Annotated in this window: 54 protein-coding genes, 1 tRNA gene and 1 pseudogene (2 of these 56 cut by a window edge); 29 read left to right on the top strand and 27 right to left on the bottom strand. The window is 62.5% G+C overall.

Annotated elements, in window-relative coordinates; genetic code table 11:
* Positions 1-265: the final stretch of a glucosamine inositolphosphorylceramide transferase family protein gene (locus tag AC0L2H_RS12340; protein ID WP_473590476.1), read on the top strand. It extends 776 nt beyond the left edge of the window; 265 of the gene's 1,041 nt are visible here — the last part of the coding sequence; its start codon lies off the left edge, out of view; its stop codon occupies positions 263-265.
* 13 nt (positions 266-278) lie between these two features.
* On the opposite strand, the gene AC0L2H_RS12335 is transcribed toward AC0L2H_RS12340, so the two are convergent.
* Complete coding sequence (locus AC0L2H_RS12335) at positions 279-1,583, bottom strand: VpsF family polysaccharide biosynthesis protein (protein WP_473590475.1); 1,305 nt, start codon at positions 1,581-1,583, stop codon at positions 279-281.
* 157 nt (positions 1,584-1,740) lie between these two features.
* Here AC0L2H_RS12335 and AC0L2H_RS12330 point away from each other — a divergent pair, with 157 nt between their 5' ends.
* From AC0L2H_RS12330 to AC0L2H_RS12320, 3 genes are all read left to right on the top strand, one after another.
* The gene (locus AC0L2H_RS12330) at positions 1,741-3,342 is read left to right on the top strand and encodes a GumC family protein (protein ID WP_473590474.1); all 1,602 of its coding nucleotides are present in this window, start codon (positions 1,741-1,743) and stop codon (positions 3,340-3,342) included.
* A 9-nt stretch (positions 3,343-3,351) separates the two neighbouring features.
* Positions 3,352-4,452: a glycosyltransferase gene (locus AC0L2H_RS12325; RefSeq protein ID WP_473590473.1), complete on the top strand. Its 1,101-nt coding sequence runs from the start codon at positions 3,352-3,354 to the stop codon at positions 4,450-4,452.
* 285 nt (positions 4,453-4,737) lie between these two features.
* Positions 4,738-5,853, top strand: a complete 1,116-nt coding sequence (locus AC0L2H_RS12320; protein ID WP_473590472.1) for a hypothetical protein — start codon at positions 4,738-4,740, stop codon at positions 5,851-5,853.
* Between the two features lie 29 nt (positions 5,854-5,882).
* Here the strand turns inward: AC0L2H_RS12320 and nadE are convergent, their stop codons facing one another.
* From nadE to asnB, 4 genes are read right to left on the bottom strand one after another with little or no spacing between them, the layout of a single operon-like run.
* The gene (gene nadE, locus AC0L2H_RS12315) at positions 5,883-6,890 is read right to left on the bottom strand and encodes an NAD(+) synthase (RefSeq protein ID WP_473590471.1); all 1,008 of its coding nucleotides are present in this window, start codon (positions 6,888-6,890) and stop codon (positions 5,883-5,885) included.
* On the bottom strand, positions 6,887-8,434 hold the full coding sequence (locus tag AC0L2H_RS12310; protein ID WP_473590470.1) for a class I adenylate-forming enzyme family protein: 1,548 nt from the start codon (positions 8,432-8,434) through the stop codon (positions 6,887-6,889). Before AC0L2H_RS12310 ends, nadE begins: the two co-directional genes overlap by 4 nt.
* A 22-nt stretch (positions 8,435-8,456) precedes the next feature.
* Complete coding sequence (locus AC0L2H_RS12305) at positions 8,457-8,717, bottom strand: acyl carrier protein (protein ID WP_107648077.1); 261 nt, start codon at positions 8,715-8,717, stop codon at positions 8,457-8,459.
* A gap of 18 nt (positions 8,718-8,735) precedes the next feature.
* Complete coding sequence (asnB, locus tag AC0L2H_RS12300; protein WP_473590469.1) at positions 8,736-10,673, bottom strand: asparagine synthase (glutamine-hydrolyzing); 1,938 nt, start codon at positions 10,671-10,673, stop codon at positions 8,736-8,738.
* A gap of 349 nt (positions 10,674-11,022) precedes the next feature.
* On the opposite strand from asnB, the gene AC0L2H_RS12295 reads away from it, so the two are divergent.
* The 7 genes from AC0L2H_RS12295 to AC0L2H_RS12265 are packed head-to-tail and all read left to right on the top strand — an operon-like array spanning position 11,023 to position 18,101.
* Positions 11,023-12,204: a carbohydrate kinase family protein gene (locus tag AC0L2H_RS12295; protein WP_473590468.1), complete on the top strand. Its 1,182-nt coding sequence runs from the start codon at positions 11,023-11,025 to the stop codon at positions 12,202-12,204.
* Positions 12,205-12,231: 27 nt separating this feature from the next.
* The gene (locus AC0L2H_RS12290; RefSeq protein ID WP_473590467.1) at positions 12,232-13,008 is read left to right on the top strand and encodes a glutamine amidotransferase; all 777 of its coding nucleotides are present in this window, start codon (positions 12,232-12,234) and stop codon (positions 13,006-13,008) included.
* Positions 13,009-13,033: 25 nt separating this feature from the next.
* The gene (locus tag AC0L2H_RS12285; RefSeq protein ID WP_473590466.1) at positions 13,034-13,804 is read left to right on the top strand and encodes an ATP-binding cassette domain-containing protein; all 771 of its coding nucleotides are present in this window, start codon (positions 13,034-13,036) and stop codon (positions 13,802-13,804) included.
* Between the two features lie 34 nt (positions 13,805-13,838).
* On the top strand, positions 13,839-14,825 hold the full coding sequence (locus AC0L2H_RS12280; protein ID WP_473590465.1) for an autoinducer 2 ABC transporter substrate-binding protein: 987 nt from the start codon (positions 13,839-13,841) through the stop codon (positions 14,823-14,825).
* A gap of 13 nt (positions 14,826-14,838) precedes the next feature.
* Complete coding sequence (locus AC0L2H_RS12275) at positions 14,839-15,828, top strand: ABC transporter permease (RefSeq protein ID WP_473590464.1); 990 nt, start codon at positions 14,839-14,841, stop codon at positions 15,826-15,828.
* On the top strand, positions 15,825-16,781 hold the full coding sequence (locus tag AC0L2H_RS12270) for an ABC transporter permease (protein ID WP_473590463.1): 957 nt from the start codon (positions 15,825-15,827) through the stop codon (positions 16,779-16,781). The genes AC0L2H_RS12275 and AC0L2H_RS12270 overlap by 4 nt, the downstream gene beginning before the upstream one ends.
* A gap of 3 nt (positions 16,782-16,784) precedes the next feature.
* Complete coding sequence (locus tag AC0L2H_RS12265) at positions 16,785-18,101, top strand: M20 family metallopeptidase (protein ID WP_473590462.1); 1,317 nt, start codon at positions 16,785-16,787, stop codon at positions 18,099-18,101.
* A gap of 43 nt (positions 18,102-18,144) precedes the next feature.
* Here the strand turns inward: AC0L2H_RS12265 and AC0L2H_RS12260 are convergent, their stop codons facing one another.
* Complete coding sequence (locus AC0L2H_RS12260) at positions 18,145-18,669, bottom strand: hypothetical protein (protein ID WP_473590461.1); 525 nt, start codon at positions 18,667-18,669, stop codon at positions 18,145-18,147.
* Positions 18,670-18,967: 298 nt separating this feature from the next.
* Between AC0L2H_RS12260 and coxB the strand changes: the two genes are divergently transcribed.
* Genes coxB through AC0L2H_RS12235 form a run of 5 tightly spaced genes read left to right on the top strand, consistent with a single transcriptional unit; the run spans position 18,968 to position 23,487 of the window.
* The gene (gene coxB, locus AC0L2H_RS12255; RefSeq protein WP_473590460.1) at positions 18,968-19,852 is read left to right on the top strand and encodes a cytochrome c oxidase subunit II; all 885 of its coding nucleotides are present in this window, start codon (positions 18,968-18,970) and stop codon (positions 19,850-19,852) included.
* A gap of 21 nt (positions 19,853-19,873) precedes the next feature.
* A complete protein-coding gene (gene ctaD, locus AC0L2H_RS12250; RefSeq protein ID WP_473590459.1) occupies positions 19,874-21,643 on the top strand; it encodes a cytochrome c oxidase subunit I in 1,770 nt (589 codons plus the stop codon).
* Positions 21,640-22,344 carry a cytochrome c oxidase subunit 3 gene (locus AC0L2H_RS12245; RefSeq protein WP_473590458.1) on the top strand — a complete coding sequence of 235 codons (705 nt, stop codon included), beginning with the start codon at positions 21,640-21,642 and terminating at the stop codon, positions 22,342-22,344. Before ctaD ends, AC0L2H_RS12245 begins: the two co-directional genes overlap by 4 nt.
* A 12-nt stretch (positions 22,345-22,356) precedes the next feature.
* Complete coding sequence (locus AC0L2H_RS12240) at positions 22,357-23,079, top strand: heme-copper oxidase subunit III family protein (RefSeq protein ID WP_473590457.1); 723 nt, start codon at positions 22,357-22,359, stop codon at positions 23,077-23,079.
* Positions 23,080-23,088: 9 nt separating this feature from the next.
* A complete protein-coding gene (locus tag AC0L2H_RS12235; RefSeq protein ID WP_473590456.1) occupies positions 23,089-23,487 on the top strand; it encodes a cytochrome C oxidase subunit IV family protein in 399 nt (132 codons plus the stop codon).
* 88 nt (positions 23,488-23,575) lie between these two features.
* Here the strand turns inward: AC0L2H_RS12235 and AC0L2H_RS12230 are convergent, their stop codons facing one another.
* The 3 genes from AC0L2H_RS12230 to AC0L2H_RS12220 form a co-directional block, all read right to left on the bottom strand.
* Positions 23,576-24,394, bottom strand: a complete 819-nt coding sequence (locus tag AC0L2H_RS12230) for a DUF2189 domain-containing protein (protein WP_473590455.1) — start codon at positions 24,392-24,394, stop codon at positions 23,576-23,578.
* Positions 24,395-24,766: 372 nt separating this feature from the next.
* Positions 24,767-25,702 carry a heme o synthase gene (locus AC0L2H_RS12225; protein ID WP_473590454.1) on the bottom strand — a complete coding sequence of 312 codons (936 nt, stop codon included), beginning with the start codon at positions 25,700-25,702 and terminating at the stop codon, positions 24,767-24,769.
* 27 nt (positions 25,703-25,729) lie between these two features.
* Positions 25,730-26,110 carry a c-type cytochrome gene (locus tag AC0L2H_RS12220; protein WP_473590453.1) on the bottom strand — a complete coding sequence of 127 codons (381 nt, stop codon included), beginning with the start codon at positions 26,108-26,110 and terminating at the stop codon, positions 25,730-25,732.
* 290 nt (positions 26,111-26,400) lie between these two features.
* Here AC0L2H_RS12220 and AC0L2H_RS12215 point away from each other — a divergent pair, with 290 nt between their 5' ends.
* Positions 26,401-27,288 carry an alpha/beta fold hydrolase gene (locus AC0L2H_RS12215; protein WP_473590452.1) on the top strand — a complete coding sequence of 296 codons (888 nt, stop codon included), beginning with the start codon at positions 26,401-26,403 and terminating at the stop codon, positions 27,286-27,288.
* Between the two features lie 60 nt (positions 27,289-27,348).
* Here the strand turns inward: AC0L2H_RS12215 and AC0L2H_RS12210 are convergent, their stop codons facing one another.
* The 5 genes from AC0L2H_RS12210 to AC0L2H_RS12190 all read right to left on the bottom strand — a co-directional run bounded on the left by AC0L2H_RS12210 (position 27,349) and on the right by AC0L2H_RS12190 (position 32,946).
* Positions 27,349-28,860, bottom strand: a complete 1,512-nt coding sequence (locus tag AC0L2H_RS12210) for a sugar ABC transporter ATP-binding protein (RefSeq protein ID WP_473590451.1) — start codon at positions 28,858-28,860, stop codon at positions 27,349-27,351.
* A 21-nt stretch (positions 28,861-28,881) separates the two neighbouring features.
* Positions 28,882-29,871 (bottom strand): ABC transporter permease, encoded by a 990-nt coding sequence (locus AC0L2H_RS12205; RefSeq protein WP_473590450.1) that lies wholly within the window; start codon positions 29,869-29,871, stop codon positions 28,882-28,884.
* Positions 29,872-29,885: 14 nt separating this feature from the next.
* A complete protein-coding gene (locus AC0L2H_RS12200; RefSeq protein WP_473590449.1) occupies positions 29,886-30,779 on the bottom strand; it encodes an aldose 1-epimerase in 894 nt (297 codons plus the stop codon).
* Between the two features lie 3 nt (positions 30,780-30,782).
* Positions 30,783-31,832, bottom strand: a complete 1,050-nt coding sequence (locus AC0L2H_RS12195; protein WP_473590448.1) for a zinc-dependent alcohol dehydrogenase family protein — start codon at positions 31,830-31,832, stop codon at positions 30,783-30,785.
* A 136-nt stretch (positions 31,833-31,968) separates the two neighbouring features.
* Positions 31,969-32,946 carry a substrate-binding domain-containing protein gene (locus tag AC0L2H_RS12190; protein ID WP_473590447.1) on the bottom strand — a complete coding sequence of 326 codons (978 nt, stop codon included), beginning with the start codon at positions 32,944-32,946 and terminating at the stop codon, positions 31,969-31,971.
* Positions 32,947-33,248: 302 nt separating this feature from the next.
* Here AC0L2H_RS12190 and dgoD point away from each other — a divergent pair, with 302 nt between their 5' ends.
* The 3 genes from dgoD to AC0L2H_RS12175 all read left to right on the top strand — a co-directional run bounded on the left by dgoD (position 33,249) and on the right by AC0L2H_RS12175 (position 36,020).
* Positions 33,249-34,421: a galactonate dehydratase gene (gene dgoD / locus AC0L2H_RS12185; RefSeq protein WP_473590446.1), complete on the top strand. Its 1,173-nt coding sequence runs from the start codon at positions 33,249-33,251 to the stop codon at positions 34,419-34,421.
* Positions 34,422-34,428: 7 nt separating this feature from the next.
* Positions 34,429-35,205, top strand: coding sequence for an SDR family oxidoreductase (locus AC0L2H_RS12180; protein WP_473590445.1), 777 nt, complete (start codon positions 34,429-34,431; stop codon positions 35,203-35,205).
* Positions 35,206-35,270: 65 nt separating this feature from the next.
* Positions 35,271-36,020, top strand: a complete 750-nt coding sequence (locus AC0L2H_RS12175) for a FadR/GntR family transcriptional regulator (RefSeq protein WP_473590444.1) — start codon at positions 35,271-35,273, stop codon at positions 36,018-36,020.
* Positions 36,021-36,075: 55 nt separating this feature from the next.
* Here the strand turns inward: AC0L2H_RS12175 and tig are convergent, their stop codons facing one another.
* Complete coding sequence (tig, locus tag AC0L2H_RS12170; protein WP_473590720.1) at positions 36,076-37,542, bottom strand: trigger factor; 1,467 nt, start codon at positions 37,540-37,542, stop codon at positions 36,076-36,078.
* Between the two features lie 450 nt (positions 37,543-37,992).
* Between tig and AC0L2H_RS12165 the strand changes: the two genes are divergently transcribed.
* Positions 37,993-38,077, top strand: a tRNA-Leu gene (locus AC0L2H_RS12165).
* Between the two features lie 127 nt (positions 38,078-38,204).
* Here AC0L2H_RS12165 and AC0L2H_RS12160 read toward each other — a convergent pair.
* Positions 38,205-38,789 carry a GDYXXLXY domain-containing protein gene (locus tag AC0L2H_RS12160; RefSeq protein WP_473590443.1) on the bottom strand — a complete coding sequence of 195 codons (585 nt, stop codon included), beginning with the start codon at positions 38,787-38,789 and terminating at the stop codon, positions 38,205-38,207.
* A complete protein-coding gene (locus tag AC0L2H_RS12155; protein ID WP_473590442.1) occupies positions 38,786-39,904 on the bottom strand; it encodes a DUF2157 domain-containing protein in 1,119 nt (372 codons plus the stop codon). Before AC0L2H_RS12155 ends, AC0L2H_RS12160 begins: the two co-directional genes overlap by 4 nt.
* A 237-nt stretch (positions 39,905-40,141) precedes the next feature.
* Here AC0L2H_RS12155 and AC0L2H_RS12150 point away from each other — a divergent pair, with 237 nt between their 5' ends.
* Positions 40,142-40,282, top strand: coding sequence for a DUF1127 domain-containing protein (locus AC0L2H_RS12150; protein ID WP_006335194.1), 141 nt, complete (start codon positions 40,142-40,144; stop codon positions 40,280-40,282).
* A gap of 53 nt (positions 40,283-40,335) precedes the next feature.
* Positions 40,336-40,476, top strand: coding sequence for a DUF1127 domain-containing protein (locus AC0L2H_RS12145; RefSeq protein ID WP_120017849.1), 141 nt, complete (start codon positions 40,336-40,338; stop codon positions 40,474-40,476).
* A gap of 381 nt (positions 40,477-40,857) precedes the next feature.
* Here the strand turns inward: AC0L2H_RS12145 and AC0L2H_RS12140 are convergent, their stop codons facing one another.
* Positions 40,858-41,757, bottom strand: coding sequence for a LysR family transcriptional regulator (locus AC0L2H_RS12140; RefSeq protein WP_473590441.1), 900 nt, complete (start codon positions 41,755-41,757; stop codon positions 40,858-40,860).
* Positions 41,758-41,889: 132 nt separating this feature from the next.
* Between AC0L2H_RS12140 and AC0L2H_RS12135 the strand changes: the two are divergent.
* From AC0L2H_RS12135 to AC0L2H_RS12120, 4 genes and pseudogenes are all read left to right on the top strand, one after another.
* Positions 41,890-42,368, top strand: a pseudogene (locus AC0L2H_RS12135) (carboxymuconolactone decarboxylase family protein).
* Between the two features lie 64 nt (positions 42,369-42,432).
* On the top strand, positions 42,433-43,185 hold the full coding sequence (locus AC0L2H_RS12130; protein ID WP_473590440.1) for an SDR family oxidoreductase: 753 nt from the start codon (positions 42,433-42,435) through the stop codon (positions 43,183-43,185).
* A 58-nt stretch (positions 43,186-43,243) separates the two neighbouring features.
* Complete coding sequence (locus tag AC0L2H_RS12125) at positions 43,244-43,672, top strand: cupin domain-containing protein (RefSeq protein WP_473590439.1); 429 nt, start codon at positions 43,244-43,246, stop codon at positions 43,670-43,672.
* 68 nt (positions 43,673-43,740) lie between these two features.
* Positions 43,741-44,730, top strand: coding sequence for a mechanosensitive ion channel family protein (locus AC0L2H_RS12120; RefSeq protein ID WP_473590438.1), 990 nt, complete (start codon positions 43,741-43,743; stop codon positions 44,728-44,730).
* Positions 44,731-44,755: 25 nt separating this feature from the next.
* Here AC0L2H_RS12120 and AC0L2H_RS12115 read toward each other — a convergent pair whose 3' ends face one another.
* On the bottom strand, positions 44,756-45,244 hold the full coding sequence (locus AC0L2H_RS12115; RefSeq protein WP_473590437.1) for an RrF2 family transcriptional regulator: 489 nt from the start codon (positions 45,242-45,244) through the stop codon (positions 44,756-44,758).
* A gap of 170 nt (positions 45,245-45,414) precedes the next feature.
* Here AC0L2H_RS12115 and trmFO point away from each other — a divergent pair, with 170 nt between their 5' ends.
* The gene (gene trmFO, locus AC0L2H_RS12110) at positions 45,415-46,824 is read left to right on the top strand and encodes a methylenetetrahydrofolate--tRNA-(uracil(54)-C(5))-methyltransferase (FADH(2)-oxidizing) TrmFO (RefSeq protein ID WP_473590436.1); all 1,410 of its coding nucleotides are present in this window, start codon (positions 45,415-45,417) and stop codon (positions 46,822-46,824) included.
* 65 nt (positions 46,825-46,889) lie between these two features.
* Here the strand turns inward: trmFO and AC0L2H_RS12105 are convergent, their stop codons facing one another.
* From AC0L2H_RS12105 to yajC, 5 genes are all read right to left on the bottom strand, one after another.
* Positions 46,890-47,738, bottom strand: coding sequence for a phytoene/squalene synthase family protein (locus AC0L2H_RS12105; protein WP_473590435.1), 849 nt, complete (start codon positions 47,736-47,738; stop codon positions 46,890-46,892).
* Between the two features lies 1 nt (position 47,739).
* Positions 47,740-48,129, bottom strand: coding sequence for an Mth938-like domain-containing protein (locus AC0L2H_RS12100; protein ID WP_473590434.1), 390 nt, complete (start codon positions 48,127-48,129; stop codon positions 47,740-47,742).
* A 14-nt stretch (positions 48,130-48,143) separates the two neighbouring features.
* Complete coding sequence (secDF, locus tag AC0L2H_RS12095) at positions 48,144-50,696, bottom strand: protein translocase subunit SecDF (RefSeq protein WP_473590433.1); 2,553 nt, start codon at positions 50,694-50,696, stop codon at positions 48,144-48,146.
* A gap of 187 nt (positions 50,697-50,883) precedes the next feature.
* Complete coding sequence (locus AC0L2H_RS12090; protein WP_473590432.1) at positions 50,884-51,984, bottom strand: SecDF P1 head subdomain-containing protein; 1,101 nt, start codon at positions 51,982-51,984, stop codon at positions 50,884-50,886.
* A gap of 55 nt (positions 51,985-52,039) precedes the next feature.
* Positions 52,040-52,378 carry a preprotein translocase subunit YajC gene (gene yajC, locus AC0L2H_RS12085; RefSeq protein ID WP_008876289.1) on the bottom strand — a complete coding sequence of 113 codons (339 nt, stop codon included), beginning with the start codon at positions 52,376-52,378 and terminating at the stop codon, positions 52,040-52,042.
* A gap of 274 nt (positions 52,379-52,652) precedes the next feature.
* Here yajC and AC0L2H_RS12080 point away from each other — a divergent pair, with 274 nt between their 5' ends.
* Positions 52,653-53,531: an ATP-binding protein gene (locus tag AC0L2H_RS12080; protein ID WP_473590431.1), complete on the top strand. Its 879-nt coding sequence runs from the start codon at positions 52,653-52,655 to the stop codon at positions 53,529-53,531.
* 108 nt (positions 53,532-53,639) lie between these two features.
* Here AC0L2H_RS12080 and AC0L2H_RS12075 read toward each other — a convergent pair whose 3' ends face one another.
* The 3 genes from AC0L2H_RS12075 to surE all read right to left on the bottom strand — a co-directional run.
* The gene (locus AC0L2H_RS12075; protein ID WP_473590430.1) at positions 53,640-55,172 is read right to left on the bottom strand and encodes a peptidoglycan DD-metalloendopeptidase family protein; all 1,533 of its coding nucleotides are present in this window, start codon (positions 55,170-55,172) and stop codon (positions 53,640-53,642) included.
* A gap of 119 nt (positions 55,173-55,291) precedes the next feature.
* Positions 55,292-55,954: a protein-L-isoaspartate(D-aspartate) O-methyltransferase gene (locus AC0L2H_RS12070; RefSeq protein WP_473590429.1), complete on the bottom strand. Its 663-nt coding sequence runs from the start codon at positions 55,952-55,954 to the stop codon at positions 55,292-55,294.
* Positions 55,951-56,120, bottom strand: partial view of a 5'/3'-nucleotidase SurE gene (gene surE / locus AC0L2H_RS12065; protein ID WP_473590428.1) — the 3' end only. 589 nt of this gene lie beyond the right edge of the window; only the last 170 of its 759 coding nucleotides appear in the window; its start codon lies beyond the right edge, outside the window — the gene reads right to left on this strand; its stop codon occupies positions 55,951-55,953. Before surE ends, AC0L2H_RS12070 begins: the two co-directional genes overlap by 4 nt.

Below are 56,120 nucleotides of genomic sequence, written 5' to 3'. Positions count from 1 at the left end.
GCTCAATCCCATTGCCGTCGATCACTCGGCCACTCGGCCCGGCGGAGCCTTTATCCGGCAGGGCGACGCTCTGGTGCTGCCAGTGCAAAACGGGTCGAGAGCCTATGGCGGCGGCCTGGGGCTGATGAGGCTGGAGCGGCTTGATGATTTCGATGTCCGTTTTGCGCCGCCCCGCCCGATCGGACCGGGACCGGCATGGGCCCGCGCCGGCATTCACACGCTCAATCGCGCCGGCAATGTCGAAGTTGTGGACAGCGCCGGCTAACTGAGGGCTGGTACTACCGGACCCGATCCAGTTTTGGCTTGGCCGCGACAGCCGCCGAAGCCGGTGCCCTCGGCGGGTTTCTATAAGCAAGCAGCAGCACCACGATGATCGTGATCTCCGGCGTCTTTGACGAGAGCGCATTGTTCGATAGGGCAGCGAGCAGGAATGTTATGGTGCCGATCCATGCCGGCATCGACGCCCCCCGCAGCAGCCGAAAAATGAACCAGAATATCAGCGCGGTAAAAAGCAGCGCTATCGGCAAGCCGAAGAGCATGACGATGACCACCGGCGCGCTTTCGATATAGGGCAGATGCAGCTTCTCGTTGACGATCTTCAGGAGGTCATCGACGTTCATGCCAAACAGGATGTCCTTCCAGCTGACAAGCCCGAACACCTGGTAGATCGTCACCCGCGCCATGAAGTTTTCGTCAAAGATCGTCTTGCTGAAGCGGTTCAGCAGCCCGCCCGAAACAAGCACTGTCACCAGCACCGCGCCGACCGCCAGGGCGAACAGCAGCACGACAGACTTGGCCTGCCGCTGATGGTTGGGCGTCAGGCGCGGCCACGGCACGAACAGCAGCAGTATGAGGCTTTCACAGGCAGCAAGGATCAGGGCGGCGCGAGCGCCCGACGCTGCACAACCGACGAGCAGGACGAGGATCGCCGTCACCCGCACCCATATGCGCCAATGCGTCAGCGGCACGAATCCGATTGCGGTGGCGCAAAGCGCGCCCAGCGCCAGTGGGTGTGCCGACAGGCCGGTTGGCCTGAACTGCAACTCGTTCAAACCGTAGGGCATAAGCCGATGATGGGTAAGCGCCTCGATCGTGCCGATCACAGCGCTTAGCATCGCCATGCCAAGCACGACGTCCCCCAGTGCCCGCCGCACATCTGGATTCAATGCCAGCATCAAAAGACCCGCGGCGCCCGCCACCAGATAGGTATCGATGATGAACCCGGACGAGCCCGCACGGCCGGTGATGAACAGATAAGGCACCAGCGCGAACATCAGCGCCGAGTAGAGCATCAGCGCCTTGAACAGTCCAATTTCGTCGCCCCGCAGCAAGAACGGTCGGCTGAAAAGAACGAAAGCAAGCAACAGGAAGATGGCATAGGTGCCGAAATGAAGTTTCTCGTAGAACGAACCGCCCTGGGCCGTATAGTCGACGACCATGTTCATTATCTGCGGCGACACGGTGAAGCGAAGCAGGAACGCGAATGCCGCGCACAGGAAAAACAGAATCGACAGCGCGTTCTGGCGGCGAGCCTGGCTGGACAGCAATCGTTCCGATCCGGCGGCGGTAGAGGTCATGGCCATCCAAGCGGGTATCCAAAGGCATCCCGGCCAAAGACGTTCATTCAAGATTCAATGAACGGATATGGCGCGTGAGATGGTAAATAAGCCAACTTGGAAAATGAGATGTTAACGATGTTTCTGTAAGCAGGGCACGCGTAACGAATAATAGGGTTGCATCATGCCTGCCGCCTCCGGCCCATCCTCCCCGTCCGCGGCGGATTCCGATATCAGCGCACTCCAACGCATCGCCAACGCGCGGCGCAGGGCAATGGCGCAACAAGGCGCCCCAAATGGCGCCCCAGCGACAGCACACGCCCCAAGCGGGGCCCCAACCACGGCAGGCGCCGCCGCGCCGGTCGTGCCGCCGCACGCATCCGAGCCGGTCGCGACGGTGACGCTGGACAAGATCGGCGACTTCCTCGAACTCGATTTTCGACGCCTGTTTGTCTGGTTGCGGGCCGGTCTCTCCCTGGCTTTCATGCTGGCAGTGGTCGGCGCTGTCGTCGGTGGCGCCTATGCCCTGCTGAGCAAACAGCGTTTTACCGTCGCGACTGAAATCCTCATCAATCCCGCCAATTTGCAGGTTGTGGAAAACGATCTTTACTCGCAATCGGGCCAGATCGACGGCCAACTGCTCGCCGCACGCAGCAAGCAGCGCATCCTGATCTCGGGCAACGTGCTTTCGCGTGTGGTGGACGAACTCAACCTGACCAGCGATCCGGAATTTTTCGACCCGAATGGGAGCACCTCATCTGGCGCAGGCGTGAGTGGCAGCAAGTCAGATCCGAAGCTTATCGCCCTGAAGAACCTGGCTGAGCGGGTCAGCACGACCGCCGATGAAACGTCGTTTGTCACAACCCTTTCGGTATCGGCGGAAACCGCCGGCAAGGCGATCGAGATCTCGCAAGCCATAGTCAAGACTTTCAAGGAAGAGCTGGCCAAGGCCGAGGCTGACGGGGCCAGCCGTGCCGCGGCCGCGCTTGACGCTCAGCTTGGCCAGCTCAAGCGCGACGTGCAGACGGCAGAGGAAAAGGTCGAGGCCTACAGGCGCAGCCATAACCTGTCCACCAGCAATGGCCAGCTTGTCAGTTCGCAAACGATGACCCAGCTCAACAGCGAAATTGTGGACGCGCAATCGCGCGTCATCGCCGCGCAGGCGAGCTACGACGCTCTGGTTGCCTCGGGTGTCAACGGCTCCAACCCCGACCCTGCTGTTTCCGAAGCACTCGCCGCGCTGCGCGAAAAGGCAAACCTCCTGCGGCAGCAGATCGATTCGCAATCCATGACCTTTGGGCCACGCCACCCGACGATCGTCAGGCTCAAGACGGAATTGGCAACCGTCGGTTCTCAACTCAACGCGGAGTTCTCCCGCACCGTCGGCACGGCAAGAGCCAACCTTGATAGAGCCAAAGCCTCCTGGGCTTCTCTCAATGCCAAGATGAATGATCTGCAGGGCAATGTTTTCTCCGACAACGAGTCCGAGGTGGCCCTGCGTGAGCTTGAACGTGACGCCGCGTCGAAGACGACGATCTATGAGAGCTTCCTGTCGCGGGCGCGCCAGATCGCCGGGCGCGAGCAGATCGACACCACCAATGTTCAGGTGATTTCCAGCGCGGTGCCGCCAAAGGCGCGCTCCTGGCCGCCAAGCACCGTCCTGGTGATAGGCGCGGGAGCTTTCGCTGGCTTTGCGCTCGGCATGCTGCTTGCCTTGGCGATGGGCATCATGCGCGACATTTGGCAGCCACCGAACCGATCGGGCGTTGGCGCCAGCCGAGCCTGAATCCCAGGCATGGCGAAGCGCGTCATTTTTCATGTTGCCAGTCTCAGAGGCGGCGGCGCCGAGCGCGTCTTCGTCCTGATGGCAAATGAGTTGGCGTCGCGTGGGCACGATGTCACGCTTTTCACTTGGAACGCGGAAGGGCCTAACGCCGCGCTGCGCTCCCCTGCCGTGCATCTGGTCAATTTCGGCCTCCCCATCCGGGGTGAGGGTTACGGCAAGCTGGCAACGCTGAAAGGCCTCTTGCGAAGCGCGCGTTTGTTCAGATCGTTCGATCCCCATGCGGTCTATAGCGCCCCCGAATTCGCCAATCTGGTCGTGGCGCTGGCGCTTTTCTTGGCGCGAAGCCGGGCGAAGTTCTTTCCAAGCTTCCACGCGGCCGCCTCGCTGCCCTCAAGCAGCCTTGGCGCAAGAATGGCGATCTGGCTTTCCGCGCTGGTTGCGGCGCGCGCAACCAAAGCCATCACTGTCTCGGCGGGTGTGGGCCGCGATATCATGGCCCGCGGCTTCCCCACATCCAAGGTCGTCGTCATCCACAATCCCCTGCCGCCGGCAGCAGTGCCACAGACATACCCCTGGCAGGCGGAATTGGCGGCGATGGGTGACGGCCCGGTCATCGCCACCGCCGGACGCCTGGTGCCGGTCAAGGATCATCTGACCCTGCTCAGGGCCTTCGCGCTCCTGCGTGCCCACCGCCGCGCCCGGCTTGTCATCTTCGGCGAAGGGCCGCTGGCCGCCGAGTTGCGCGCTTATGCCGAAGAATGCGGTATCCGCGCCAACGTGCTCTTTACTGGCTATGTCAACGATCCCGCGGCCTGCTATGCAGCGGCCGACCTGTTCGTCCTTTCATCCACGAGCGAGGGTTTTGGCAATGTGCTGGTCGAAGCGATGGCCGCCGGTGTCCCTGTCGTCTCGACGGATGCGCCTCATGGCCCGCGGGAGATTCTTGCCGACGGCCGTTTCGGCGCCCTGGTGCCGGTTGGCGATGCCGCTGCCTTGGCCAAGGCGATGGCCGAGATGCTGGACCATCCGACCCCCGTCGCCGTACTGAAGAGCAGAGCGGCCGATTTCGAGGTTGAAAGGATCGGAGATCAATACGAAGCGTTGCTCTAAGCGCGTCGTGTTTGTGATCCGAGCCGACAAAATTCAATTCGCTACAAGAACTTTAATCTCGGTTTACCCGAAATTGATAACAGCTAGAACTGCTGGTTTTCATCCGCCTAGCAAAGGGCCTGCCTTGCTGCAGCATCAAAATTCACCGGTCAGCCGCAGCAGCGATTGCAACCAGTTGATATTGCACCACTTTTCCTGCGAACGCCTGACGTCCGCCGCGATAGCCAATGAGAAACCCTGGGTTGCGATGACCCGTGGGCTGGACCTCGGCGCCGGGAGCTCGGCTTGAGCACCATCCGCGCTCTGGAAGCTGGCGACCTTCGGGCCGTCGCCGGCATGTTTCAACGCGTGCTGCGCAAGGACCGGACCGAAGCATCGGCCTCCCTTGTCGAGTACATGAGACGATTCTATCTGGACGCGCCCGGTGGCGACAGTGACCTCCGATCGCTTGTCCATGTCAACGACGCCGGTCGCGTTTCCGGATTTGTCGGCGTTCATACGCTACCGATGACATTCAATGGCCGGCAATTGCGCGCCGCGGCCTGCAGCTCGTTGATGGTCGAGGATCATGAGCACGACCCCATGGCTGGTGCCCGCCTGCTGAAGGCTTTCCTGGATGGTCCGCAGGACATCTCCTTCAGCGAGACGGCCAATGATATTTCCGCGAGATTGTGGACCCGGCTGCGCGGCGTGGTTCTGCCGCAATACAGCCTCGACTGGGTGCGCGTCATGCGTCCGTCAACCTTCATGGTCAGCCTTCTCGCCAATCGTATCGGGTTTGCCCGGATGCTCAATCCGTTCGCCCGTGCCGTGGACCGGTTCTACTGCAGGGGAATGCAGCACAACGAGCGGCGCTGGTCCGGCGTGGCGGCGGACGGCGCAGGCCATGGCGCATTTCGAACGGCAGACATCGACAGCGGCGCATTTGCCAAACTCATCGAGCCGTTTACCGCTCACTTTGTGCTGCGCCCGGATTGGACGGAAGGCCAACTCGATCGTATCTTGACCGACGCAGCGCAAAAGCCGGATCTGGGCGAGCTTGTCTATGTTTCCGTGGCATCGCCGACCGGCGCCGATGTCGGCGCTTTCGCCTATTACGCACGACCGGACAGGATAGGTCGCGTGCTGCAGATCCTCGCCCTTCCCGGCCAGGTGGGCTCGGTGATCGATTGCCTGATCGATCATGCCGCGGCGCGCCGTGTCTGCGGCCTGCGCGGCCGCATCCAACCCGCGCTTCTGGAAGCAATGCTCGGGCGGCGCATAGCTTTCGTGCCCGTTGCCTCGACCGTCGTGCATTCGCGCGATCCCGCGCTGATGGATGCCATGAAGAACGCGCAGGTCTTCCTGAATGGGCTTGCAGGCGAGCAGTGGAGCCAGCTGATCGGCGGCCGCTTCACCTGAAACGCTGTTCAAGGCCCGGTCGAAGCAGCTTAGGTGCCGACTTCCTCGACTTCGTCGACGAGTTGCGGGCGCAGGTGCAGATAGCGCGTGGCCTTTCGCTTGGCGGCGATGTCGGCCCAGACGCGTTCCACTTGCGAGGCGTCCAGTCCTGCCGCCTGCCCGACCACTTCGGCCGCCATGCCCTTGTTGAGGCCGCAGAGGCAGATATCCATGCGGTCATAGGGAAGCGAGAAGTAGAACTCCTCCTGCGTCTGCGCCAGCGAGTAGGTATCGGTGGTCGGCGGCCGGTTCAGGATTTCCTCTGGGACACCGAGATAGGCCGCCAGCGCATAGACCTGCGTTTTGTAGAGATGTGCGATCGGCTTGACGTCGGCCGCGCCGTCACCGTTCTTGACGAAGAACCCCTGATCGTATTCCAGCCGGTTCGGCGTTCCAAGAACGGCGAAGTTCAGGCGATCGGCATGATAATATTCGATCTGCTTGCGGGTGCGCTGCTTCATGTTGGTGGCGGCCACGACACCGAGATAGACCGGCAGCGGCATTCTTGTCTTCGTCTGCTTGCCCTTGGGATCCTGCACCACCAGCGAGGAAATATTGTACCCCTCGCTCTCGAGCGCATTCGCGATCACGATCTTCGAGGCCCAGCCTTCGCCGTATTCCGGGACCAGTTCGCGGATGAAGGCGTCGCGACGCTCATAGCAGCCCATCGCGCGCAGAGCCGGGCCGATATCCTCCACAATGGCCTCGACACCGAACGTGTCGGCGACAAGGCGGCCGAGCCGCAGGCTTTCCGGATCGGAATCGTTCTCCGGCATGAACAGGCACAAGACATTCTGCGGGCCCGCGGCGCGCGCGGCCAGCGCCACCGAAACGCTTGAATCGATCCCGCCGGAAAGACCGAGCACGAGGCCCCGCTTGCGAATCCCGCGCAACTGCTGGCGCAAGGCGGTCACGATCCTGTCCGTCTCGGCGGCGGGGTCTATCGCCAGCGCCTGCGCCAGAATTGCCTTCGCGTCCTCGCTTGGACGGACACTCATTGCGCGGCCTCCATCATTTCCGCCGCAAGCCGGCGGCTGACCTTGCCCGTATCCGTCTTTGGCAATTCCGAGCGGAACTCTATCACTTTGGGAACCATGAAATCCTCGAGATGACGTGCGCAGTGGCGCATGACATCCTTTTCGCTGAGCGTCGGATCCGAGCGTATGACGAGTGCGCCGATCGCATGTCCAAGCACGGGATCGGGCACGCCGACGACAACGGCCTCCGCGATGCCCGGATGCGCGTGAAGCACGGCTTCCACTTCCTTCGGTGCCACCTTCTCGCCCCGCGTCTTTATGATGTCGTCCTTGCGTCCGACGAAATAGAGAAAGCCGTCCTCATCGGTCCTAAACAGGTCGCCGGTGTAGAGAACCTTCTCCCAGGGGTTCGGTCCTGGCCGCAAGGTCTGCTCGGTCGCAGCTTCGTTTCGCCAGTAACCCTGCATGACATGCGGCCCGCGAATGACCAACTCACCGGCCACGCCCGGCGGCACGATTTGCCCGTGATCGTCGACGACGAAGGCTTCGGTGTTCGGAATGGCTATTCCGACCGAACCCGGCCGGCGATCGAGCTCCTCGGGCGGCAGGTAGGTGCAGCGCTTGCATTCCGTCAGCCCATACATCGAATGCAGCCTGACACTGGGAAAAAGAAAGCGCAGGCGTTCTATGTGAGCCTGCGGCAAGGCTGCCGCCGTGTTGGAAATGTAGCGAAGACTGGGCAGGAAGCCCGGCGTCAGGTCCCGCATCTGCAGGATCATCGCGGCCATCGTGGGCACCAGCGGAAGACCGGTGACGTCCTCCTCGCGGATACGTTCAAAGATCGCTTGAGGAAAGGCGAAGGACTTTTCGAGCACGAGCGTGGCGCCCAGTCTGACAGCCATCAGCAACTGATAGAGACCATAGTCGAAAGCAAGGGGAAGAACATTCAAAATGATGTCATCTGGCGAGTTGCGCAGATAGGTAGTGATGGAGTCGGCGGCCGCGTCGCAATTGCGATGCGTCATCATCACGCCCTTGGGCCGGCCCGTTGAGCCAGAGGTGTAGATCAGCATCGCAAGATCGATGTCGATGCCGCGGTGGTCTATCTCTCTGGCTTCGAACGTCAGGCAGTCCGCCAGGGACGTCGCTCCTGCCGGGCATTGGTTATCGGCGCCAACGGTGGATGCCACGAAGATGCCGGTCTTGCCGCTCGAGTCGCACGCCTCGGCGACGACGGGCATCAGTTTTGCTAGCGTGAGGATCGCGGCTGCGTCGCAATCGCCGATGATATAGGCAAGCTTGTCGGCCTTGGTGGATGAGTTGATCGGGCTGAACGTCGCCCCTGCCTTGAGGACCGCGAAAATCGAAACCGCGGCCTCCCAGCAATTGTCCATGAAGATCAGGACCCGGTCGTTGCGCCTGATGCCGTTCGCGAAAAGGGCGGCGGCCAGACGGCTGGAGAGATCGTCCAGTTCTTCGTAGCGCAGCCTTTTGTCCTTGGTGATCAATGCCGTTTTGGCGGGATGGGCAGCGGCCTTCGCGACCAGAGAATGTTCGATCCGCATAACCCCTCCTCGCCGGCCGCACTTACGCTGCCAGCGCCTTTGCTCTTGCACTGATGAAGGATGAGAGACGCTCAATCGAATCCAGATTGGCCGGCACGACGTCGGAATCGACCATCGCTATGCCGAAATCGTCCTCTATGAAGGCCACCAGTTCCAGCACGGCGGTCGAGTCGATGATGTCGTTCTCGATCAGCGAGTCTGTATCCGCAAGCTGGTACGACTTGTCGCCGAACAGGAAGTTGTCGACGATGAAAGTTCTGACCTTGTCCTTGACTGTAACCATTTTTCTTTCCTTCCCTTCTCAGGCTGCTCGTGCCGCACCGACCTCTTGGCCAGTGAAATTCTTCTGCCACAGCTGCGTCGACAAAATGCCGACGAAGGCCGCGTTGTCGCGAAACCCGGACGCAGGCTGCGTGCGGCATTTCTCATGAAGCTTTGCCACCGCCTTGGCGTTGAACAGTCCGCCGGCGGCGATGCTCGCTTCGCTCAAGGCGTCGCGGACGTAATCCAGTTCTCCGGCTCCCACGAAGGAGCTGGCGTCCGGGGCCCGGTAAGGCTGTTTGGTGCGCTTCCCGATCGCCTTCGGAAGCAGGTGCCCGGTTGCCTTGCGCAATATGTGCTTTTCCACCAACCCCTTCAGCTTCATTTCCGGCGGAAGCCTTGCGGCGAACTCCACCAAACGATGGTCGAGGAATGGGAACCGTCCCTCGATGCCGTGCGCCATAGCCATGCGATCGCCTTGGCTGGAAAGGATGTAGCCTGGCAGAAGGAAGCGGGTTTCGAGATATTGCGCCTGATGCAGCGGGTGCCAGAGCGAGAATGCCTCCGGCAACCGGTCGGCCAATTCCTCGACCGCGTTGTATCCGTTCAACATCGCACGCAGGTCACCTGAGAAGAAGATCTTGGCCGCCGACGTGGTCTTGAAGCGCGGCCGATGCGAGAACAGCGGGTCGTCTAGAGCGGCGTTGTCGACGCCAAAGAATGCGGACAGGTATTCGACGGATTGCTGTTGCAGGCCCGGCAGATAGGGATAGAGCTTGCGGAACAGCTTTGGCCTCATGCGCGATGCCGGCTGACGCGCGCAGAACCGGCGAACACGCGCCTCCTTGAAGATGTCATATCCCGCGAAGACCTCGTCGGCGCCCTCGCCGGTCAGCACGACCTTCAGGCCGGCCTGGCGAACCAGGCCGGACAATTGATAGAGCGGCGCCGGCGCCGTGCGGATGATCGGCTTCTCAGCAAAATGGATGACTTCGGGGAAGACACGGGCGATATCGCCAGCACGGCTGAGGATGGTTCGGTGATCAGCGCCAATTGCTGACGCCATCTCGGTCTGGAAGGCGCTTTCGTCATGCTCGGCGCTGTCGAAGGCCACGGAAAATGTCTGCAATTTCCGAGGCGTCATGCCGGCGGCGAGCGCCGAAACAACGGAGGAATCGAGCCCACCCGAAAGATAGGAGCCGACCGGCACGTCCGCCCGCATGCGAAGCCTCACCGCATCGGTCAGAAGCGCCTGCAATTCTTCAGCCGCCTGGTCCTCGTTAGTGATCTCCGACCGCGAGTCTCGATGCGGATAGTCCAGCTGCCAGTAGGGTTTGATCGTGACCCGCCCCTGCTCCGCTATCATGACGCTCGCCGGCTCCAACTCGCTGATATTGCGGAAAGCCGTGCGTGGGGCGAGCGGCGCCCAGAGCGTAAAGATCTGGTCGAGCGCAATCGGATCGATCTCGGCCGGGATGCCTGGCACCTCGAGCAGGGCCTTGATCTCCGAGGCGAAGTAAAGCACCCCGTCTTTGTTGGTGTAGAACAGCGGCCGGACACCCATCCGGTCTCGTGCAAGCACCATGCGCCGACGCCGATTGTCCCATAGCGCGAAGGCGAAATCGCCGTTCAGCAGGGACAGGCAGTCTTCGCCCATCTCGTCATAAAGCTGCAGGATGACTTCCGTGTCGCTCGACGTACGGAAGCGCCGGCCCTTGGCCAACAACCCTTCGCGCAGTTCCACGTAATTGAAAATCTCGCCGTTGAAAGCAATTGTCAGATCGCCTGACACGTCGGACATCGGCTGCTGGCCGTCACCGATCCCGACCACTGACAGCCGCGCATGCCCGAGCCCGGCGTCGGGCGCCACGAATTTCCCGTGCTCATCCGGTCCACGATGGGCGATCGCCGCTATCATGCGCGAGAGCAAAGCTTCCGCATCCCGGATAGAACCGAAATAGCCCCCGAATCCGCACATTCCCAAGACTCATGTGAACCGCAACCAACGATATATAGCCGCGAAAACAGGCATCCGCGGTTAATCGGATATTTTCCCCGCGCATGCGGTTAACGGGAAGTTAAGGCACCAATCGCGCCTGCCGGATCGCTGCCCGGCTTTTACCGACATTGTGCTCATGACGGCTTGCAAAATCAGCTGGAGCGCAATTGAAGAAATTTCAAAAATTGGCGGCGAGAAGAACGGATTTCCAAAGAGGCCTCCTGCCCAGCGTCAATTTCGTCGCCATAACCTAAAATTAGAATGAAAATCTATTGAGGTTACGGCGCTTCGCTTGCTAGCGTTGAAGCGCTTCAATTGGATCATCAGCGTGCAGCGCAAGCGTCCTACCATTGCAGATGTCGCACATGCCGCCGGCGTTTCCATCGGCACGGTGTCGAACTTCATCAATGATACGGCTGTCGTCAAAGAAGCGACGCGCGAACGCATCCAGAAAGCGATCTCCGACCTGATGTACCGGCCAAGCGCATTCGCGCGCTCGCTGCCGGGTCATGCGCCTCGCAGACACGGCAATGTCGAAGGCCTGCCGCGACTGCTCGTCGTCGGGCGCGTCAGCGTCGATTTTCTCTGCCGTGTCGATGTTCTGCCACACCGCGACGACCGCATCACCGCGCGCCATATCGAGAAGGCCCTGGGCGGTCCCGCCGCCAATCTTGCTGTCGCCGCCGCAGCCGTCGGCGCGCCCTTTGCCCTCGATGTCGAACTGGCGACGGCCGTCGGCGACGATCCCGAAAGCGACTGGGCGCTGGCAGAGCTTTCGAAGCTCGGCGTCCACGCCTTGCCGATCAGGCGCACATTCAACAATCGCCTCTCTCAGGCGATTGTCATCATCGAACTCAATGGCAGCCGCACCATCATCAGCGAACCGTTCGAACTCAGCGAGGTCGATCTGACCGCCAACATGGATGTCCAGACGCAGGCTCGTCCCGCCTGCCTTCACATCGAGGGTTTCCACTATGAAAGCATGATCGGCTCCATCGATCGCTTTCATCAGGCAGGTTGGAAAGTGAGCCTGCATTCGGCCGGCCTGCCCCGGAATTCGAGAAGCCCCGACGCCTTCGTGGAAATGGTCAAGCGGATCGATCTGACCTTCATCAACGATGTCATGCTGCGCGAGATCTTCGATCTCCGCACACCGCTTGCGACAATGATCCAGCAGACACGCGACATCCTTGCCCGCATCAAGCAGCGCGGCACCGTGGTGGTGACGCTTGGCGAGTTCGGCGCGGTCGTCTTTCCCAAAAGCGGCGGACCGCAGATCGAGGTTCCCGCACTTCCCGTCGACAGGGTCGACGCCACCGGAGCGGGCGACAGTTTCGCCGGCATCTTTCTCAGCCTGTGGCTGCACGGCGCCTCCCTGGAAGAGGCCGCTCGCTACGCCGCGGTCGGCGCCAGCCTGACGACGACGGCCGAAGGCGCGCAGGGACACATCGCGGATTTTAGGGAACTGAAGGCGGCACTGACGCCGGACAACATCGCGGCTGCCGGATGATGCCGCCGGTCATAAGGAGGTCATGCAGTGAGCAAGACAAAGGTGCTTCTGGTCGGAGAGAGCTGGGTCAGCGCGGCGACGCACTATAAGGGCTTCGATCAATTCGGCAGCGTGACGTTTCATCTCGGCGCCGAGCCCCTGGTCAAGGCGCTGAAGGACAGCGAATTCGAGCTTGACTACATGCCGGCGCATGAGGCGGTGGAAAAGCTGCCGTTCACTATCGAAGGCCTGTCCCGCTACGACGCCATCATCCTCTCCGACATCGGTGCCAACTCGCTGCTGCTGCATCCCGATGTCTGGCTGCACGGCAAGACGGTGCCGAACCGGTTGAAGCTGCTGCGGGACTGGACCAAGGTCGGCGGCGGCCTTGTCATGGTCGGAGGCTATTTCAGTTTCCAGGGCATCGACGGCAAGGCCCGCTGGCATCGCACGGCTGTCGAGGAGGCATTGCCCGTGACATGCCTGCCAAACGACGATCGCCTCGAAATACCGGAAGGGTTTCGCCCGTCGATAACCGGTTCGAAGGACCACCCGATCCTGGCCGGCATCGAGGGGGAATGGCCACTGCTTCTCGGCGCCAACGAGGTCATCCCGAGGGATCGCGACGATGTCGAGGTACTGGCATCGCTGCCGGAAGATGAAGGTGGTCACCCGCTGCTTGTGACCGGTCGCTATGGCAAGGGGCGCACGGTGGCCTGGACCTCCGACATCGGCCCGCACTGGCTGCCCAACAGCTTCGTCGAATGGCCGGGCTATGCGCGCCTTTGGAAGAATGTGCTGAGCTGGGTGAGCAAGGCCGCCTAGCAATCAACCCCATGGGATTGTCGCCATGACCGCTCCTTTTCTCGTTGCCAGAGGAATCGCGAAGCGCTTCGGCGCGCTGACGGCGCTGTCCGGCGTCGATCTGGAAATCCGCTCCGGAGAAGTGCTGGCGCTGCTCGGCGACAACGGCGCGGGCAAGTCGACCTTCATCAAGATCCTGGCGGGCGCGCATCCGGCAAGCGATGGCGAATTGATCATAGAGGGCGTGCCGGTGGCATTCTCCTCGCCGAAGGATGCGGCAGCTGCGGGCATCGCAACGATCTTCCAGGAACTGGCGCTTTCCGAAAACCTGTCGATCTCGGAAAATGTCTTTCTTGGCCGCGAACTCAAGCGCTCGGTGCTCGGCGTTCCGTTTCTGCGCCGCGCTGACATGCGGCATCGAGTCGACGGCCTGCTCAAGGAGCTGGACGCCCATATTTCCGATCCGGAAGCCCCGGTCGGCAGCCTGTCGGGCGGGCAGCGCCAGGCCGTCGCCATCTGCCGCGCACTCAATCTGAACGCCAGGCTTGTGATCATGGACGAGCCGACCGCGGCACTTGCCGTGGCCGAGACGCGCAAGGTCCTGGCCCTGACGCGGCGCCTGGCCGAGCGCGGCTGCGCCGTGGTGCTCATCAGCCACAACATCTCCGAAGTCTTCGAGGTCGCCGACCGCATCGTCGTGTTCCGGCGCGGCCGCAAGGTGGCCGAACGGCTGCGTGCCGAGACCAATCCCGAAGAAATCGTTTCCTTCATAACAGGCGCTCATCCCGACGTGCGGGCGCTCGAAAAAGCCAACTAGAATTGCACGTCAAATTCCAGAGAGGTTCAACCAAATGCTCAAGCACATCAGGAAAGCTCTTGCGATCTCGGCACTTTCTCTTGCCGTTTCGACCGCCGCCTTTGCCCAGGACAAGCCGAAAGTTGCCTTCGTGCCGCAATTGATCGGCATCCCCTACTTCAACGCCATGGAAGCCGGCGGCAACCGCGCGGCGAAGGAACTCGGCGTCGATTTCATCTACAGCGGCCCTGTCGACACCAATCCGGTCGATCAGTTGCAGATCGTGCAGAACCTTATCGACCAGGGCGTCAACGCGATCTCGGTCAGCGTGCTCGACGCCTCCAGCATCGCTCCCGTCGTCGAGGCCGCCAAGGCCAAGGGCATCAAGCTGTTCACCAGCGACAGCGACGCCCCCGACAGCGGCCGCGCGGTCTACGTCGCCCAGGCGACGGACGAAGGCCTTGGCAGCACCATCATCGATGAGCTGGTGAAGCGCGTCGGCGAGGACGCCAAGATCGGCATCGTTTCGGGCGAAGCGACGGCATCCAACCTGAATGCCTGGATCGGCTTCATGCAGAAGCAGGCAGCGGCGAAATATCCGAAGCTCAAGCTTCTGGAGCCGCAATATGCCGGCGGCACCGCAGAGCGCGCCGCGCAGATTTCCGGCGATCTGATGGCCGCTAATCCAGACATCAAAGCCATCATCGCGGTCGCGTCCACGACCTGCCCGGGCGTCGCGCAGGCCATCGAAACCGCGGGCAAGATCGGCAGCGTGATCGGTGCGGGCTATTGCAGCCCGAACACGGCGCGCTCTTACCTCAAGAGCGGCGCCTTCGGCTTCACCGTACTGTGGGATCCGGCGCAGCTCGGCTATCTCACCGTCTGGGCCGGTAAGCAGCTGATCGACGGCAAGGCATTCGAAGCGGAAAACAAGGTTCCGGGCTTCGACAATCCCGTCACCTATGATGCCGCCAAAGGCATTCTGCTGCTCGGACCGCCGGCGGTGTTTACGGCCGAGAACGTCGACAAGTTTGATTTCTGAGCCGATACGGACGATGCGACAGCTCAGGAACGGTGTTTTCTCTTTGAATGGGCGCGAGTGGTCCCTGCTCGTCGCCTGTATCCTGGCGATCATCGTCTTTTCTGTCGCATCGCCCTACTACGCCACCTCAGGCAATGCCGGGACGGTCTTGCGCAACAGCATCGAATTGCTGCTGGTCGGCTTGGGAATGATGCTGCTGCTGGCCATGGGCGGCATCGACGTGTCCGTCGGCGTCGTCATGGGCCTGGCGGCGATCGGCGTTGGCAGGGCGCTCGGAGCCGGCGTCGATCCCGTTCTCACTGCTTTTGTCGGCCCGCTGACAGGTGCGCTGCTGGGCCTGCTGACGGCCGCCGTCATCGTGCTTGGCCGGGTTCCCGCCATTGTCGGCACGCTTGGTCTTCTCGGTGTCTACCGCACGGCGATCTTCGTCCTGCTTGGCGGCCAATGGCTTTCCGGCCTGCCGACCGGCCTGACGCTGCTGCTTGGCACGACCATTCTCGGCCTGCCGGTCGCCGCCTGGGTGATCGCGCTCGCCTATCTCGCCGTCTGGATCGCGCTGAGGCGAACGCCCTTTGGCTTGCACCTTCTGGCCATCGGCAATTCGGAAGAAAAGGCGCGGCTGTCCGGCATCCCGGTCGTCAAGGTCAGATTTGCGACCTTCATCGTCAGCGGCGCCCTCACCGGCCTCGCCGCCACCTTCTACGTCGCCAACTATCGCAACGTCGAAATGACAGTTGGCAGCACGCTGCCGCTTGATGCGATCGCCGCCGTGGTGCTCGGCGGGACAAGCATTTTGGGCGGCAAATGCAGCCTCGTCGGCACTGTCCTTGGCGTGCTGCTCCTGAGGATCCTCCAGAACGGGCTGCTGCTGACAGGCGTTCCTTCCCTCTGGCAACCGGTGGTCACCGGCGGGCTGCTGATCGGCGTGCTCGGTTTTGAAGTGCTTTCCAACCATCTGTCCCTTTCACGGGCCTTCTCACCGTTGGGGTGGGCCAGCAAATGAACCGCATCCGCAAGCTGCAAGGGCCAGCGCTCATTCTCGCATTGTTGGCCCTGTTATGGATCATCGTGATCGTCGTCCTGCTGGTGTTGAAACCGTCCGTGTTCAGCCTGGCGACGGTCACGACGATCCTCCAGTTCTCGACCATCCTGGCGCTCGTCGCTCTCGGACAGGCGATCGTCATCCTGGCTGGTGGAGCCGGCATCGATCTCTCCGTCGGCGGCATTGTTTCGCTGTCGGCCATAGCCGGCATGCTGGCCTTGAAACTCGGGCTTCCTTCGTTTCTCCTGCCGCCTGCATGCATAATCGCCGGAGCCGCCCTCGGCGCCTTCAACGGCGTCCTCGTCACAAAGTTGTCCATCCTGCCGCTGATCGCGACGCTCGGCACGTTCTTCGTCTATTCGGGCCTGGCGTTGGCGCTGACCGGAGGCGCGGCGCAATCGGGTGTGCCGGGCTGGCTGCTGATCTGGGGGCGCGGCGTTTTCTCCGGCATTCCGCTTCCCTTCCTCACCATCGCAATCCCTGTCTTCGCCATCGCCGGGATCGTGCTGATGTGGACGGCCTGGGGCCGCTGGATCTACGCCATGGGGTTCAACGAGCGCTCGGCGCGTCTGGTCGGCATTCCGGTCGATCGCGCCCGGCTCATCCTCTACAGCTTGAGCGGCGTGCTTTCCGGAGCCGCCGCCCTGATCTCGCTGGCATGGCTCGGAAGCGGCCGGCCCAACATCGGGCAAAACCTCGAACTGGAATCGCTGACGGCTGCGATGCTGGGCGGCATCGCCATACTGGGCGGCCGTGGCGGCGTCGGCGGTGTCTTTGCCGCCGTCATGCTCTTGGTGACGCTCAAGACCGGGCTCTTGCAGCTTAACGTCAACACCGTCTGGCAAGTGGGCATCGTCGGCGCTCTCCTGGTGTTCGTGCTTCTGGCCGATCGACTTTCCCAAAATTGGAGATAATTCATGCCGTCTTTCGAGGACATCATTGCCAAGCGGGTCGAGGCGGAAGCCGATCGCATCGTGCAAACATTGAGCGACCTCGTGTCGTTTCCGTCCATCGTCAAGTCGAACCCGAAAGACGCCGGCCCCGGCGAACGGGATTGCCAGCTCTATCTGCAAAAGAGGCTGGAGACGCTGGGCTTCACCACCGATCTCTGGGATCCGGACGGGCCGGCGCTTTACGAAAAATACAAAGGCCGCCCCGGCGCCAACAAGGGCCGGACCTTCGAAGGCCGGCCCAATCTCGGCGGCGTGCTCAAAGGCACGGGCGGCGGCCGCTCGATCATGCTCACCGGCCATATCGATGTCGTGCCTCCGGGTGCGCCCGAACACTGGACGACCGACCCGTTTCAACCAGTCCTGAAGGACGGCTTTCTGCATGGCCGCGGCACCGTGGACATGAAAGGCGGTGTCGCCTGCATGCTGATGGCCGTGGAAATCCTCAGGGAGCTTCAGGTGCCCCTATCGGGCGACATCGTCTTTACGACCGTGGTTGACGAGGAGATCGGCGGCATGGGCTCGCTGGCGATGGTCGACCGCGGCTTTCGCGCCGATGCCGGCATCATGACCGAGCCGACGGCCAACAAGATCGCGCCCTTGTGTCATGGCATCCTGTGGGGACGGATCATCATCGATGGCATCGGCGGCCACGCCGAGCTGACACCGAATGCCTGGTATTCGAGCGGTCCGGTCGATGCCATTCAACTGTGCAGGCAAATGCTCGACGGCATCGACATATTGAACCGCCGCTGGATGTTCGATCCCGGCAAGAACCATCCTCTCATGGACCTGCCCAACCAGATCATCGTCACCCAGCTGAACGCCGGAGAACATCCCTCCTCCATGGCCGGCCGGGCGGAGATCGTCATCGATGCGCAATATCTGCCGAGCGAAAAGGACGAGTTCGGCCTCGGCGGCAAGGTCAAGCGCGAGATCGAGGAACATGTCCTGAACATCTGCCAGGCCGATCCCTATCTGCGCGAACATCCCGCCCGTGTGGAGTGGATCCTCGATGCCGACTGCGCCGAAATTCCAGCCGACAGCCCGTTCGTCAGCGTCTTCCAGGGCGCGGTCGAAAAAGCAGACCTGTCGCCGGTCCTGTCGGGTTTCGGTGCGCACAGCGATATCGGTTTGCCGACCGGTCTCGGGAAAACCCCAACCGTCAATTTCGGCCCGGGCGATCCGGCCCAGGCGCATCAGCCCAACGAGCGCGTGTCGGTGCGTGATCTCGTCGATTGCACGAAGGCGATCGCACTGGCGATCGAGCAATGGTGCCGGTGAGAGCGGCGGATGCCGACGCTGCAGTCGCGTTTTCGGTCGCTGCTCAAGGCAATTCTGCATTGCAAGTGCCGGCGATCTGGCCGACGGCCTCGCTGGCCCCGGCAAGGTCGAAATCGGCCTCGCCTCGCCCCGACAGCAGCCCGAACCGCCAGGACAGCAGCAGCCGGTTCGCCGACACCAGGCGCTTGACGCCGTCGGCGCCGTCGCGAACCAGCATCCTGCCGCGCGTGCCGACCGCCCAGCTTTCGCTGACCTTCTTGCCCTGGTCGGCGGTCACCGACATGGTGATCGTGCCTCTGGCGGAGACGGCATCGTTCACATGCAGCCATTCGCTCCAGCGCGGTTCGCCGTCCTTGCGGCAGGCGATGGTCAGCACCGGGCTGTAGCTCAAGGCGCCGCCGCCGGTGATCAGCTTGTTGGTGGCATAGAGCGAGGCCGTGACCAGGCCGTCGCTGCCCTCATTGAAGCGCCAATTGTCCAGCGCGGCGCCGGCCTGGGCGACGCCGCTGACCGAGGCAAGCAGCAATGCCGTGGCGATCGCGCCTCCGATACCAACGAGTAGCCTCAACCATGCCTCCAGCAGCCCTGCGTTTCGCAACACAGCGCAGATAATGATCAAGGCTTCGTATCGCCAGTTGCTACCTCTCACTTGCCCGCATGCCTGTTGCCGCGGCGCCACAACGAAGAAGGCGGTCTTTGGCAACCTGTTCTCGATGTAGCCTTCCCAGGCTTTTCCACATCATTGCCATGCTTTTTCGGTCGATCCGAAGACCGCACTAGAATTTCGACGGCAAATCAAGCTATGATGTAACAGGCATTTTCCCGGGACGGCTTCGCGCCCCCTGAAATGCCGGGAGGAACGGGACATGGCCATAGCGCTTGTACTCGTTTTGATTGTCGTGGGCTCAGTGTTGTTCCACTTCCTGAGCCCATGGTGGTGGACGCCGATTGCTTCCAATTGGGACTATATCGACAACACCATCATCATTACCTTCTGGATCACCGGCGTCGTCTTCGCCGCCGTCGTCTTGTTCATGGCCTATTGCGTCTTCCGCTTCCGTCATCGGGAAGGGAACCGGGCGGCGTATGAACCGGAGAGCAAGCGGCTCGAATGGTGGCTGACGGTCGTCACCGCGGCCGGAGTTACCGCCTTGCTGGTTCCCGGCCTGTTCGTCTGGAGCCGCTTCGTCAATGTTCCAAGCGAAGCGACCGATGTCGAAGTCGTCGCCCAGCAATGGCAGTGGAGCTTCCGCCTGCCCGGCAAGGACGGCAAGCTCGGCACATCCGACACCCGTGACGTCACGCCCGAGAATCCGCTGGGCGTGATCGCCAGCGATCCCAATGGCCAGGACGATGTCGTCGTCGAGGCGGCCGATCTGCACCTGCCGGTCGGCAAGCCGGTCAAGATGCTGCTCCGCTCGATCGATGTGCTGCATGATTTCTATGTGCCGGAATTCCGCGCCAAGATGGACATGATCCCGGGCTCCGTTACATATTTCTGGTTCACCCCGACCAAGACCGGAACCTTCCAGGTCCTGTGCGCCGAACTTTGCGGCCAGGGGCATTCCTTGATGCATGGTGTGGTCATGGTCGATAGCCAGGAAGACTATCTGGCCTGGCTCGGAGAACAGCAGACTTTCGCGCAATTGACGGCGCCTGAGCAGACGGGCTCGGCCGACCAGATACCGGGAAAGACGATCGCGTCAGGTCAGGAAATTGCAGCAGAGCTCGAAACGGTCGGGTCTCGCTGAAAAGGGCACGGAGGTGCTCCCATGGTCGATGTCACGCCTGCAGATGCCATCCCGCCGGCCGAAGTTGCGGAAATGGAGCTCTACCATCCGCATAGCTGGTGGACGAAGTATGTCTTCTCGCAGGACGCCAAGGTCATCGCCATCCAGTATTCGGCGACGGCGACGGCGATCGGCTTTGTCGCCCTGGTACTGTCCTGGCTGATGCGGCTGCAGCTTGGCTTCCCCGGCACGTTCGACTTCATCACCCCGGAAGCCTACTATCAGTTCATCACCATGCACGGCATGATCATGGTGATCTACCTGCTCACGGCACTGTTCCTCGGCGGCTTCGGCAATTATCTGATCCCGCTGATGGTCGGCGCGCGCGACATGGTTTTCCCCTATGTCAACATGCTGAGCTACTGGATCTACCTGCTTGCCGTGCTGGTCCTGGTGTCGAGCTTCTTTGCGCCCGGCGGACCGACGGGCGCCGGCTGGACGCTCTACCCGCCGCAAGCCATCATGACCGGCACGCCCGGCGGCCAGGACTGGGGCATTATCCTGATGCTGGTCTCTTTGATCCTGTTCATCATCGGCTTCACGATGGGCGGCCTGAACTACGTGGTGACGGTGCTGCAGGGCCGCACGCGCGGCATGACGCTGATGCGCCTGCCGCTGACTGTCTGGGGCATCTTTACCGCGACCGTCATGGCGCTGCTTGCCTTCCCGGCGCTGTTCGTCGCCTGCGTGATGATGTTGTTCGACCGCGCGCTCGGCACCTCCTTCTTCATGCCGGCGATCGTCGAGATGGGCGAACAATTGCAGCATAGCGGCGGCAGCCCGATCCTGTTCCAGCACCTGTTCTGGTTCTTCGGCCATCCCGAGGTCTACATCGTCGCGCTGCCGGCCTTCGGCATCGTCTCCGACCTGATCAGCGTCCACGCACGCAAGAACATCTTCGGCTACCGCATGATGGTCTGGGCCATTGTCGGCATCGGCGCGCTGAGCTTCGTGGTCTGGGCGCACCACATGTATGTCAGCGGCATGCATCCCTATTTCGGCTTCTTCTTCGCCACCACGACATTGATCATCGCCGTCCCGACGGCCATCAAGGTCTACAATTGGGTGCTGACGCTGTGGCGCGGCGACATCCACCTCACTGTACCGATGCTTTTTGCCCTGGCCTTCATTGTCACCTTCGTCAATGGCGGCCTGACCGGGCTGTTCCTCGGCAATGTCGTCGTCGACGTTCCGCTGTCGGACACGATGTTCGTCGTCGCCCATTTCCATATGGTCATGGGCGTCGCCCCGATCGTCGTGATCTTCGGCGCGATCTACCACTGGTATCCGAAGGTCACCGGCCGGATGCTGGACGAGAGGCTCGGCCAGTTCCATTTCTGGGTGACGTTCCTCGGCGCCTATCTGATTTTCTTCCCCATGCACTATATCGGCCTGATGGGCGTGCCGCGGCGCTACAACGAACTGACCGACATGACTGTCATGACGGAGTCGGCGCATGACCTGAATTCGTTCATCTCCATCATGGCGTTCATCGTCGGCTTCGCGCAGATCGTATTCCTGTTCAATCTGATCTGGAGCATCCGCCATGGCCGCGAGGCCGGCGGCAACCCTTGGCGCGCGACCACCCTCGAATGGCAGACGCCGCAGACACCGCCTGCCCACGGCAATTTCGGCAAGGAACTGCCGATCGTCTATCGCTGGGCTTACGACTACAGCGTGCCCGGCGCCAAGGAGGACTTTATCCCGCAAAACATGCCGGGCGCCTTCGGCACCTCCAGGGAGCCGGCATGAGCGTCATCCTGGTCTTCCTGGCTGTAATCGCCGGCTTTGCCGGATGGTGGCTTTCCCACCAGCGGCTGATGGCGAAGCCATGGCTCGAGCAAGGCGTGATCGGGGATCTCATCGGCATGGAAGGCTCGGCGCTGCCGACCGCCAAGATCGGCCTTGGCGTCTTCCTCGCCGTCGTCGGCTGCCTGTTCGCGCTGTTCACCAGCGCCTACTTCATGCGCATGGAGCTGTCGGACTGGCAGCCGCTGCCGGTTCCGCGCCTGCTCTGGTTCAACACGGGGGTATTGATCCTGAGCAGCGTTGCGCTGCAATGCGCTTCGGTCGCTGCGCGCAAGGGCCAGATCGACACGGTCAGGCTCGGCCTTGCCACCGCCGGGCTCACGGCGCTCGCCTTCCTGATCGGGCAGCTTGTGGCGTGGCGGGAACTGACCGCCGACGGCTATCTGCTGACCGCCAATCCGGCCAACAGTTTCTTTTACCTGATAACCGGGATGCATGGCTTGCACATACTGGGAGGGCTAGTGGCGCTGGGCAGAACGACCGCCGGCGCCTGGAACGGCGCGCGGCCGCAGCGGCTTCGCCTCAGTGTCGAACTCTGCGCCATGTACTGGCATTTCCTGCTTTTCGTCTGGCTCGCCATCTTCGCGCTTCTGGCCGGCTGGGCGGCGACGTTCATCGACATTTGCCGACAGTTGCTGACCTAGGGGATCGGGCCGATGACGGAGACGACACTGACGCATATCGGCCAAACGGAGCCCCGCCCCGCCGGCTGGCAAGGCATCGCCGCCGACTGGTCGTCGGATCAGCGCGCGTTCAAGAACGTGTCCTGGGGCAAGGCCATGATGTGGATCTTCCTGCTCAGCGACACCTTCGTCTTCGGCTGCTTCCTGCTCTCCTACATGACCGCGCGCATGTCCACGCGTGTGCCCTGGCCCAACCCGAGCGAGGTCTTTGCCCTGCATATCGGCGGCTCGAACGTTCCGCTGATCCTCATCGCCATCATGACCTTCGTGCTGATCTCAAGCAGCGGAACCATGGCCATGGCGGTCAATTTCGGCTATCGCCGCGACCGCCGTAAAACGGCAATCCTGATGCTTCTGACCGCGGTGCTCGGCGCAACCTTCGTCGGCATGCAGGCCTTCGAATGGACCAAGCTGATCACCGAAGGGGTGCGACCCTGGGGCAACCCATGGGGTGCGGCGCAGTTCGGATCAACCTTCTTCATGATCACCGGCTTCCACGGCACGCATGTGACGTTCGGCGTGATCTTTCTGGTCATCGTGGCGCGAAAGGTCTGGCGCGGCGATTACGACACCGGACGACCCGGCTTCTTCACCAGCCGCAAGGGCCACTACGAGAATGTCGAGATCATGGGGCTATACTGGCATTTCGTCGATCTGGTCTGGGTGTTCATTTTCGCATTCTTCTATCTTTGGTGAGAGGCAGATATGGCTGAAGCAACCGCAAACGGCCTGGGGCCACACGCACTTCACACGGCGCATGAAGCGCCAGCGGCCGCTGTCGCCCAAGCGGAGGTTCATCAAGAGCATCCGATCAAGCTCTATCTGGTGGTCTGGGCATGGTTGTTCATCCTCAGCGCCTGCTCCTACATGGTCGATTATTTCGGCGTCCACGGCTACCTCAGATGGTCGTTGATCCTGATCTTCATGATGCTGAAGGCAGGTCTGATCGTCGCCGTTTTCATGCACATGGCCTGGGAGCGGCTGGCGTTGACCTATGCGATCATCCTGCCGCCGGTGCTGGTGCTGGTGTTCGTGGCAATGATGGTTTTCGAAGCGGATTACACGCTGCTCACGCGACTGTCGTTCTTCGGCGCCGGCCCCTGACGCGCGGCGCGTCCGGATCGACGCTCTTCGCCGCTCGAACCAGCCTGCCGCGCCGGCGCTCTCGCCGATGCGGCAAGGCAGGGTTCTTTCAGGTCGCCGGTCTGGCGGACGCCGGCGGTTCCACGACCTTGCGGTAAACGTGCCAAGTGGCGTGACCGAGGATCGGCAGCACGACCGCCAGCCCCGCGAACACCGGCACCGAGCCGATGATCAGGGCGACGGCGACGATCAATCCCCAGACAGCCATGGTGATCGGGTTCGCCAGCACTGCCCGCACTGAAGTGTGAATGGCTTCGTAAGCGCCGACGTCGCGGTCGAGCAGCAGCGGGAAGGCGACGACCGTTGTGCACAACACCACCACGGCGAAGACGAAGCCGATGGCGTGCCCAAGGATAATCAGCGTCCAGCCGCGACCGGTTGCGAATATCTCATTGATGAAGCCGGATATCGATGCCGGCGGAGCCGGGCCAAAGAGATATTGGTAGAACAACTGCGCTGTCAAAAGCCAGGTGATGAAGATTGCCAGCAGCATGATCCCGACCGCCGCGATCGCCGGCAAGGCCGGAGAATTCCTGACCTCGAAAGCGTGCCGCCAGGACGTATCGAGCCCGGCCTCCCTTCTCCGGCTTATCTCATAGAGGCCGATCGCCGCGAACGGGCCGATCAGCGCGAAGCCGGACACCAGCGGAAACAGCAGAGGCAACGCGTCCGCCCCCGATGTCCAGGCCGCGAGCACGACGCCGACGAGCGGATAGATCAGGCAGAGAAAGACGATATGCGAGGGCTTGACCATGAAATCGTCGACGCCGCGCCGGAGCGCGTCGAAGAGGTCGGAAACACCGATCTTTCTGACTTTCGTATGCTCCAGCGTCTCAGTGGCGCCGGCTATCACGTGAAAACTTGCCATGACCATTCCTCCAGATCAGGTCCGGCGAGGTCGCGAGTCTCAATGGTGCTACCGTTCGGCGTGATTGGCCACGCACAATCGCGACCGCACCATGATCAACATACTCTCTTGCGGGAGATTTGTCGCCCTTTGTCAGAGAGGTTTGACATCGTCAGGCTAGCTCTGGGAGCCTTTCTTCGATATTCTTTGCGTGTCGAAGGTAGAGCTCATGGACGGAAAGACTGTTCTCATACTGGGCCTCGGCATAGTTATTCTGCTGCTGCTGGGATTCTGTGCGCTGCCGGTGTGACGTATGAGCCCCGGCCGATGTCTTCCGTGCGGCAACTGCCGGCCTCGAAGCAGCAGGTACCCAAGGAAAGACTGGTCGTGCCGTCAGTTTCCGGCGGACATGACCGCGCGCATCGCAATGGTGTCGGCAAGCAGAATTGCGAAGATCGCGAATAGATAGAAAATCGAATAGGCAAACAGCGCTTTTGCGAGTTTTGTCTCCTGATCGGGAAAGACCAGAAGCTTCCAGGCGTGCCAGATGAAGCCCGCGCCCAATGCAGCCGAGACGATCCCGTAGAATCCGCTCGCGAATCCGAACGCCCAAGGCAGCACGGCGACTGGCGCCAGAAGCAGCGAATAGGCAAGCATTTGTTTTCTGGTCGAAGCCGCTCCGGCGACATTCGGCATCATCGGGATACCGGCCGCCGCGTAATCACCGACTTTGAACAGCGCGAGCGCCCAGAAATGCGGCGGCGTCCACAGGAACACGATCAGAAACAGAATGACGCTTTCAATGCCGATGGCGCCAGTGGCGGCCGCCCACCCGATGACCGGAGGAAGAGCGCCGGCGGCGCCGCCGATGACGATATTCTGCGGCGTCGAGCGCTTCAGCCACATAGTATAGATGACGACGTAGAAGAAGATGGTGAAGGCCAGCAGCGATGCCGCAAGCCACCCCACCAGCACGCCGAGCGTCATGACCGAAAGTGCGGAAAGCACCAGGCCGAAGCCGAGAGCTTCGCCCGGCGTGACGCGGCCTGACGGAATCGGCCGCTTTGACGTGCGCGACATTAATGCGTCGATATCGGCGTCGTACCACATGTTGAGTGCGCCGGCCGCTCCTGCTCCAACGGCAATTGCGCCGATTGCTACCAGGGCGATGACCGGGTTCATCGCCTCCGGCGCCATCATAAGCCCGACGAAAGCAGTAAACACAGCCAGCGCCATGACGCGTGGTTTCAGAAGCGCGAAGAAATCAGCTGCCGTCGCTTCCGAGAGGCGGATGCCGGTATCCCTGAGGCGGCTTTCCCTAGTCGACATTTTCAGGCGACCACCGATGCAACAGGGTTACTTCGAGAATTGCTTCAGATAGGCGATGACATTGGCGACGTCTTCATCCTTCTTGAGACCGGGAAACACCATCTTCGAGCCTTTGACCATGCCCCTGGGGTCGTGAAGATAGGTCGTCAGCGTGGGCTCGTCCCATACAACGCCCGATTTGCCGGCCGCCACCATGGCTTCGGAATATTTGAAATCCGGATGCGTGCCCGCCGTCCGGCCAATGACGCCGTTCAGCGATGGGCCGACCTTGTTCTTGTCCTCGTCCGCGACATGACAGGCCTTGCATTTCGTGAAGACCTTCTCACCGGCCGCGGCATCCTGTGCCTGACATTGGCCCGCGATGAAGGTCGCAACGGACACGACGGCGAAAAACGCAGTTGCGCGCATGGCATCTCCTCACCGATCGTCAAAAATATGCCTTGGACGATCCACGCGTGCCGATGCTTGAGCCGGCATGCGCCTTGCTCGACGAAGCGGAATATCCGCTTCTCCTCCGTGTAATTGCGGCATTTACTTACCACAGAATTTAGCCGGCAGATAGAAGAAGACACCAGCAAGATTGACCAAAGCGATGAAGCGGCTCCGATCGGCATCGGGCGCCGTCGGAACGCAAGCCGGTCAAAGGCGTTAGATCACCTACGGTTCAACGTCCGCAAATGAGAATCAGGGTAGCGTCCATGAACGACAGCAGCGTCCTGGAGGTGCGCCACGTCAGCCTCACCATCGACGGCGAGACGGTCTTCTACAGAGAGGCAGGTCCTGAAGCCGCGCCGGTGTTGTTGCTTCCGCACGGCTATCCCTGCTCGTCCTTCCAATATCGCCGGCTAATGCCGGCGCTCGCCGATCGGTGGCGGACGGTCGCGCCGGACTTCCCTGGCTTTGGCTACAGTGGAACCCCCGATCCGGCCCGCTTCGGCTATGATTTCGACGCCTACGCGACTTTTCTGGAGCGATTTACCGACGCGTTGAAACTTGGCAGCTACGCGCTATGGCTGCACGATTACGGCTCGCAGATCGGCCTGCGCCATGCCATAGCCCACCCGTCGCGAATCAAGGCACTTGTTATCCAGAACGGCGACATCTACGCGGATGCCCTTGGCCCCAAATACGAAACGATCCGGCGATTCTGGCGAGATCCTTCACCGGAGAACCACGCGCCGCTGGAACAAGCGGTCAGCGAGGACGGCTTTCGCGCCGAGTTCGTGGGTGAAGTCGATGACGACGTGGCGCAACGTATCCCGCCCGATATGTGGAAATTGCATTGGCCGCTGATGGATACGCCGGTTCGCCGCACGCTGTCAGTCGGGCTGATGGAGAAGCTCGAGGCTAATCTCGACTGGTTCCCTCGTTACCAGGGCTACCTGCGTGAGCAGCAGCCGCCGGCAATGATCCTTTGGGGGCCTAAGGACGAATACATGCCCGAGCCGGCAGGGCGCGCCTATCTGCGGGATCTACCTGAGGCCGAACTGCATCTGCTGCACGACGCAGGGCACTGGCTGCTGGAGACCCATTTTGAGGTCGCCCTGCCGCTGGTGCGACGGTTTCTCGCCAGGGTCCTGCATTGATCGCCGCGACGACACCGGGCGTGCAGCTGCTGATTCTTGCGAAATTCAACAGCGGAGTCCCTAAAGACAGGCGGCCATCAGCGTGTCGGTCTCGATTCCGGGTGCGGAGAATTCCTGCACGAAGTTCCCGTCCTTCAGCACCAGGACCCGGTCGCAGACCTTCGGCAATTCCTCGATCTCGCTTGACACGAAGATGATGCTTTTGCCCTCCGCGGCGAGTTGGCGGATGATGGCATAGATTTGCGATTTCGCTTCGACATCGACGCCACGGGTCGGCTCGTCGAGCAGCAGAATACGGCTCCCGGCATAGACCCAGCGGCCGATCACCACTTTCTGCTGGTTGCCGCCCGAGAGCGTGCCGACCGGCGTGTCGATACGCGCCGTCTTGATGCCGATGCGGCGGACGATGTCACCTGCCGCTTCCGCCATCCTCGATGCCGAGATGACGCCGCTCACCGCCACTTTCGAGAAATCGGTGGCGACAGTGTTCTCGTCGACGCCGAGCAGCGGCATGATGCCGTCCTCCTTGCGGCTTTCCGGCGTCATGCCGATGCCGCTCTTGACCCTGTCGCCATACGAGGCGTGGGTGATGTCCTTGCCGTCGAGCAGCACGGCGCCGGCGCGCACGCCATCGAGCCCGCCGATCGCCCTCAGCAACTCGGTTCGCCCTGAGCCGAGCAGGCCGGCAAAACCCAACACCTCGCCGCGTTTCAGATCGAACGAGACTCCCGAGAGCTTTGGCGGTACGGCCAGATCGCGCACCGACAGCACGGTATCGCCTCCCCTCGCCTCCCCGACCAGCCGATCCTCCTGTTCGCTGCGGCCAAGCATCAGCCGGATGATCTCCGCGGTGTCGGCGCCGGCGACCTCGACAGTCCCTGCCACCTTGCCGTCGCGCATCACCGTGGCGGCCTGGGCGATCTGCCGGATCTCGCTCATACGATGGCTGACATAGATCACCGCGATGCCGGCGGCGGCCAGGCTGCGCACGGCCTTGAACAGGAGCTCGACCTCGGCGGCCGCAAGCGAACTGGTCGGCTCGTCGAGGATGACGAGCTTCGGTTCGCCGATCATGACGCGGGCGATCTCGACGAGTTGTCGTTCGGCCGGGCTCAGCGTCGCGACGCGCCGACGCGGATCGAGCGTCAGCCCAAGCCGGGCCAGCGTCTCGCTCGCCTGATGCTCCATCTCGCCGTGGGAAAGCACGCCCATGCTGGACGGCCAGCGACCAAGGAACAGATTCTCGGCAATGCTCATGCCGACGATCAGGCTGAGTTCCTGATAGACGGCGCGCACGCCGAGCCGGGCCGCTTCGACCGTGCGCTGGGTGCCAGAACCGGTCAGAGCCGCACCGTCGATCGTGACCCCGCCGCTGTCGGGCACGGTGGCCCCGGTCAGCAGCCGGATCAGTGTCGATTTTCCCGCGCCGTTCTTGCCGAGCAAGGCGCGGACTTCGCCCCGGTCGATCTCGAAATCGACATCGTCCAGCGCCAGCACGCCGGGATAGCGCTTGGTGGCGCCATGCACCGCGGCGACCAAGGGCTGCGGGTCCTGCTGGCGGGCGGTCTGCATGGCTAGTCCTCCCGGTTTGCGTCAAGCGCCGAAAATGCGGCGTTCGCGATAGCGCGTGACCAGGATGTTGGCGAGCACGGCTGCGACGATGATGACGCCGCGCACCACTTCCTGGAAGAACGGATTGATGCCGCGCAGCACCAGCCCGTTGCCGATCAGCGTGATGACGAAGACGCCGAGCAACGTGCCGAGCATCGAGCCGCGCCCGCCCGACAGCGCGGTGCCGCCGATGACGACGGCGGCGATCACGTCGAATTCCAGGCCGGAAGCGGTGCCGGCATTGCCGGAGCCGAGGCGCGCGGTCAACAGTACACCGGCAAGGGCTGCCATCACGCCCGACGTGGTGAAGATCAGCACGCGAATGCGCGCGACGTTGATGCCGCACAGTTCCGCGGCATTGGCGTTGCCGCCGACGGCGAAGATCGACCGGCCATAGGCGGTCTTCTGACTGACGAAGGAGAAAATGGCGAACAGCACCAGCATGACGATGGCCGACGTGGGGATGCCGAACATGTTGTCGGCAAGGATGTCGAGAAAGGCGTTGTCGGGAAAGGTGACGGGCAGCGCGTTGGTGGTGAAGAATGACATGCCGCGCAGCGCGCTCCACAGGCCGAGCGTGGCGACGAAGGACGGCACCCCGAAATAGGCGCGCAACGATCCGGCGAAGGTGCCGAGCGCACCGCCGATGGCGAGCGCCGCCAGGATGGCCAGTGCAACGTTGACATCAGCCTTCAGCATGAAGGCGAGGCAGACGGAGGTGAAGGCGACCATCGGCCCGACGCTGACGTCGATCTCGCCGGCGATGATGATCAACGTCACCGCCCAGGCGGCAATCGCGATGGAAGCAGCGTCGCGCAACAGCGAGAGGTGGTTGTTGGCCGACAGAAAGCCGTTGGTGGTCGCGCCGAAGCCGAAATAGAGGACGAGCAGGATGACGATCAGGCCGATCTCGTTCATGTCGAGCGCGAACAGGCGAAAGCCGCGCCGAGGGTTGGTTGTGGTCGCACTCATCGCAATCTTCCTCGTCAGGGCCGGTGGCAGGAGTAGCGGACGGAACCCGTGAGGCTTTCGCCTTGTGCCAGCCTCACCAGTCCGCCGCCGGAGGGCATGTTATGTCCGTCAGCGCTATGGCTCATCGGTTCGAAACAAAAGAAATCATAGTCGTAGCCGGCATCGAAGGCCGGATCGGAGACAAAGACCAGATAGCGGGAAAAGATCGGATCGGCATCGATCTCCAGGGAAATCCCGCTCTCCGGCCAGTCGATGTCAGCCCTGCCGTTCCAGCCCTCGAAAACCGTGTTGACCCAGCGGCGCGGCAGGCCGCGCGGCTGAGCGAAGTCGATATCGCCGGCCACCGGATGCTCGATTGTCGGCAGCCAGGAAGAATCCTCGTCCCAACAAGAGCGGGCGGCCGCCTTGAGCGTGGTCTCTTTCGTCAGCGGGAAATAGGGATGCCAGCCGACACCGAAGGGCAGCGCGAACTCGCCGCGGTTGGTGACGGACAGCGTCGTCGTCAGTGTGGGGCCGTCGATCGAAAAACGCTGCTCGGCATCATAGGCGTACGGCGTGCCATCGCCACGATGGCCGAACGCAAGTGCGATCTCGGTGCCTGTGTGATGGACAATTTGCCATTCGCCGGTCCAGCCGTCGCCATGCAGATAGTGTCTGTCCCAGTCCATGTTGGGTTTGAGCGAATATTCACGGCCTTCGAAGGTGAAGCGGTTACCCCGCACCCGATTGCCGAAAGGCACCAGCGGAAAGCAGCCCGATTTCAGCGCCGCGCGTTCCCGCCCTTGCGGCGGCTCGCGAAACAGCGGCACCTCCACAACGCCCGACCGGGAAAGGAACCGCCAAACGGCTCCGCCGGTGGTGCTGACAGTGAGGCTCAGCGCTTCGTTGGCGATTTCGATATCGGCCATCGCTCAGTCCGGAAATTCGACGATGACTTTTCCGGAGCGTCCGCCTGCCATCAGCGCATAGGCTTCGGGTGCCTTTTCCAGCGGGAAGGCATCGGTGATGATGTCGTGCGGGTGCAGGCCCCAAGCGTCGAGATCCTCGCAGCACTGATCCATATTGTGGACGCTGGTCACCCATGAGCCGTAGATGGTCCGCTGGCGGTGCAGAAGGTTGTCGCTGACATCGAACTCGACCTTGCCGGTTTCGCCGATATAGACGCAGCGCCCCCAGGTGCGCGTCGCCTGCAACGCCAGCACCCGGCCGCGCGGATTGCCGGAGCAGTCGATGGCGACGGCAGCACCGCCTTTGGTCAGCTCGTTGATGGCGCCGAGCGCCTCCGGCCCAGCGATGAAGCCGTGATCGAGCAGGCCGAGCTTCCTCGCTGTCTCGACCCGATCGGGTTGGGTATCGACGCCGATTGCCAGGCGCGCGCCACGGCCCTTGGCCAGCATCAGCGCCGCCATGCCGACCGGCCCGAGGCCGACGACGAGCACGGCGTCGCTGCCCGAAACATTGCCGCGCAGCACGGCCTCGTAGGCGGTGCCGACGCCGCAGGAGATGAAACAGCCGTCGCGATAGGACAGTGTGCCAGGCAGATGCACGAGGTCGCGCTCGTCGGCGACGAGATATTCGGCATGGCCGCCATCGCGCTGCCAGCCATAGGCGGCACGCTGCGGATCGGTGCAGGAGATCTGAAAACCCTTGCGGCAGTTGCGGCAAAAGCCGCAGCCGGAAATATGATAGACGGCGACGCGATCGCCCGGCTTGAAATGCCGGCAGCCGGCGCCCAGTTCGACAACCTGGCCCGCCGGCTCGTGCCCCGCCACCACGCCCTGATAGGAGGTGCGCGGATCGTCGCCGAGATGCTTGTGGTAGATGTAGTGGATGTCGCTGCCGCAGATGCCGGACGCTTTCATCTTCAGCAGCACCTGGCCGATGCCCGGCTCAGGGCGGTCGATCTCGCGCAGGTCGACAGTGGAATTGCCTGGCAGGTAGGCGGCAAGCATCTTTGGCATGGTCAGGCTCCGGACCCCGGCTCTTTCGGCCGCGGGTAGTATCCGAGGTTGTCGGTTTCCCGAAAAGTTGTCAGTTCCCGAAAGGACTGGCCGCCGCAATGCGGCGGCCAGTATCGCATGGTTTGGGAGGATGCGATCAGGACAGGCCGTCCTTGTGGGTTTCGAGCCACTTCTTGGCCTCGTCTGCCGATTTGAAGATCGATATCCCCATGGGCACGATGATATCGGCGGCCTTCTTGCCCTCGGCGCCGTTCAGCGCCTGTTCGAGCGCCAGCTTGCCGATGCCCTGGCCGGACACGTCGGCCACTGCCTTCATCACCGAGAAATCGGCGAGTTCGGTCGCGGCCGAGGACGTCATATCGGCGGCGAAAACAACGACCTTTCCGGTCAGGCCGCGCTGCTTGATGGTGCGCACCGCACCGGTGCCGGCATCGCCGCCCTCGCCGAAGAAAGCGTTGATGTCCGGATTGGCCGACAGCATCTGGTCGCTCACCGATACCGCATCGTCGAGCACGGTGCCGCGCTGGTTCGCCGAGATGACATAACCGGGAACCTTGGCCTTCAGCGCCGCCTCAAAACCTTCGCGGCGCTTGACGCAGACTTCCACGAACTCGCAGTTCAGCACGCCGATCTTCGGCTCCTTGATGCCCTGGGCGATGAAATAGTCGGCCGCGACGTCGCCGAGCTGGCGGCCGAACTCCGTCGGATCGGCGACCGCGTAGGCATAGACATATTTCTTCATGTCGGCATCGTTGATGCAGGTGTTGTAGCACACGACCGGAATGCCGGCCTCGTGCGCCCGCTTGATGGCGCGCACCGAACCGTCGGCGGAGACGGCCGACAGGATGATCGCCTTGACGTTGGCCGAGATCAGGCGGTCGATGAAAGAGGCTTCGGCGCCGGGATCGGCGCGCGCATTGGTCTCGAGCAGGTCGATCTTCTTGCCCATCGAGCTGGCGCCGTCCTGGATGCCCTTGCGCACGGCGGCATAGAAACCGACGTCGTCGAGATAGATGGCGCCGATGCCGGTCGAATCGGCCAACGCCGGTGCGGCCACCGAGGCAAACGTGGCCGCCGCAAGCGCGGCGATTGCAAACTTCTTCATGGATTTCATGTCGTCCTCCCAACGGATGGTGAATTGCGCCCGTCGTGGCGCCGCAGCCAATCGGACTGCAGGCAACCTGTTCCTACGGGACTTGCCCAATCCGAGATCGACGTTAACATCTAGATCGGATCAAACCAATTTATAGATACTATGTTTAATACTACTGTCAACGCCTTTTCTGGGCACCATAGGGGCGGTTTATGCGGGATTTGCTGCACCGCAGCATCACAATGGGCGTTGAACGCGCCACCAAAGTCGACTAACGTGCGCTATAGATATGATCTATTAAGCGATTGCGCGGGAGTTTTCAGGTGAAGATCACAGGCATCGAGACCCGCGTGGTCAATGCGGAAATGCGAAACTGGGTGTTCGTGAAGGTGCTGACCGACGAGCCGGGTCTGCATGGCTGGGGCGAAGCGACACTGGAGTGGAAGACAAGGGCCGTGGTCGGCGCTGTCGAGGATCTGGCGCCGCTGATCGTCGGGCGCGACCCTCGCGACATCGAACAGGCCGTACGGGTCATGCGCAAGCAATCGTTCTGGCGGCTCGGCGCGATCGGCATGAGCGCGATCTCCGGCATCGAGATGGCCTTGTGGGATATCATGGGCAAGCATTTCGGCGTGCCCGTCTGGCGTCTGCTTGGCGGCAAGGTGCGCGACAAGGTCGGCGTCTATACCCATCTCGGCCTTGGCGACATGCGCGCCGTCTATGAGACGATGGAGACCGATCCGCTGGTCGAGCGCGCGCATGCCGTGGTCGAGAAAGGCTATCGCGCCTTCAAGGCGGTGTTCATTCCCTACACCCACTACCATGCGCCGCTGCCCGATGTGGACAAGGTGGCGCGGCTGATGGAGGCGCTGCGCAAGGCGGTTGGCCCCGGAATTGAGATCATGGTCGATTTTCATGGCCGCCCGGCGTCGGTTGGCGCAGCACTTGCCTATATCGACGCCCTCGCCCCCGGCCGGCCGATGTTTGTCGAGGAGCCGCTGCCGCCCGGCGACACAGCCGGGCTGAAGGCGCTCGCCGCCCGCACCTCGGTGCCGCTGGCGACCGGCGAGCGGCTGGTCGAACGCGCGGAGTTCGTCGAATTGCTGTCAGCCAGCGCGGTCAGCATCATCCAGCCCGACATCTGCCATTGCGGCGGTCTCTCCGAGGCCAAGAAGATCGCAGCCCATGCCGAGGCCGTCGGCGTCGGCGTCGCTCCCCATAACCCGCTCGGGCCGATCGCCGGCGTCGCTGCCCTGCACTTCGCCGTCTCGACGCCGAACCATGTCATCCAGGAGGAAATGGTCGGCGCGGTGCCGTGGTATTTCGACGTGGTCAAGGGTCCGATCCGCATGGTCGACGGTTTCTGGCAGGTGCCGGAGGCGCCCGGTCTGGGCATCGAGGTTGACGAGGCGGCTTGCGCGCGCCATCCCTTCGCGCCCGAGGTGCTGCATACGCAGAACGCCGTGATGCCGGACGGCACGATCGTCGACTGGTGAGGGTGAAATGACCGGACGCCTGCAGGACAAGGTCGCGATCATAACCGGCGCCGGGCGCGGCATCGGCGAAGCGATCGCCCGCGCCTTCCATCGCGAAGGCGCGAAGGTCGTCATCGCCGAGATCGACGAGGCGACCGGCGAGGCGGTCGCAAAGGATCTTTCGCCAAACAGGACAAGCGTCCTGTTTGTGCCTTGCGACGTCCGCCAGACCGCTTCCGTCGAAGCCGTCGCTACGCTGGCGAAAGAGAGCTTTGGCCGGATCGACATCCTCGTCAACAATGCCGGCGTCAACGTCTTTCACGATCCGCTGGAGACGAGCGAAGCCGAATGGCGGCGCTGCTTCGACATCGATCTCGACGGCGTCTGGCGCATGAGCAAGGCCGTGCTGCCGGCCATGCTCGACCAGGGCGCCGGCTCGATCGTCAACATCGCCTCCACGCACAGTTTTTCGATCATCCCCGGTTGCTTCCCCTACCCCGTCGCCAAGCACGGGCTCCTCGGCCTTACCCGTGCGCTCGGCATCGACTACGCGGCCAGGGGGGTGCGGGTGAACGCCATCGCGCCCGGCTACATCGAGACGCAGATCGCCGTCGACTACTGGAATACGTTTCCGGACCCCGAGGCGGAGCGGCGGCGTACCTATGATCTGCATCCGCAAAAACGCATCGGCAAACCCGAGGAGGTGGCCATGACGGCGCTGTTCCTCGCCTCCGACGAGGCGCCCTTCCTCAACGCCGCCTGCATCGTCGTCGATGGCGGCCGCTCGGTGCTCTATCATGACTGACCGCGGCGTTGCGCGGCGCGCCGGTCGCGCCTATGAGTTGCAGGCTGGAGAAGGGTCGGGAAATCATGGCGTCTGATCTTGGCGTGGCTGAAGACGGTTCGTTGCGCCGCGTCGAGGCCGAAGGCGGTGGTGGCAGCCGTATCCACGATTCCGTGGTCAACGTGCTTGGCAGCCGCATCCTTGGCGGCGCCTACCGGCCGGGCGAAGTGCTGCCGCGCGAGGAAGAGCTCTGCGCCATGCTCGGCGTCAGCCGCACCTCGGTGCGCGAAGCGGTCAAGGTACTGTCGGCCAAGGGGCTGGTGGAGGCGCGCCGCCGGGTTGGCGTGCGCGTGCTGTCGCGCGACGACTGGCGGCTGCTCGATCCCGTGGTGCTGAGCTGGCACCCGGATATCCAGAACGACAGCGAGCTGATCTCCGGCCTGATCGAGGCGCGCCGCATTTTTGAGCCGGCCGCCGCCGAGCTCGCCGCCAGGCGCGGCACCGGCTCCGACCTCGCCGCGATCGAGGCGGCCTTCAACACCATGCGCGATTCGATCCCGCACAACCTCGACGGTGTCTGCCGGGCGGATCTGGCCTTCCACCGCAGCGTGATCGCGGCCAGCCACAACGTCGTTCTGAAGGGACTGATCGGGATGCTGGAGGCGGCGCTGAGCGCGTCCTTCCTCGTCACCAACAGGCTGATGGAAGCGCAGTCGCGGGCGCTTGCTGCGCATCAGGCCGTGCTCGAGGCGATCCGCATGCGCGACACCGCCGGAGCCAGGGCCGCGATGAACCGGCTGCTCGACATCGCCGCCGACGATCTGCAGGTCGCCTAGAAAAGGAAAAGGCCGCCACGAGGGCGGCCTTTCGCAATTCGGTGGAATACCGCGTTTATTCGTCGTCCTTGGCGGCCTTCTTCTTCGGCGCGGCCTTCTTCTTGGGCTCTTCGGCGTCGTCGGCCTTCTCAGCCTTCTTCGCAGCGGCCTTCTTCGCCGGCTTCGCCTTGGTCGTCTCGGTTTCCTCGTCGTCGGCCATCAGCTCTTCCTTGCTGACCTTGACGTCGGTGACCGAGATCTGGCCGAGCAGATGGTCGACGACCTTCTCCTCGAACATCGGCGCGCGCAGCGTGTTCAGCGCCTCGGGATTGCTGCGGTAGAACTCGAAGGCTTCCTGCTGCTGGTTGGCCGGATAGCGGCGCACCTGCTCGAACAGGCCGCGCTGCAATTCCTCGTCCGACACGGTGACGCCGGCCTTTTCGCCAATCTCGGCCAGAACCAGGCCAAGGCGCACGCGACGCTCGGCAAGGCGCATATATTCGGCGCGCGCCTCTTCTTCCGTCGTCTCCTCGTCGGCGAAGGTGCGGCCGGCGGCTTCGAGATCGCGGGTGACCTGGTTCCAGATGTTGGAGAACTCGGCCTCGACGAGCTTCGACGGCGCCTCGAACGAATAGGCTGCGTCGAGCTGGTCGAGCAGCTGGCGCTTGACCTTCTGGCGCGTCATCGAACCGAACTGGTTCTCGATCTGGGTGCGCACCACCTCACGCAGGCGCTCCAGCGACTCCAGGCCGAGATTCTTGGCCGTCTCGTCGTTGATCTCCAGCGCGCCGGGCTTGGAGACTTCCTTGACGGTGACGTCGAAGGTGGCTTCCTTGCCGGCAAGATGCGCCGCCTGGTAGTTTTCCGGGAAGGTCACGGTGACCTGCTTCTCGTCGCCGGCCTTGGCGCCGATGAGCTGGTCCTCGAAGCCGGGGATGAACTCCTTGGAGCCGAGCACCAGCGGCTGGTCGGTGCCGGCGCCGCCGGCAAAGGCCTCACCGTCGATCTTGCCGACATAGTCGATGCTCACGCGGTCGCCTTCGGCGGCCTTGCCGGTCTTAGGCTCGTAGCTGCGTGCCGATTCGGCGACGCGCTGGACCTGCTCGTCGATCTCGCTGTCAGGCACGTCGAACACCTGGCGCGTCACCTTGATGTCGGAGAAATCCTTGATCTCGATCTCCGGGATGATCTCGTAGTTCAGGCGGAACTCGAAGTCGGCGCCGCCGGCCAGGATCTTCTCGGCCTCCTTCTCGTCCTCGGTCATGATCACTTCAGGCTGCATGGCTGCCTTTTCGCCGCGCCCGGTGATGATCGAACGGGTCGAATCGTTGAGGATCTCGTTGACCACTTCGGCCATGAACGACTTGCCGTAGACCTTGCGCAGGTGCTGCACCGGCACCTTGCCGGGGCGGAAACCGTTGATGCGGACCTTGTTCCTGGCGTCGGAAAGCCGCGCCATCAGCTTGGCCTCCATGTCACCCGCCGGCACGGTGATCTTGATCTCGCGCTTGAGACCGGAGTTGAGCGTTTCGGTGACCTGCATCATAAAACCTTTGTTTCCACCAATGAGGCCGCCAAACGGCTTCTGCCGTTACAACCTGCCGGTATGATCTTTGCCGGGAATGGCTTTTGGCGCGGGACTTCAGGGTTTTGCCCGCCCAACGCGGCTCAAATCCTCAGGAAATACGCTCCAAAATGTGAATAAGTCTTTGTTTTTCCTACTTCTTATCACATTCAGCAGAAGCGGATCGTCGCGTCCCGTCACATTCGACACGCCTTTTGTCACAGGCGCGGCCGATTTTCAACCATCTTCGCAACTACAGCGCCGCGCGTCCTCCTGGACCCGCAAAGGACGCTGTAGCACCCTGATTCTGGCGCATGACCCTTCCCGAAGATCGATTTTTCGATTTTCGGGATCATGCGCCGGCCAATAACCGCTGATGTGGCCTGCGACATTGACAGAATGATGGCTACATGGGATTGGCCGGGCAATGCGGATGTGGCGGAATTGGTAGACGCCCTGGATTTAGGTTCCAGTGCCGAAAGGCGTGGGGGTTCGAGTCCCTTCATCCGCACCACCCTTCGCTCTGGCGAGCTTCGGGTGGCGGGCCACCCTGAAGCTCGTCAAAGCGAAGGGTGTCCTCCGAAGCCTTGGCGAAGGAGGACGGCGCACTGTCCAGCAGTTAACGCCGACACCTATGCGCGCTAATAAAGCGGTTCCTCGAACAGCGTCTTGTCGCCGTCCATCAGCGCCTTGATCTGCGCCGTGCCGTCCCTGGCGAGCGCGATGCGAATGCCGAACGGCCGCACCCGCATGTCGTTCTGGATCGCCATCCCCTCGCCTTCCGGCAGATAGAACCGCTCGATGCCGTAGTCCGGCGCGATCGTCGTTTCTGGCGTGCTCAGATTCCAACCTTCGGCGACGTGCCCGGCGATATCGGCCTCGTCGGCTGCGGCCGGCGCCGGCGCCTGCCCGAACCAGGCGGCAATCGGCTGCCAATAGCCGTCGGCGCCCGGTTTCAGCCTGACCACGATCGGCGTGTCGTCGCTCGTGAGTTTGCCAGCCGGAATGTTGGCGATGAGCTTCACCGGGATCCGCGAGATGTCATAGCCGAGGCGAATATAGTCGCCGCGCAGGAGGTCGCGCGGATCGACCGGCTCGACCTTCAGGAGAACCTCCTTCCCGTCGCGCAGGATCGCCGCCCGGCCGGCGATGATCCAGCTCAAAAAGCCGATCTGGACGAGGGCCAGCACCAGCGCCGAGATGACAAGTCTTTTTCCGGTCATCATGCTCCCGCTCCTTCCAGGCCAGGCGCCTTCATGCGTTTTTCAATACGGATGATGACAAAGGCAAGGATGCCGAGAAGCACTGCGGCCGCCAGGAAGAAGCCTGCCGTATCGAGCATCGACTGCAGCATCACCACATAGATGAGGGCGAGCTCGAAGGCGAAGCCGGCATAGGCAACCCAGCGCAGCCCCCTGCTCTCGCGGCCGCCGAGCACGATTGCCGCGGCAATGCCGGCGAGCGCCACGGCCGAGGCAAGGGCAAAGCCGCTGGTGTAGCTCGCTTCATTGGCCAGCTGGAACTGGATCATCGCCAGGCCGGTGAGGAAGCCGATCAGCGCGTGCAGGGGCAGCCGGCCGCCAAGCTGCAGGATCCTATCGACAGGACCGGCGGCGAAGATCGCCGCTGCGAACAGCAGCACCGAAACGACCACGAGCGGAATAGCGACCTGCAGCGTCTCGTAGTCCATCGCCACCAGCACGAGATAGAAGATGACCGACAGGATGATCAGGTGCCGCGCCACCTGGCTGCGGGTCCAGAATGAAATGCCGAACAGCACGATCGCGATGACGACGAAGAGATGCGGAAATTCCGTGCGCCGGAAATAGTCGAACCCCTTCAGGAACAGCCAGGCATCGGCGATGCCGACGGCAGCGACGGTCAGCGGGTTCGAGCGCAGCGCGACGGCCGCCAGCGTCGTGCCAGCACCCCAGGTGATGAGGGCCGATGCCTCGTCGCCAGACAGATGGTACATCTGGCCGATCAGCGCGATCGATCCGCCGAAGGCCGCGGCGGCGACGATCCACAGCGCCTCGCCGATCGCCGCATGGTCGCGCATCTTCAGCACCGCGCCGCCGACATAGCCGGCCAGGATGATGGCGAACAGCGCCGCCACCCGCGCCAGCCGCGGAATGGCTTCCCAATTGGCGGCGACGAAGATCAGGATGGCCGCGCCGAACAGCAGCGCCGCCATCATCGCCAGGATCGAACCGAAGCTCAGCGATTTGCGTTCATTGGCCTCGACGTCGCGCGTCAGCGCGCCGGCCGTCGGGACATCGATCAGGCCGGCCTGCGCCCATCGTGCAATATCGGCCCTTACCCGTGACGAATAGCTCGCCATGCCTTCTCCCCATTGCTTGGTCGTTTTTTCAGCCGAGCCGGACAAGCCGTTGACGCCAAGGCATTTTCCAATTCGGGCTTCTTTGTGTCGAAGCCGAGAGCGCCTCGTGATGTTGCATTGCACAATTTGCATTGCTGCCATGCAGCGATAGCGCTTTTAAACCGATATGATCCCACCTATTTTCACGGCGTACACAAAGACGGAATGATCCGAAAGAAAGACGAAACGAGAAATACCATGAACTTGATCCGCAACTACCGCAACTGGCGCCGCTACCGGGACACCGTTTCCGAGCTGAGCCGCCTGAGCAACCGTGAACTGACCGACCTCGGCATCAGCCGCAGCGACATCCACTACGTCGCTCGCAAGGCGGTCTAGTCCCTTCGGACCGCAAATGGTCCGAACCAGTTTTGAGAGAAAAGAGAACGTCAATGAACCTGATCCGCAACTATCGTAACTGGCGCGTTTACCGCGACACCGTTAACGAGCTGGGTCGCCTTTCGAACCGCCAGCTCCATGATCTCGGCATCATCCGCGACGAGATCAAGACCGTCGCCCGCAAGGCGATCTGAATTTCGTCAGGGTCGACCTCCTCCCCGACCCTGACGGATACGGTCAGCCTTCACCTCCTCCCGAGGGTTGACCACAAAAACGGCGCCCGCCGCACCTCCTCCCGCGGCGGGCGCTGTTTCCAAGGGCGAAAAATTCGTCCCGGGGTGAAAGAATTTCGTCCAAAGGCGGAACGAGTTTTGTCCGCAGGGGTTTCGCTCCCTTCAACAGGCGAAAGAGATTTCGTCAGAGCCGACCTCCTCCCCGGCGATGGCGAATACGGTCGATCTTCACCTCCTCCCGAGGGTCGACCACCAAAACGACACCCGCCGGACCTCCTCCCCCGGCGGGTGTTGTTGTTTCAGAGGCGGGTTTTCAGCTGAGCACGCCGTCGATCAGGGCGCTTATGCCGCCATCAGAGCATCGTCGCGAACAGACTGGACAAGAAAGTCGAGCACCGTCGTCACACGCAACGGCATATTCTTGCGGGAGGGATAGACGACGTTGATGGGCAGCCGCGTCGGCGGAAAATCCGGCATCACCTTGACCAGTCTGCCTTTCTCGATGTCTGGCCCGGCCAGGATATGGGAGAGCACCGCGAGCCCGGCTCCGGCCAGCGTTGCCCGATGGACTGCCATCGAATTGTTGGCGACCAGGCGAGGCTCTACCCGCACGACCACTTCATCCACTCCACCGGAGAACGACCATGACCGGCCGTCGCCGGCGCGGCTGTAGCAAATGCAGCAGTGATCGCTGATGTCTTTCAGCGCTCGCGGTATGCCGCGCGCCTCGAGATAGCCGGGCGAAGCCACGAGAAAGGCCGTCGTCCAGCCGATCCTGCGGCACATCAGGCTGCTATCACCGACCGGCCCGAGGCGCACCTCGAGATCGATCGCATCGGCGACCAGATCCGAGGCTTCCTCCCGCAAGACCAGTTCGACGGTAAGGGACGGATGGCTGTCCAGCAATCTTGCGAGGCGGTCGCTGATGGAGAGCCCGAGCGATGCCGGCAGGCTGAGCCGCACTTTTCCAGACACGGTTGCGCCCTCAGTGCCACTCGCTTCGCTCAGCGCTTCTACCGCTTCCACCACGCGCAGAGCCATCGGCAGCACCTGTTCACCCTCGGCCGTTAGGGCAAGCGCGCTCGTGGTACGATGCAGAAGGCGCGTCTTCAGATGCGCTTCCAGCGCGGAGACCTGCCGGGATACTGCTGGCTGGGTCAGGTTGAGGTCGATCGCGGCCGCGGAGAAGGATCTTGTCTGCGCCACCCGCAGGAACGTCCGCAACGCCGATACGATGTCCATCCTCTTCCCCATTACGTTTCGACATAAGCCTTATGTCCACATTCTAGGCGGCAAGCGCTTTACTGTCTAGCTATTATGGATATCAAATGTCCTTAAGGACACATAATGTCCTCAAAACCAGAAGGATAAGCAATGACCCAGCGTTTGAACGCCGCCCAACAATCGCCCGAGCTGTTCAAAAGGTCTCCGAGCTCAGCATGGCCGAGGCTCACAGCGCCATCGAAGAGAAGATCCGCGATCTCGTCCACATCAGGGCATCGCAGATCAATGCCTGCGCCTTCTGCCTCGACATGCATGTCAAGGAAGCGAAGATCCACGGCGAGAGCGAACTGCGGCTCTATCATATCGCCGTCTGGAGGGAATCGACCCTGTTCATTCCGCGTGAACGCGCCGCCCTAGCCTGGACGGAAGCCGTCACCAAACTCCCCGAAGGCGGCATCCCCGACGACCTCTATGAGCGCGTGCGCGGCCAGCTATCGGAAAAGGAAATCTCAGATCTGACCTTCTCGATCATGGCCATCAACGCCTGGAACCGCGTCAGTGTCGCCTTCAAGGCAGTGCCCGGCTCCGCGGACAAGTTTTACGGCCTCGACAAGGCCGGACTGAACTAACGCGTTTCCCAGAGCAACCCATCGATCGACGCGGCCCGACAGCGCGCCGCAAACGGAGAGCATCATGAAAATCGTCATCATCGGCGGAACCGGCCTCATCGGCACCAAAACCACCGAACGCCTGCGCAAGCAGGGTCACGAGGTAATCGCCGCTGCCCCGAATACCGGCGTCAACACGATCACCGGCGAAGGGCTGAAAGAGGCGCTGACCGACGCCGAGGTCGTGATCGATCTCGCTAACTCACCCTCCTTCGAGGACCAGGCCGCCATGGATTTCTTCACGATTTCCGGTCGCAATCTGCTTGCGGCAGGCAAGGAGGCCGGGGTCAAGCACCACATCGCGCTCTCGGTTGTGGGAACCGAACGCTTGCAGGATTGCGGCTATTTCCGCGCCAAGCTCGTCCAGGAACAGCTGATCAAGGCGTCAGGCATTCCCTACACCATCGTTCATTCCACCCAGTTCATGGAATTCCTCGCAGGCATCGCCAGATCTGGCACGGTCCGTGACGCCGTGCATCTGTCGCCGGCCTATGTGCAGCCCATCGCGTCCGACGATGTCGCCGACGTCATGGCCGAGGTCGCGCTCGCGGTGCCGATCAACGGCATGATCGAGATTTCCGGTCCGGAGCGCGCGCGGATGAGCGAGCTCGTCACCCGCTACCTCAAGGCTGTCGGCGATCCCCGCGAGGTGGTGGCAGATCCGGAGGCGCTCTATTTTGGTGCGCGGCTGAACGACAACTCGCTCGTCTCCGACGACGATCCCCGTCTTGGCCACGTCACCTTCGAGCAATGGTTCGCCACTGCGGCGCGGAAATGACCGCCGGGCTGCGCCTCAGCCAGGCGCAGCATATTGCTCAACCCAAAGGAGTTTCGAAATGATCAAATCAATCGTCGCCGCCCTTATCATGACGGCTGCCATGGCCGACCCGGCCGGAGCCACAGATACCCATCCCGCCGGCGAAAAAGCCGCCAAGGTCACCCTCGTCTATGAGCATGAACTGCCGAATGCGCCGGGCAAGAGCATCAAGGGCATCCTGGTCGAATACGGCCCCGGCGGCTACTCGGAGGCGCATACCCATCCTAGCTCGGCCTTCATTTATGCGACGGTTTTGGAAGGCTCGATCCGCAGCCAGGTCAATGACGACCCGGCCACGGTCTACAAGGCCGGCGAGAGCTTCTCGGAGATGCCGGGCGATCGCCATAGCGTGAGCGAGAATGGCAGCGAGACAAAGCCGGCAAAGCTGCTGGCCGTCTTCGTGGTCGATACCGCCCAGAAGGAGTTGACCTATCCGGTCACGAAGTAGGCCGTAAAGGCCGGGCGCCTTGCCGGCGTCCCGGCCCTGCCTTCGAGTTTGTATCATATCGAGGACCCATGTTCGGCGATCATCAATTCCTGACCCTGGTCTTGATCAACCTTCTAGGGCTTGCCGGCGTTGTCGTCTGGTGTTTCCAGGGTCGCGGGCGTCCGATGGCACGCCTGATCGTCCAGATCCTGTTCTTCGCCGGCATGACCGCGGTGCTCGGCTTCAGCGGTATCCTGCCGCATTGGCTGGCCGAGACAGATTTCACAGAGATCCAAGGCTCGGGCGCATATCTGGCGATGTCGGCGCGGATCCTCTGGTGGATACACCTTGCCTGGACGCTCGTCGGCTTTGTGCGCCTCTACATCGTCGTCGAACACCGGCCGCGAGAAGCGCGCCTGCTACAGGAATTGGTCGTCGCTGTTATCTATCTCGGCGTGGCGCTGTCGATAACGGGTTTCGTCTTTGGACTTCCCGTCGCAACGTTGGCGGCGACATCGGGCGTGGTTGCCATCATTGTCGGGCTTGCGCTGCAGAACACGCTTGGTGACGTCTTTTCCGGCATCGCGCTGACGCTGGGCCGACCCTACACGCTCGGCGACTGGATCATGCTGGGTGACGGCACGGAAGGACGCATCGTCGAAACAACCTGGCGCTCCACCCACCTGCTCACCGCTGCCAGCAACATCGTCGTCCTGCCCAACAGCGTGCTGGCGAAGCTCGGCCTGACCAATCTCAGCCGTCCCGACGAGAGGCAGCTAATCAGCGTGAACGTGCGGATCTCCAGGACGCACGCGCCGCATGTCATTGAGGAGGCCATGCATGCGGTCCTCCAGAAATGCCAACGGATCGTCAAGGAGCCGGCGCCGCTTGTCGCGCTCAAGGAGATCGACGCGGTGGCAATCGGGATGGACCTGCTCTTTTGCGTCGCCGGTCCAGCCGATCGGTTGCTCGCCAGGAATGAAGTGATCGACCTTGTCCATCGCCATTGCGACGCGAATGGTCTGTTCCTTGCGATGTCACCGCAGAGCTATGCCGTCGTATTGCCCGGCCACGGCTGACCAGCCGCAAGCGATGGTCATGCGTTCATCCAGCGCGCTCTAGCACCCATTCGAAGCTGTTCTTCCAAAGCTCCGCCGGAATCTCCTGCGCCAGCGCTTCGGTGAGATCGGAGAGCCTGACGCTACGCAATTTTGCCCGCCAGGCCTCATCGGCTTCCCACATGATGCGCGACACCGCGCACGGGCTGCTTTCGCAATAGCCCTGCGGACGGCACGGATTGTTTTCGCGAATATTGGTGCACACAAATGTCCGCGCCTTGCCTTCCACCGCTTCCACGATCTCGAGGAACGTCAGCTCGGCCGGTGGCCGCGCCAACCGGTATCCGCCTGACGGACCGAGCGTCGCATCGACCAGGCCCGCCTGCGACAGGCTTTGCAGTGCCTTGGATAGATACTCCTTGGGAAGGCCATGAAACTCGGCGAGCGCTTTTGTGGAGAGATATCGCCCTGCGGGCAGGCCTGCGAGAATGGCGCAGCAGTGCAGCGCCCATTCGACTTGGCTTTTCAGGATCATCAATGGATTCCGGGTCGATACCGATCGAGCCTATATATTAAGGATATTAAATATCCCTATTTTGCGGCGGTGTAAACAGACAGCTTCTGGCGGGGTGGTTACGGCCGAGCACGGTCACGCTTTCAGCCGACCAATTGCAAACGGCGCGCCAAGCGATTATTCCGGCGCTCATGAGCAACGATCCCATCCACATCGTCGGCGGCGGCCTCGCCGGCTCCGAAGCCGCATGGCAGTCAGCCGAGGCCGGCATTCCCGTCGTGTTGCATGAAATGCGGCCCGTGCGCGGCACCGATGCGCACAAGACCGAGGGGCTGGCCGAGCTGGTCTGTTCGAACTCCTTCCGCTCCGACGATGCCGAGACCAACGCGGTCGGCCTGCTGCACGCCGAAATGCGGCTGGCCGGATCGCTGATCATGAGCGCCGGCGATGCCAACCAGGTGCCGGCCGGTGGCGCGCTGGCCGTCGACCGCGACGGGTTTTCGCGGGCTGTGACCAAAAAGCTGGAAGCCCACCCGCTGATCACCATCCAGCGCGAGGAAGTGCCGGGCCTGCCGCCGGCGGACTGGGACCAGGCGATCATCGCCACCGGACCGCTGACGGCGCCCTCGCTCGCCCAGTCGATCGCCGAAGCGACCGGCGCCGACGCGCTTGCCTTCTTCGACGCCATCGCGCCGATCATCCATTTCGACACGATCGACATGAACGTCTGCTGGTTCCAGTCGCGCTACGACAAGGTCGGCCCCGGCGGCACCGGCAAGGACTACATCAACTGTCCCCTGGACAAGGAGCAGTATCTCGCCTTCGTGCAGGCGCTTGTCGCCGGCCAGAAGACCGAGTTCAAGCAATGGGAAGGCACGCCCTATTTCGACGGCTGCCTGCCGATCGAGGTGATGGCCGAACGCGGCGTCGAGACGCTGCGCCATGGACCGATGAAGCCGATGGGGCTGACCAATGCCCACAATCCCGCTGTGAAAGCCTATGCCGTCGTGCAGCTTCGCCAGGACAACGCGCTGGGCACGCTCTACAACATGGTCGGTTTCCAGACCAAGCTGAAGCATGCCGAGCAGGTACGGGTATTCCGCACCATCCCCGGCCTCGAAAATGCAGATTTCGCCCGCCTCGGCGGCCTGCACCGCAACACCTACATCAACTCGCCGACGCTGCTGGACCAATCGCTGCAGTTGAAGTCGCGGCCCGGCTTGCGCTTTGCCGGCCAGATCACCGGCTGCGAGGGCTATGTCGAGAGTGCCGCCATCGGCCTGTTGGCCGGACGCTTCGCCGCCGCCGAGCGGCTCGGCCATCAGGCCTCGCTGCCGCCGCTGACCACGGCTTTCGGCGCGCTGCTCAACCACATCACCGGCGGCCACATCGTGTCCGACGATGAGCCGGGCAAGCGATCCTTCCAGCCGATGAACGTCAATTTCGGCCTGTTCCCGCCGGTGGAAGCACCGAAAGCCGAGGGCAAGCGCCTGCGTGGCAAGGACAAGATCGTCGCCAAGCGGCGCGCCGTGACATCGCGGGCCCTGGCCGATTGCCGCCGATGGCTGGGCTTGCCCGCGCGGGCGGAAGCAGCGGAGTAGTTCTCTTGAGTGGCCGCGCAGGGCGCGCGTGAAGGCCTCGATTGAGGATATGATTGACGTCTACGTCAAATGGGCGGCCAGCCCTTCGATGCACGGCGCAAGAGCAGCCAATGCCGGCGCAAGGCTGACAGCCGCACCACGCGATCGAGCGGCGAACGGCTTTCCATCCTGGCGAGATAGGCGCGTGTCAGGGCAAGCGGCAGATAGGCCGGGCGCAACGAAGACGGCAGGGCCGGCGCGGCCTGCTCGAAGGCGGCCAGATGCTCGCGCGCCAGCGCGATCATCGCCGCAACGGCGCGTTGCGCGCCAAGGCCGTCATCGCCTTTGACGAACTCTTCCGGCGAGGAGCCGGCCGCCGCAAGGACGTCCGCCGGCACGAAGCATTGGCCGCGCCGGCGATGCAGCGGCAACAGCAGCAGAAGACCGGTCATTGCCTGCGCGCAGCCCGCCCTGCCCGCCAGTTCGGCGAAACGTGGCGCTTCAATGGGATCGAGCACCATCGCCGCAAGCTGGATGAGCGCCGCCGCCGTCTCGCCACAATAGCCTTCAAGGTCGGTGCGCGACGGCATCGGATCGTCGTAAAGGTCGAAAATACGCGCTTCGAGCATATTGTCGAATGCTGGCTTCGGCAGCCTATGAGCGGAAATCGTAGCCTTCAAGGCGTCGGCGACGGGATGGCCGACGCCTGCCCTGTCGTCCGCTTCTCCGGCAATCGTATCGCGCCACCATTGCAGCCGCACCTCGCCTGGCAGCGGCTCATGGATGCGGTCGCGAATGCCCGATATCTCGGCGTTGAAGGCATAAAGCGAAAACAGCGCGTCGCGCTTGTCCGCTGGCGCATAGAGCGCCGAAAGATAACGGTCGTGATCGGCGGCGCGCACCGCTTCCATGACGATTTTGGCGTCGCCGATCATGTCAGTCGATGGCGACGAGCGCGGCAGCCACCGCGCGGTTTTCCGCCAGAAGAACATTGTAGGTCCGCACGGCAGCACCGGTCGACATCGGATCGGAGGCAATGCCCGCCGCTTTCAGCGCGGCACGCAGCGCCGCCGGCAATGGTCTGAGATCCTTGCCGGTGCCGACCAGCAGGATCTCGACCTTGTCGGCCTCATTGAACAGTCTTTCGAAATCCGCCGCCGTCAGCGCGGTAGCGTCGGCCGGCTCCCAGCCATGGATGCCGGACGGCAGACAGAACAGCGAGCCGCGATGCGACATGTCGGCGAAGCGGAAACCGCCATTGCCATAGGCTTCGATCGGCGCTCGGCCGGGGAAGTGCGCCTCGCGGATGACGATGCCTTTTGCCACGGCCGGGGCGGCGGTCAGGTCGCCACGGCTTTGCCGCCGCTCACCGGCTTCTCCTCGTCGGCGGTTGCGGCCCCAGGCCGCAACTTGAACAGGATGAGCAGCGGCGCGGCGATGAAGATCGACGAATAGGTGCCGAAGACGACGCCGAACAGCATTGCCATGGTGAACGAGCGGATCACCTCGCCGCCGAACAGCACCAGCGCCAGCAACGCCAGGATCGTCGTTACCGAGGTCAGCGTCGTTCTCGACAGCGTCTCGTTGATGGCGTTGTTCAACAGCTGCGGCAGCGGCATCTTCTTGTATTTTCTCAGATCCTCGCGGACACGGTCGTAGACGACGATCGTATCGTTCAAGGAATAGCCGATGATGGTCAGGATAGCCGCCAGCGACGATTGGTTGAATTCCAGCCCTGTAATGACGAAGAAGCCAATCGTCATGACCACGTCGTGCACGGTCGCAATGATGGCGCCGACCGCGAACTGCCATTCAAAGCGGAACCAGACATAGATCAGGATGCCGAGCAACGCGACGAGCATGGCGATCGTGCCTTGCTTGGCCAGTTCGCCCGAGACCGTTGGCCCCACAACCTCGACGCGACGGAAGTCGTACTGGTCTTGCAACTCGCCGCGCACCTTGTCGATGACGGTCTGCTCGGCATTCTCGCCGCCGTCCTGGGTGCCGACCCGGATCAGCACGTCATTCGGCGTACCGAACTGCTGCACCTGGATTTCGCCGATGTTGAGCTCTGAAAGCCTGCCGCGAAGGTCGGCAAGGTCAGCGTTGCCGCTTTTCGCCTGCACCTCGATCAGCGAGCCACCCTTGAAGTCGATGCCGTAATTGATGCCGGTGCTCAGGAACAGCACCACTGACAGGATCGACAGCACGCTGGACAGCGCGAAGGTCCAGCGGCGGATGCCCATGAACGGAATTTTCGTGCCGGGCGGAACGAAGGTCACCGGCGCGCGCGGCAACTCCTTCGGCCGGGCGCGGCGCAGCCAGATCGACACCAAAAGGCGGGTGAGGGTGAAGGCCGTGAAGACCGTGGTCAGGATGCCGATGGCGTAGGTGACGGCAAAGCCCTTCACCGGCCCGGTGCCGAGATAGAACAGCACCACGGTCGCGATCAGCGACGTCACGTTGGAATCGACGATGGTCGCCAGCGCCTTGGAGAAGCCGGTGTCGATTGCCTGGATCACCGAGCGGCCGGCTCGTCGCTCCTCGCGGATACGTTCGTAGATGAGAACGTTGGAATCGACCGCCATGCCGATGGTCAGCACGATACCGGCAATGCCCGGCAACGTCAGCGTCGCCCCAAGCAGCGACAACAGCCCGACGATCATCGCCACATGCACCGCCAGCGCAATGTTGGCGAGGAAACCGAGGAAGCCATAGGCGACGAACATGAAGGCGACGACGAGGATCGAACCGATGATGCCGGCGACCTTGCCGGCATGGATGGAATCCTGGCCGAGACCCGGACCGACCGTACGCTCCTCGATCACCGTCAGCGTCGCCGGCAGTGCACCGGCGCGCAGCAGCACGGCGAGATCATTGGCGCTCTCGGCGGTGAAATTGCCCGAAATCTGGCCGGTACCGCCAAGGATCGGCTCGCGGATCTGCGGCGCCGAGATCACCTGATTGTCGAGGATGATGGCAAACAGCTTACCGACATTCTGCGAGGTCGCCTGGCCGAAGCGCGCAGCACCCTTCGAATCGAAGCGGAACGACACCACCGGCTCGTTGTTCTGCGAGTTGTATGTGGCCTGGGCGTCGACGAGGTTTTCGCCCGAAACGATGACGCGATTCTCGATCAGATACGGAACCGGCGGATCGTCCTGCGAATAGAGCACCGATGATCCCGCAGGCGGGCGGCCGTTGAGCGCATCCTGCACCGGCATCGACTGGTCGACCATCTGGAAGGTGAGCTTGGCGGTCTGGCCGAGGATATCCTTCAGCCGCTGAGGATCCTGCAGGCCCGGCACCTGGACCAGGATACGATCATCGCCTTGCCGCTGCACGATCGGCTCTGTCGTGCCGAGTTCGTTGACGCGGCGCTCGACGACCTCGATCGACTGCGTCAGCGCCGCCGACGTGCGGTATTTGATGCCGGCGTCGGTGACGGTGAATTTGAGCAGGCCGGGCTCGGAATCATCCAGCGTCATCTCCTGGATCGAGCCGCCGGTGAACAGGCCGGCCGCAACCGGCTCCGTCAATGTCTTCAACGCCGTCTTGGCCGCTTCGACCTGACTGGGGTCGGTGATGCGTACCTGCACGGTGCGGCCGGATCCGGCAAGGCCGGTATAACCGACCTTGGCGTCGCGCAGCAGCGTCCTGATCTCGTCGCGCGTCGTCTCCAGCCGATCCTTGATCAGATCGTTCGGATCCATCCTGAGCAGGATATGCGAGCCACCCTGCAGATCGAGGCCGAGCGTCATCTGCCGCTTCGGCACCCAATCGGGAAGCTTGGCCAATGTGCTTGCCGAGAACAGATTGGGCGCTGCGAGGATCACCGTGGCGGCAACGGCCAGCCAGATCAGGATCATCTTGAAGCGCGAGAAATAAAGCATCGGTTATCGTCCGTTCAGGCGTACAAGCGGCTGCGTTCCGCCTTCAATTCGGTTATTTCTTGGCATTCCGGTTCGCCACCAGCTCGCCCTTAACCTGCACATCGTCAATTGTCGAGCGCGGTACAGTCAATTTGGCGCCGCCGCCAGGATCGGTTCCGGCGTCAACTGGCTGATTTCCGGCCTCATTCTAATTCTGCCCGCCGCCAGGCGCTATCGTGCGTTCTTCAACTATTTTCAGTCTTGCCGGTAACGGACCAGAACGCAAAAGCACGGCAAGATCTTTGGCGCTCTCATTGGTGAAGTTGCCTGATATCTGGCCGGAGCCGCCAAGGATCGGCTCGCGGATAACGGGCGCCGAAAGCACCTGATTGTCGAGGATCATCGCAAACGGCTTGCCGACATTCTGCGAGGTCGCTTGAGCAAAACGTGTCGTACCCTTGGAATCGAAATTGAACGATACGACCGGCTCGTTCATGGCCGAATTGTAGGTCGCCTTGGCGTCGACGATGCTGTCACCGGAAACAACTACACGGTCTTCGACTAGGTAGGGAACCGGCGGATCGTCTTGCGAATAGAGCACCGAAGAGCCCCGCGGCGGCCGGTTGTTGAGCGCATCCTGCACAGGCCACGACGTATCGACCATTTGAAATGTCAACTTGCCAGTCCGTCCGAGAATGTCCTTGAACCGGACTGGGGTCCGCAAGCCGGGCACCTGCACCAGTATATGGTCATCGCCTTTCTGCTGCACGATCGGTTCGGAAACGCCACTCTCGCTGACCCGGAGTTTGACGACTTCCATCGACCGCACCAGCGCCATCGATGTCCGGAGCTTGACGCCGGCATCCGTTATTGTGAGTTTGAGCAATCCGGGTTCCGGCTCATCAAGCGCTATCTCCTCGACCGGGTTGGCCCCGGCAACCGGATCGGTGAATATTCTCAGGGCTGTTTTGGCGGCATCGATCTGAGCCGGATCCGAAATGCGGACCTTGACCTCGCGACCCGATCCAGCAAGGCCCGTATAGCCGATCCTGGCATCGCGCAGCAGTGAGCGAACGTCATCGCGCACCGCCTCCAGCCGATTCTTGATCAGATCATCCTTGTCTACCTCCAGCAGGATCTGCGAACCGCCTTGCCGGTCGAAACTCGCCTGCCGCTTCGGCAGCCAGGCAAGAAGGTCTTCGAGCGTACCGTCCGGCTTCGTAGCGAGCGCGCCAAGCATCACGCCAAAGACCACCATGACGGCAACAGCCAGCCAGATAAGAGTCTTGGTGAGGCGCGAAAACCACATGGCGTTGTCCGTTGCTGGCGGACCGTGCCGCCCGAAGCCCGGCTATCTCCTGAGCCTACTTCTTGGCGTTCTGGTTCGCCACCGGCTCGCCCTTGACGCGCACGTCGGCGATCGTCGAGCGCAGCGCCGTCACCTTGGTGCCACCGCCGAGATCGATTTCGAGCTCATTGTCGTCGATCACCTTGGTCACCTTGCCGACGAAGCCGCCGCCGGTGACGACTGTGTCGCCGCGGCGAACCGCCGCCAGCATCTCGCCACGCTTCTTCAACTGCGTGCGCTGCGGCCGGATGATCAGAAAATACATGATCACGAAAATCAGGACAAACGGCAAAATGCTGATGAACATATCGGGAGAGGCGCCGACGCCTTGGGCATATGCCGGTGTAACGAACATCGAGGTCCTCCTGAATGGTGAAAAGCCGCCCTCATGGCGGCCCCGCGAAATTTGGCCGGAATATAGTCGGTAAAGTTGCCAATGCAACTGCGCTGCCAAGCATTTCAGTTGCTTTTCCGGTCTGTTGAGCCGTGTTAGAGCGTGATCGCGGAAAACGAAGCCTGGTTTCAGGAAAAGATCATGCTCTAACAAAAGGTTGGAACAGGTTCCGAAACCGCCGAAATCGATAGGTTTGGCGTCATACCTCCCTGAAAGCGAAACAAAAAGACAAGAAATGACCGACAGCACCCTCGAAGCCCTGAACCAGAAGCTCGACCGCCTGATCGAGGCGGTCGCTCGCCTCGCCCCGCCGCCGGCGCCGCAAACCGACCTCGGCGGTGCCGATTGCTTCGTCTGGCAAGCCGATCCCGGCTATCTCGAACCGGTCCGCAAGGTTAATCGCGTCGACATCGGACTGATCCGTGGCGTTGACCGCGTCCGCGACATATTGGTCGATAACACCGAGCGTTTCGCCTCAGGTTTTGCCGCCAACAACGTGCTGTTGTGGGGCGCGCGCGGTATGGGCAAATCGTCGCTGGTCAAGGCCGTGCACGCCGCCGTCAACGGATCGGCGAAGCTCGACTTGCCGCTCAAGCTGATCGAAATCCACCGCGAGGACATCGACACGCTGCCGAAGCTGATGGGTCTGCTGAAGGCCGCGCCCTATCGCTTCATCCTGTTTTGCGACGACCTTTCCTTCGACCACGACGACACGTCCTACAAGTCGCTGAAGGCAGCGCTCGAAGGCGGCGTCGAGGGCCGCCCGGCCAATGTGATCTTCTACGCCACCTCGAACCGGCGTCATCTGCTGCCGCGCGACATGATCGACAATGAGCGCTCGACCGCCATCAACCCGTCCGAGGCGGTCGAGGAAAAGGTCTCGCTGTCGGACCGTTTCGGCCTCTGGCTCGGCTTCCACAAATGTTCGCAGGACGAATATCTCGACATGATCGACGGCTATGTCCGCCATCACGAGCTTGCCATCGATCCCGAGACGCTGCGCGCCGAGGCGCTGGAATGGGCGACAACGCGTGGCAGCCGCTCGGGCCGCGTCGCCTGGCAATTCACCCAGGACCTGGCTGGCAGGCTGGGCAAATCCCTCAAGGACAACTGAAAAAGCCCGCCCCTTGCAGGGCGGGCTAAGCCGGCGGGCCGGGCTGGAGGTCAGGCGGCCTGCAAATCTTTTTTCTTCTATTCAAGACAGGTCGACGGATCGACTTTCCTATTCAAGATAGGTCGAAGGATCGACCGGCGCGGAGTTCTTGCGCACTTCGAAGTGAAGTTTCGGCGAGTCGGTCGTGCCGCTCATGCCGGACAGTGCGATTTCCTGGCCGCGCTTGACCTTCTGGCCCCGCTGCACCTCGATCGAACTGGCGTGGCCATAGACGGTGACCAGCCCGTTCTCGTGACGCACCAGCACCGTATTGCCGAATTCCTTGAGGCCGTCGCCGGCATAGATGACCACACCGTTCTCGGCCGCCTTGACCGGCGTTCCCTCGGGCACGGCGATGTCGACACCGTCCTTGCCGCCGCCGAAGCCGGAGATCACGCGGCCGCGCACCGGCCAGCGCATCTTGCCGATGCCGGTGGCATTGGGCGCCACCGCGTCGTCGTCCTCGGCCTGCTGGATGACCTTTGCGTCCTTCTTTGGCGGCGTATAGGAGGCGAGCGTTTCCGACGGGGTGGTCTTGGCCGCAGGCGGGGTGGTGGCCGTCGTCACCGGATCGACCTTCGCCGGCTTGGCGCTGGCGACAGTCGCCGTGCCGCCGGCCGGAACCTTCAGCGTCTGACCGATCTTGAGCAGGCCATCCTGCATGCCGTTCGCCTGCTTCAGCGCAACGACGCCGACACCGGTCTTCCTGGCGATGGCGGACAGCGTATCGCCCTGCTGGACCGTATAGGTGCCGCCGCCACCGGCCACCTTGGGCGCGGCCTTTGCGTCTTTCGGCTGGCCTGCCGCGGTCGACGTATCCACCTGCGCGACGGACTTGCCCTCCTTGAGCTTCGGCTGCTGCGGCAGCACGGCCACCTTCTCCGGCGCGCTTGCCGGCACGTCATGCTTGGTGCCGTTCGAGGGCTTGGCGTCGGCGATTTTCGGGGCAGCTTCCTTGCTCGAATAGGCATAGGCCGGAATAATGAGTTTCTGGCCGCTCCTCAGCCCCTTGGTCTCGCTCAGCCCGTTGACCTTCATGATGGCGTCGGCGGGCACGCCATAGCGCCGCGACAGGCCGGAAATGGTTTCGCCATCCCTGACGATGATCTCGGTCGCATGCGGCTTGCCCCCCGCCGTCGCCATGCGCGGTTCATCGGGGTCGGCGTCCTTGAACGGCCTTGACGCCGGCGCGACCGTGCCGGTTGCCGTGCGGTCGACCCGAGGTGCGGCAGGCGCCATGGCCGGCGCAGTAGCGGCACGCACCGGATTTGCGGCAGGCGCCAGCGCCGGAGCCGGCTGCGCCTGGCTGACCGGCGGCAATTGCCGCGTCGTCACCGGCTCGAGGCTGGAGCGGCTGACCGACTGGGTGTAGGTGCCGTCGACCGGAGCTGCAGCGACAGGGGCGTCGCCCGGATAGGGCTGGGCAGCGTCTTGCTTGTCGATGATGGCGCGTTGGTTGTTGGTCGAGGCGGTGAAGACGTCGTCGACGCCATTGAACCGCGCCACCTGGGAACTGCACCCTGCGGCGGCACCCGCGACCATGAGGACGGCGCAGCCACGCGCCAGATTGCGTCCGTTTGCCTTCAAAACACTGAATTGCATCGCACTAACCCGCACACAGACCCGGTACAAACTGAGCGTGATTAAAGCGCGTTAATGTTACTGGGCGGTTAACCCATTAGAATCCGGCGCAAATTTTCTTAAAATATTTAGGCCAGCGCCTAGATCACCGCCGCGACACTACGCAGTATCGGTTGCAGGCGTACGATGCCGATGTCCTCGCGTTCGAAACGGCTGCCGACCTTGGTCAGCTTGGCCACCACCTGCTCGCCCTCCTCCGGGCCGATCGGCGCAATGACGATGCCGCCGCTCGACAGCTGGTCGAGCAGGAAACGCGGCAGGCTGTCGAAGGCCGCCCACGCGACGATGCGGTCGAACGGTCCTTCATTGGCCAGCCCGTTGGAGCCATCCGCCTGGCGGGTGATGGCATTGCCGATGCCGAGCGCCTCGAAACGCTGCTTGGCCTGCTCGGTCAGCGTCTTGTAGCGGTCGATGGTAACGACCCGTCCGGCGAGCCTCGACATCACCGCCGCGGTATAGCCCGACCCGGTGCCGATCTCGAGCACACGGTTGCCCGGTTCGATGGCAAGTGCTGCGATCACCGCCGCCTGCAGGTCGGCGCCCTCGATCGCCTCGCCGCATTCGATCGGCAGCATGCGGTCCGACCAGGCGATCGGATGGAAGTGAGCAGCGAGGAAACCACGCCGCGGCGTCGCCTCGAAGGCGGCGATCAGCGCCTTCGGCACTGTGCCCCTACCACGCAAGCGAAGCAGGAAAGCGGCAAAGCCTTCGCGGTCGTCGACCGGACCGTGGTTCAGGTTCATGCGAGCGCCTTGGTCAGTTGATCGCGGATTTCGTGAGCGGTGAGATCGAGTTGCAGCGGCGTCACCGACACCAGACGGTTGCGCAGCGCGTAGAGGTCCGTGCCCTTCTTGCCCTCGACCGATTCGCGGCCGAAGCGCAGCCAATAATAGGGAAGTCCGCGCCCGT

The sequence above is a fragment of the Mesorhizobium sp. WSM4871 genome (assembly GCF_055811295.1).
Note: the sequence above shows the minus strand (reverse complement) of the source record. Positions and strands in the feature narration are given on the sequence as shown.

Bases quoted from the DNA above. Each gene is read 5' to 3' on its own strand.
- AC0L2H_RS12335 (WP_473590475.1), bottom strand. From the start codon at position 1,583: ATGGCCATGACCTCTACCGCCGCCGGATCGGAACGATTGCTGTCCAGC.
- AC0L2H_RS12330 (WP_473590474.1), top strand. From the start codon at position 1,741: ATGCCTGCCGCCTCCGGCCCATCCTCCCCGTCCGCGGCGGATTCCGAT.
- AC0L2H_RS12325 (WP_473590473.1), top strand. From the start codon at position 3,352: ATGGCGAAGCGCGTCATTTTTCATGTTGCCAGTCTCAGAGGCGGCGGC.
- nadE (WP_473590471.1), bottom strand. From the start codon at position 6,890: ATGAGTGTCCGTCCAAGCGAGGACGCGAAGGCAATTCTGGCGCAGGCG.
- AC0L2H_RS12310 (WP_473590470.1), bottom strand. From the start codon at position 8,434: ATGCGGATCGAACATTCTCTGGTCGCGAAGGCCGCTGCCCATCCCGCC.
- AC0L2H_RS12305 (WP_107648077.1), bottom strand. From the start codon at position 8,717: ATGGTTACAGTCAAGGACAAGGTCAGAACTTTCATCGTCGACAACTTC.
- asnB (WP_473590469.1), bottom strand. From the start codon at position 10,673: ATGTGCGGATTCGGGGGCTATTTCGGTTCTATCCGGGATGCGGAAGCT.
- AC0L2H_RS12285 (WP_473590466.1), top strand. From the start codon at position 13,034: ATGACCGCTCCTTTTCTCGTTGCCAGAGGAATCGCGAAGCGCTTCGGC.
- AC0L2H_RS12280 (WP_473590465.1), top strand. From the start codon at position 13,839: ATGCTCAAGCACATCAGGAAAGCTCTTGCGATCTCGGCACTTTCTCTT.
- AC0L2H_RS12275 (WP_473590464.1), top strand. From the start codon at position 14,839: ATGCGACAGCTCAGGAACGGTGTTTTCTCTTTGAATGGGCGCGAGTGG.
- AC0L2H_RS12270 (WP_473590463.1), top strand. From the start codon at position 15,825: ATGAACCGCATCCGCAAGCTGCAAGGGCCAGCGCTCATTCTCGCATTG.
- AC0L2H_RS12265 (WP_473590462.1), top strand. From the start codon at position 16,785: ATGCCGTCTTTCGAGGACATCATTGCCAAGCGGGTCGAGGCGGAAGCC.
- coxB (WP_473590460.1), top strand. From the start codon at position 18,968: ATGGCCATAGCGCTTGTACTCGTTTTGATTGTCGTGGGCTCAGTGTTG.
- ctaD (WP_473590459.1), top strand. From the start codon at position 19,874: ATGGTCGATGTCACGCCTGCAGATGCCATCCCGCCGGCCGAAGTTGCG.
- AC0L2H_RS12245 (WP_473590458.1), top strand. From the start codon at position 21,640: ATGAGCGTCATCCTGGTCTTCCTGGCTGTAATCGCCGGCTTTGCCGGA.
- AC0L2H_RS12240 (WP_473590457.1), top strand. From the start codon at position 22,357: ATGACGGAGACGACACTGACGCATATCGGCCAAACGGAGCCCCGCCCC.
- AC0L2H_RS12235 (WP_473590456.1), top strand. From the start codon at position 23,089: ATGGCTGAAGCAACCGCAAACGGCCTGGGGCCACACGCACTTCACACG.
- AC0L2H_RS12230 (WP_473590455.1), bottom strand. From the start codon at position 24,394: ATGGCAAGTTTTCACGTGATAGCCGGCGCCACTGAGACGCTGGAGCAT.
- AC0L2H_RS12225 (WP_473590454.1), bottom strand. From the start codon at position 25,702: ATGTCGACTAGGGAAAGCCGCCTCAGGGATACCGGCATCCGCCTCTCG.
- AC0L2H_RS12220 (WP_473590453.1), bottom strand. From the start codon at position 26,110: ATGCGCGCAACTGCGTTTTTCGCCGTCGTGTCCGTTGCGACCTTCATC.
- AC0L2H_RS12215 (WP_473590452.1), top strand. From the start codon at position 26,401: ATGAACGACAGCAGCGTCCTGGAGGTGCGCCACGTCAGCCTCACCATC.
- AC0L2H_RS12210 (WP_473590451.1), bottom strand. From the start codon at position 28,860: ATGCAGACCGCCCGCCAGCAGGACCCGCAGCCCTTGGTCGCCGCGGTG.
- AC0L2H_RS12205 (WP_473590450.1), bottom strand. From the start codon at position 29,871: ATGAGTGCGACCACAACCAACCCTCGGCGCGGCTTTCGCCTGTTCGCG.
- AC0L2H_RS12200 (WP_473590449.1), bottom strand. From the start codon at position 30,779: ATGGCCGATATCGAAATCGCCAACGAAGCGCTGAGCCTCACTGTCAGC.
- AC0L2H_RS12195 (WP_473590448.1), bottom strand. From the start codon at position 31,832: ATGCCAAAGATGCTTGCCGCCTACCTGCCAGGCAATTCCACTGTCGAC.
- AC0L2H_RS12190 (WP_473590447.1), bottom strand. From the start codon at position 32,946: ATGAAATCCATGAAGAAGTTTGCAATCGCCGCGCTTGCGGCGGCCACG.
- AC0L2H_RS12180 (WP_473590445.1), top strand. From the start codon at position 34,429: ATGACCGGACGCCTGCAGGACAAGGTCGCGATCATAACCGGCGCCGGG.
- AC0L2H_RS12175 (WP_473590444.1), top strand. From the start codon at position 35,271: ATGGCGTCTGATCTTGGCGTGGCTGAAGACGGTTCGTTGCGCCGCGTC.
- tig (WP_473590720.1), bottom strand. From the start codon at position 37,542: ATGCAGGTCACCGAAACGCTCAACTCCGGTCTCAAGCGCGAGATCAAG.
- AC0L2H_RS12160 (WP_473590443.1), bottom strand. From the start codon at position 38,789: ATGATGACCGGAAAAAGACTTGTCATCTCGGCGCTGGTGCTGGCCCTC.
- AC0L2H_RS12155 (WP_473590442.1), bottom strand. From the start codon at position 39,904: ATGGCGAGCTATTCGTCACGGGTAAGGGCCGATATTGCACGATGGGCG.
- AC0L2H_RS12150 (WP_006335194.1), top strand. From the start codon at position 40,142: ATGAACTTGATCCGCAACTACCGCAACTGGCGCCGCTACCGGGACACC.
- AC0L2H_RS12145 (WP_120017849.1), top strand. From the start codon at position 40,336: ATGAACCTGATCCGCAACTATCGTAACTGGCGCGTTTACCGCGACACC.
- AC0L2H_RS12140 (WP_473590441.1), bottom strand. From the start codon at position 41,757: ATGGACATCGTATCGGCGTTGCGGACGTTCCTGCGGGTGGCGCAGACA.
- AC0L2H_RS12130 (WP_473590440.1), top strand. From the start codon at position 42,433: ATGAAAATCGTCATCATCGGCGGAACCGGCCTCATCGGCACCAAAACC.
- AC0L2H_RS12125 (WP_473590439.1), top strand. From the start codon at position 43,244: ATGATCAAATCAATCGTCGCCGCCCTTATCATGACGGCTGCCATGGCC.
- AC0L2H_RS12120 (WP_473590438.1), top strand. From the start codon at position 43,741: ATGTTCGGCGATCATCAATTCCTGACCCTGGTCTTGATCAACCTTCTA.
- AC0L2H_RS12115 (WP_473590437.1), bottom strand. From the start codon at position 45,244: ATGATCCTGAAAAGCCAAGTCGAATGGGCGCTGCACTGCTGCGCCATT.
- trmFO (WP_473590436.1), top strand. From the start codon at position 45,415: ATGAGCAACGATCCCATCCACATCGTCGGCGGCGGCCTCGCCGGCTCC.
- AC0L2H_RS12105 (WP_473590435.1), bottom strand. From the start codon at position 47,738: ATGATCGGCGACGCCAAAATCGTCATGGAAGCGGTGCGCGCCGCCGAT.
- secDF (WP_473590433.1), bottom strand. From the start codon at position 50,696: ATGCTTTATTTCTCGCGCTTCAAGATGATCCTGATCTGGCTGGCCGTT.
- AC0L2H_RS12090 (WP_473590432.1), bottom strand. From the start codon at position 51,984: ATGTGGTTTTCGCGCCTCACCAAGACTCTTATCTGGCTGGCTGTTGCC.
- yajC (WP_008876289.1), bottom strand. From the start codon at position 52,378: ATGTTCGTTACACCGGCATATGCCCAAGGCGTCGGCGCCTCTCCCGAT.
- AC0L2H_RS12080 (WP_473590431.1), top strand. From the start codon at position 52,653: ATGACCGACAGCACCCTCGAAGCCCTGAACCAGAAGCTCGACCGCCTG.
- AC0L2H_RS12075 (WP_473590430.1), bottom strand. From the start codon at position 55,172: ATGCAATTCAGTGTTTTGAAGGCAAACGGACGCAATCTGGCGCGTGGC.
- AC0L2H_RS12070 (WP_473590429.1), bottom strand. From the start codon at position 55,954: ATGAACCTGAACCACGGTCCGGTCGACGACCGCGAAGGCTTTGCCGCT.